This is a genomic window from Ruminococcus sp. RTP21484sp1_RTP21281st1_A8_RTP21281_210402, from assembly GCF_040914025.1.
Classification (GTDB): Bacteria; Bacillota; Clostridia; order Lachnospirales; family Lachnospiraceae; genus Blautia_A; species Blautia_A faecis.
Map to the genome: position 1 here is coordinate 57,507 of NZ_JBCPGE010000004.1, position 57,671 is coordinate 115,177.

Sequence of the window (57,671 nt, forward strand, 5' to 3'; positions counted from 1 at the left end):
ATTCACTGTCATATTGTTCCGGGAGTAGATGATGGAGCGAAGGATCTTAAGACATCTGTACGCATGCTCCAGAAGGAATATGATGACGGTGTCCGCAACATTATTGCCACTCCGCATTTTCGATATGATATGTTTGAGCCGTCTCTGGAACAGGTTAAGAAGCAGTTCCTTCGTGTGAGGAAGGCTGCCGCTGAGATTGGAGAAGACGGTATTCAGATGTATCTGGGCTGCGAGCTTCATTCCAGCATGGATATGACAGACTGTCTGAAAAAAGGGGAAAGACTTACCATGTCAGGTTCCCGTTATGTGTTAACGGAGTTTCGGACTTCAGACGAAAAGTCCTATATCAGGGAACGGGTGCAGGCATTGATCCGGAAGGGCTATTATCCTATTATTGCACACGTAGAACGCTATCATTCGGTAGTAAAAAGCGGTCTGGATTTTATTGATGAACTCAGGGATATGGGGGCCTATATCCAGATGAATGCGGACAGTATTATTGGTGAGGATGGCTTTATGATCAAGCGTTTCTGCAAGAAAGTAATTAAAGAAGAAATGCTGGATTTTGTAGGGTCTGACGGTCATGATCTGGCCAAACGAACACCTCACATTGGCAAATGTTACGACAAAATTGAAAAAATGATGGGAACGGATTACGCAGATATGATTTTTATCAGCAATCCGGAGTGCATTATAAATAACGAGAGATTTTGACTTTTATATATGGGATGTCGTTGAAAACGATGTATCTGTTTTGAAAAAGTAAAGAAAATTACAGGGTAACGGAGAAGAAGAATGGAAAATCAGGTTACAAATAATAACGATGAAATTGAAATCGATTTAGGTGAGATTTTTCACCTGATTCTTAGCAGGCTGGGAGTGATTATTCTTTCCGGTATCATTCTGGGTGTGATTTCCATTATCGGAACAATGCTTTTTATCACTCCACAGTATGAATCTACTACGAAGATCATGGTGCTGAATAAACAGGACAGCAATACACTGACCAGTGCAGATATGCAGACCAGTACACAGCTGACTAAGGACTATGCGGAACTTATTAAGAGCCGTACAGTTCTTGAAGGTGTAATTGCACAGCTGAATCTTAATATTACCTATCAGCAGCTGCTTGGCAAACTGACCGTAGATACTTCTACAGACAGCCGTATTGTAACGATCATAGTATCTGATGAAGATCCATATACAGCAAGTGAGATGGCCAATGCTATCCGCGATATGGCAGCAGAGCACATTCAGTCAGTTATGGATATTGAGGCGGTTAACGTAGTTGACAGCGCAAACATCCCAAATGAAAAAGCCAGCCCAAGTCTTGCGAAGAATGGTGTGATCGGTGGACTTTTAGGTGTTATCATTGCAATGGCGATTGTGATCATCATTTATCTTACAAATGATACGATCAAGGTTGAGGAAGATGTAGAGCGTTATCTTGGACTTTCTGTTCTGGGAAGTATTCCATATTCAGAGAAAGAAAGCAGATCCAAGAAACAGAAATCAAGAAAACGTCGCTGATGAAATTGAGTATAAGGAGCTGCAGATATGCGTAAATGGTTGATTGTTTTAATGGCGGCAGTGGCAATAGGAACGACCGGAATCCTGGGATGGCTGTATATGAGACAGGATCGTAAGGGACCGGAAATTACCATTGCGGAGAGCAAGAAAAACAGCTACACTGCGGATATGACAACGGAAGATCTTCTGGAAGGGGTAAAAGCTGTTGACGACAGAGATGGAGATGTTTCATCCAGCCTGACAGTTGAGAATGTTTATCCAAATGAAAAAGGGGATGAAGTTACAGTTGTTTATGTTGCAAAAGATAACAGTAACAATGTAACAAAGGTAACTTATCATATGACTTCCGAGGGAAATCTTATGGGATTTACTTCAGAAACCAAAACTTCTTCTGACAATACAGATACAGATGCAGATACGGATGAAGACCTGCAGGATGAAAATGAGACTGATTCAGAAGATGAAGAAGAACCAGAAATGACAGAAGAAGAAAAAGCGCAGGAAAGGGAAGAAGAAAAGATTGACCAGCTGAACCCTCAGGATCCGCGTTTTTATCTGAATACTTACTACGTTGAAATTGCCAAGGGAACACAGATTGACAGATTGAGTTATGTCAAAGACATTCAGGACGATAAAGATTCAACAAGTGATCTTTACCGTAAGATTCAGATCACTGGAACTGTTGATGTGAATACTCCGGGTACTTATGAACTGACTTATTATGTTGTTGACTCCAATGGCAATGCTTCAAACGGAGCTGTTCTGACAATTGTAGTAAAATAATGATTACTGTGAACGGAGTGAACAGTAATCATTAGCGACTGCTGGTTATGAAAGAACCGGCAGACAGATTCCTTTTTGACCATGCACATGTACATAGGAGCAAATATATGAGATCTACCATATGGAAGAAGACCCTTATCTGTCTTGGCGCGGTGTTGTTTCTGGAAAGCCCGGCTGTGGGTACAGCGTTTGCATATACAGTAAAGGCAGAGAATACGGATGCCGAAGCTGATGCCAGCAATATCAAGAGTATTTTGCTGATCGGACAGGACAAAAGAGAGGGAGAGTCCCGTCAGCGTTCCGATTCCATGATTCTTGCCACATTGGACAAGGATCAGGGTACTGTAAGCCTGACCTCTTTTATGAGAGATCTTTATGTTGCCATTCCTGGATATTCGACTACTCGTATTAATGCGGCTTACGCATATGGAGGAATGGATCTTTTGGATGAGACTCTGGAAGAAAATTTCGGAGTAAAGATAGACGGAAATGTGGAAGTGGATTTTGAAGTTTTCCAGGTTCTGGTTGACAAGGTTGGAGGAATAGATCTGGAGCTGACTCAGGCGGAAGCAGATTATATCTGCGGACGAGACCAGAGTGTTCTTTATCCTCAGCCCCTTCGAAGTGACTGGAATCTTCAGGAGGGCATGAATCATCTGGATGGAGAACAGGCACTTATCCATGCCCGCAACCGTTCTATTGGAAATTCTGATTATCGAAGAACAGAGCGGCAGCAGGAAGTACTTATGGCTGCCTTTGCAAAGATAAAAGATCTGGGAGTTTTTGAAATTGCAGATCTGGTTAAAGACGTTCTTCCAATGGTTACTACGGATCTTTCTTTGTGGGATATAACAGGATATGCCATGGATGTAATGAATATTGGTACAGATGAAATTGCATCGTACCGGATTCCGGAGGAAGGAGCTTACACACCTCAGACGATTGATGGCATGCAGGTTCTGGTTCCTGATCTTGAGCAGAATCGGCAATATCTTCAGCAGATCCTGTATCACGCAGGTGAATAAGAAAAAAAGAAATTAAGACGGTTCGCACCACACGAACCGTCTTTTACGCTATAATGACAAAGTAAAGCAGCTGTTGAGTTCCTTCGCAGTTACACACTGTCTGCTGAACCGTTATAAAAAACAAATTACAGAAGTATATAGACAGCAATCAGAATTGAAAGCGGGTGGAGGAGAAATGGAATTGCTTGAATGGATACATAATATTGATGCACAGATTCTGCTTTTTATACAACAGTATTTAAGAAGTGATTTGTTTACCTGGCTGTGGAAGGGAATTACCTTTCTGGGAGACGGAGGCTGGTTCTGGATTGTTTTGGGACTGCTCTTTCTTTTTCCTAAAAAGACAAGAAAGGCAGGAGTGACCGCACTTCTGGCACTGGCTATAGGGGCAGTGGTTACGAATTTATGCCTTAAGGATCTGGTAGCGCGTATAAGACCTTATGATTCTGTGGAGGGACTTGTGCCTCTGGTTGCCAGGCTGAAGGACTATTCTTTCCCATCAGGTCATACCTGCGCATCTTTTGCCTGTGCAGGCGTATATTATAAAGCCTTTCCTGGAAAATGGGGAAAAGCAGCCATGGTCCTGGCAGTTCTGATCGCTTTGTCCCGATTGTACGTGGGAGTACACTATCCTACAGATGTGCTGGCTGGAGCCCTTGTAGGCACTTTTAGTGCGTTGGCGGCGCTGAAGCTTGTCAGATATTATGAAGAACGAAAAGCAAAATAAAGATAAGGGAGAATTTATGGAAGAGAAAAAAACACAGACAGTCTGTCCATACGCAAAAAAGTGCGGTGGATGCCAGTATCAGGGGGTGCCTTATTCCGCACAGCTTAAAAAGAAACAAAATCAGGTACAGGGGCTTTTGAAGAAGTTTGGGAATGTGAAGCCGGTAATTGGAATGAAAGATCCTTATTTTTACCGGAATAAAGTTCATGCTGTATTTGACCGTGACAGGAAGGGAAATATTATTTCTGGAATTTATGAGGCTGGTACCCACAGAGTGGTTTCTATTGAACAGTGTCTGATTGAGGATGAGAAGAGTCAGGAAATCATCCGTACTATCCGGGGAATGCTAAAGTCTTTTAAGATCAAAACATATGATGAGGATACCGGATATGGACTTCTGCGCCATGTACTGGTGCGCCGTGGCTTTTCCACAGGTGAGGTAATGGTAGTACTGGTGGTCGCCTCTCCTATTTTTCCATCCAAAAATAACTTTGTGAAGGCATTAAGAAAAGTTCATCCAGAGATCAGTACTGTGGTATTAAATATTAATGACAAAAATACAAGCATGGTTCTTGGCGAGCGGGAAATCGTACTTTATGGTAAGGGATTTATCCGTGATACCCTTTGTGGAAAATCCTTCCGTATTTCGCCGAAATCCTTCTATCAGGTAAATTCAGTGCAGACCGAAATTCTTTATGGAAAAGCTGTGGAATTTGCAGGGCTGACAGGGAAAGAAAAAGTCATTGATGCATATTGTGGAATTGGCACCATCGGTCTGGTAGCTTCTGGTAAGGCAAGAGAAGTGGTCGGAGTGGAACTGAATAAAGATGCAGTCAGGGATGCAAGGATCAATGCAAGAGAGAATAAGGTGGTAAACATATCTTTCCGCCAGGGCGATGCCGGTGAATTTATGGAGGCAATGGCAGAAGCTGGTGAAAAGGCAGATGTGGTATTTATGGATCCTCCCCGCTCAGGCAGCAGCGAGAAATTCCTGAATTCCGTAATAAAACTCTCTCCGAAGAAAATTGTTTACATTTCCTGTAACCCGGAAACACTTGCAAGAGACCTTAATTTCCTTACGAGAAAAAACTATATAGTTAAAGAAATCCAGCCTGTGGAAATGTTCTGTTTTACAGATCACACAGAAGTGGTGACCTGGCTGGAGCAAAAATAAAAAACTGTTGCTGTTTACAGGTTGTGCAGCGATGAAAATACATTCTGCAAGAAAAGGTATCCTGTCAGCAGGAAAAAAGGAGGTACCTATGATGACGACCATAACTGGAATTATGGAGTGGGTTCTGGAGAATATTGCTGGTTTCGCCATTGTAATTTTTGAGTTTATTGGAGTTGCCATTATTATCTGGAGTGGAATTACCGGATTTATCAAATGGCTGAAACATGCCGGAGATACTGGTGTCTATCTGGCGAGGGGACTTGCCATGGGACTGGAATTTAAAATGGGAAGTGAGATTCTTCGTACTGTAGTGGTACGTGAGTGGAAGGAAATCGGAATTGTAGCCGGAATTATTGCTCTTCGTGCAGCTCTTACGTTCCTGCTTCACTGGGAAATCAAGGAGGAAGAAAAAAGCGGCGGACATGAGGAATAGAGGTTCGCTGTTTATAGAGGATATCTGCGGGTTTATAAGAGCACACATAAAGATTGATAAAGGTATAACAAACAATGGAAATGAAAGTAATTGCTCATATCAGAAGTGATTTTCCAACGAAATTTGGAATTCCCCATCAGAGCGGCAGGATACAGGAACTAAAGGCGGATATTATTTTTGAACCGGAATATCGGAACCATGAGGCATTTCGAGGGCTGGAAGAGTATACTCATATCTGGCTGATCTGGGAATTTTCACAGGCTGTTCGCAAGGAGTGGTCTCCTACAGTGCGTCCTCCAAGACTTGGGGGAAATGTCAGAATGGGCGTTTTTGCTACAAGGTCTCCTTTTCGTCCAAATCCCATAGGACTTTCCAGTGTAAGGCTGGAGAGCGTAGAGTTTTCTGAAAAGTATGGACCGGTGCTTCATGTATCAGGAGCGGATCTTATGGACGGAACACCTATTTATGATATAAAGCCTTATCTGGCTTACGTGGACAGCCATCCGGAAGCAGCGGGCGGATTTACCGACCAGATTCAGGATCATAAGCTGAAAGTAGAGTTTCCGGAAAAGCTTTTGAAGAAGATTCCAGAGGAAAAAAGAGAAGCACTTCTGGCTGTGCTTGCAAACGATCCAAGACCTGGGTATCAGAAAGACCCTGAAAGAAAATACGGAATGTCTTTTGGATCCTGGGATATTCAGTTTAAAGTGGATGGAGAACAGCTGCAGGTATTGGAGGTATTTAACACTTTCACGAATTAAATCGAAAAAACCCTTGCAAAAAGTCGAATTTTTTCATAAAATGGAGAAAAAGTTTTTGAGGAGCATAAGGATTATGAGAAAAGTTGTAAAGTTTGGCGGAAGCTCCCTTGCAAATGCGGAGCAGTTTGAAAAAGTCGGAGATATTATCAGAAGTGAAGAGAGCAGACGTTTTGTTGTTCCTTCTGCACCAGGTAAGAGATTTGACGGGGACACGAAGGTAACAGATCTTCTTTACAGCTGTTATGACGCAGCTGCAAATGGCGGTGATTTTGAAAAGGTTTTAGAAGAAATCAAATCTCGTTATTATGAGATTATTAAAGGGCTTGGTCTTGCTCTTTCCATGGAAGAGGATTTCCAGTTGATCAAAGAGAATTTTAAAGCACAGATTGGCAGGGATTACGCCGCTTCCCGTGGAGAATATCTGAATGGTAAAGTAATGGCTGCTTATCTTGGTTATGAATTTGTGGATGCAGCAGAGGTGATCCGTTTTGATAAAAACGGAAATCTGGATTCAGAGAAGACAGACAAACTTCTGAACAAGCGTCTTTCCAAATGTGAGAATGCAGTTGTGCCGGGCTTCTATGGTGCAAAGGACGATGGAACTGTGACCACTTTTTCCAGAGGTGGTTCTGATGTGACTGGTTCTCTGGTTGCCAAGGCAATTAAGGCTGATATGTATGAAAACTGGACTGATGTGTCCGGTTTCCTTGTAACAGACCCGAGAATTGTAAAGAATCCGGCTGTGATTGAGACCATTACATACCGTGAACTTCGTGAGCTTTCCTACATGGGAGCTACTGTTCTTCATGAAGATGCTATTTTCCCTGTAAGAAAAGAGGGAATTCCGATTAATATCCGCAACACCAACCGTCCGGAGGATAAGGGAACTTTTATTGTGGAGAGTACCTGCCGTAAGCCGAAATATACCATAACCGGTATTGCAGGAAAGAAAGGTTTCTGTTCTATCAACATTGAGAAGTCCATGATGAACAGTGAAATCGGATTTGGCAGAAAAGTGCTTCAGGTATTTGAAGACCAGGGAATCAGTTTTGAGCATGTTCCATCCGGTATTGATACCATGACAGTATATGTTCACCAGGATGAGTTTGAAGAAAAGGAGCAGCAGGTAATTGCGGGAATCCATCGCCTGGTTCAGCCGGATTTTGTGGAAATGGAATCTGACCTTGCCCTGATCGCAGTTGTAGGACGTGGAATGAAATCCACCCGCGGTACAGCCGGAAGAATTTTCTCTGCCCTCGCACATGCAAATGTAAACGTCAAGATGATTGACCAGGGCTCCAGTGAGCTGAATATTATTATCGGCGTGGAGAACCGTGATTTTGAAAATGCAGTGAAAGCAATTTATGATATTTTTGTGCTGACTCAGATTTGAAATTGAGTGGATAGGTCGCCTGTCGGCAGCATTCACATATATGAAAATCTGCTCATACATTCAGAACGTCTGGTATTCAGGAATTTGCTGATGTAAGCATGTACCATTTCTGGCTGTCGTCCGGGAGCTTTAATAGTAAAAGAATGAGATAAGAGCCGTAAATCAAAGGGAGTGTTAGAAGTAATCTTTGATTTATGGCTCTTTTTGTATAGAAAAAATTTCGTTCCGTTTTATGATATTGACAAAACAGAACACATGTTCTAAAATAAAACAAGAACAAACGTTCTGAATTTGAGAAGAATAAATAATAAAGAATGCGAAACACAGATTACATAAAAGGAGCTTTGTTACGGGATGATTATTCAGGAATCAATGACATTGAAGCGGAAGCTGGAGATTTTATCGGATGCCGCGAAATATGATGTGGCTTGCACATCCAGCGGTGTGGATCGAAAAGGAGATGGAAAGGGCATGGGAAACAGCATTGCTGCCGGAATCTGTCATAGTTTTGCTCAGGATGGCAGATGTATCAGTCTTTTGAAGATCCTTTATACAAATGAATGTGTATTTGACTGTAAATATTGTATAAACAGAATCTCCAATGATGTGGTGCGTACCAGTTTTACCCCAGAAGAAGTGTGCCGTCTGACTATGGAATTTTACAGGAGGAACTATATTGAAGGACTGTTTTTAAGTTCCGGAGTAAAGGAAAGTCCGGACAGGACTATGGAAGAACTGCTTTGTACAGTAAACCTTCTTCGTAATAAATATCATTTTCAGGGATATATTCATTTGAAAGCCATTCCAGGTGCTGCTCCTGAACTGATCGCCCGGGCTGGGTATCTGGCAGATCGCATGAGCGTGAACCTGGAACTTCCTACTGCAGACGGGCTTAGGAAACTGGCACCGCATAAGAGCAGGCAAACCATTCTTCGCCCCATGAAGCAGATTCAGCAGCAGCGAGATCAGAATAAGGAGGAATTGGTTCTGTACCGCCATGCACCTAAGTTTGTACCAGCCGGTCAAAGTACCCAGATGATCATTGGAGCTATGGGGGAGAGCGATTATCAGATCGTGTCGGTAGCAGAATCTTTGTATAAGAACTTTGCATTAAAAAGAGTTTTTTATTCGGCTTTTGTCGCCGTAAATGAAGATAAGGATCTGCCTATGTCCTTATCAGGTCCGCCTCTTCTTCGAGAACACCGGCTTTATCAGGCAGACTGGCTTATGCGGTTTTATGGTTTTCAGGCTTCAGAGCTGCTTTCGGAGAAACACCCGGATTTTAATCTTCTTCTGGACCCCAAGGCAGACTGGGCAGTGTCACATCTGGAGTTTTTTCCGGTAGAGATCAATCAGGCAGATTATTATGAACTTCTTCGTGTACCGGGAATCGGTTATACCTCTGCCAGAAGAATCATTGGGGCCAGGAGAACCCATTCCCTGGATTTTGCAGATCTGAAGAGGATTGGTGTGGTTCTGAAGCGTGCCTTATATTTTATTACCTGTAATGGCCGCATGATGTACAATACCAGGGTAGAGGAAGCCTATATTACCCGTAATCTTCTATCTGAAGAGAACTGCCGAAGGCGTGGGAATGAAGCTGCATTTCAGCAATTATCCCTCTTTGGAGATGAGATGGGGAGCAGAAGACTGTATACAGGAAATACGAAGAATCATGTGGAGCGAAAGGTGGGAGCTATATGAATCAGGAGAAAAGAATCCTGGTATGTGAGGATTCTATGGAGGGGATTTTTTCTGCTGTCTATGATGGATGGAAAGAGTGTGCAGGCGGCTGTAAAGTGAGCATTCAGACCAGTTTTCCTGTAAATATGGAATTGTTCACTTCTTATCGGGAAATTGTTACGGATCAGAGTAAGGCTGGTAAGGTTATGAGGACGATTCTTATGAGACTGGGAAGTGAAGTTTACGAACAGATTTGTCTGGCGGCAGCTTCGGCAGATGAAGACAGGGGAACTGCCATTTATTATGTGCTGCACCGGGCTTTTGGGGGAGGCAGATGTGAAAAACGTGTGATGGAGGCACTGGCAGATCCATATGTATCCAGAGTTGCGAAACTGGCACTCTGTGTGAAAAGGGAATATCACCACTATTTTGGGTTTGTCCGTTTCAGAGAGATTAGCGGAAGATTTCTGTTGGCGAAGATCCAGCCGGGGAATGATATCCTGTCTCTTATGGCTCTTCATTTTTCCAATCGTTTTCCCAATGAGAACTGGGTAATCTACGATGAGAAGAGGCAGAAGGCGTTGTGCCATGAGAAAGGGAAGGAGTGCGTCATGAGAAAAGGGGTGCGTATACAGGTGCCAGGGAGCGCCGTAGGGGATATGGGAGAGTACGAGGAACTGTGGCAGACATTTTGTGACAGCATATCCATTGAAGCAAGGAGAAATGAGAAACTTCAGAAGCAGATGCTTGCTTTGCATTTTCGGAGTAATATGCCGGAGTTTTCTATGAAAGGATAGGCCGATAAGTAAAATTCGTGTTATAATGCTTACAGATAAGGTATCTTTGTTTGGAAGGCAGCAGACCAGTAAAAGGCGGTAAATTGGAAATGGACAATCCGGTAACACGAATATCAGTAAGAAATCTTGTGGAGTTTATATTGCAGAGTGGTGATCTTGATAACCGAAGAGGTACTATAGACAAAGATGCTATGTTAAAGGGCAGCAGACTGCATCGGAAGCTTCAGAAACAAATGGGCGGAGACTACAGAGCAGAGGTTGCTTTGCGGATGAATTACAGCTATGAGGATCTGGACATTCGGGTGGAAGGGCGTGCAGATGGAATTTTTACAGAAGATGAGATTGTCTGGATCGATGAGATTAAGGGAATATATGGAAATGTGGAACAGATGGAAGAGCCTGTGAAGGTTCATAAGGCTCAGGCTATGTGTTATGGTTATATTTACGGTGTTCAGGAAGGCTTGTCGAAGATTGGAATCCAGATGACATATGCCAACCTGGAGACAGAAGTGGTGAAAAGGTTCCGGGAGGTGCTCTCCATAGAGGAACTGCAAGAATGGTACCAGAAACTTCTGGATGAATATCATAAATGGCTCAGTTATCAGAAAAAATGGAAGGAAGAGAGAAATCATTCTCTTCAGAGCCTGGAATTTCCATTTCCCTACAGAGAAGGTCAGAGAAAGATGGTGAGCAGTGTTTACCATGCAATTGGAGCCAGTCGTCAGATTTTTATTCAGGCACCTACCGGCGTAGGAAAAACCATGTCTACCATATTTCCGGCAGTTCGTGCTGTTGGCGAAGGGAAAGGGGAGACGATCTTTTATCTTACAGCCAAGACTATTACAAGAACAGTGGCTCAGGAAGCTCTTGAGGTGCTGCGGGAAAAGGGAATGAAATACAAAGTGGTGACCATTACAGCCAAGGAGAAGCTGTGTTTTATGGACGAAACCAAGTGTGATCCGGTACATTGTCCTTACGCCAGGGGACATTTTGACAGGGTCAATGACGCTGTCTATGAGCTGTGGACGACGAAGAGCAGATATGACAGGGAGACTATCCGGGAGCAGGCCGAGAAATGGCAGGTGTGTCCTTTTGAAATGTGTCTGGATCTGTCTTTGTGGGTGGACGCTGTAATTTGTGATTATAATTATGTGTTTGACCCTACAGTTCATTTGAAACGTTTTTTCGGGGAAGGTGCAGGTGGAGATTATATCTTTCTCATTGATGAAGCCCATAATCTGGCGGAACGGGGAAGAGAGATGTACAGCGCTTCTATTTGCAGGGAAGATGCTGTTCGGGTTCGAAAAGCTATGAAGGAGAGAGCACCCCGGCTTTACCGCTCCCTTGGAAAGCTGGATAAACAGCTGAAAGAACTGCAGGTGGACTGTGGAAATTACATCGTTCTCCCAGGCACGGGTTCCATAACTATGACGATTTTAAAGGTTCAGGGAGAATTTGATGCTTTTCTGGAAGCACATAAGGATGTGGAACTGGAAGATGAAGTAAGAAAGTTTTATTTTGATATTCGCAATTTTCTGAATATTGCAGAACTGATAGACGAGAACTATGTAGTTTATGCTGAGAATGGAGAAGATGGTCTGTTTCGCCTGAAACTGTTCTGTGTAAATCCGGCAGTGAACCTGGGGGAATATCTGAAGAAAGGCCGCAGTGCCGTATTCTTTTCTGCTACATTGCTGCCCATGAGCTACTACAGAAAATTGCTCAGCAACAGGCAGGACGATTATGGAATCTATGTGGAATCACCGTTTTCACAGAAGAACCGCTGTATTTTAAATGCCGGCGATGTAAGTTCCTTATATAGCCGCAGGGGATATGAGGAATATCACAAAATTGCGGAATATATAGCGAGGACGGTATGGCAGCACAAGGGAAATTATATGGTATTTTTTCCTTCTTACAAAATGTTGGAAGAGGTTTATGCAGTCTACGAAGAAGAATTTTCTGTAAACTGGGTGAAGTGTATCTGTCAGAACAGCTCTATGAAGGAACAGGAAAGAGAAGAGTTTCTTCAGGAATTTGAACAGGATCAGGAGTCACTGGTAGCTTTTTGCATTATGGGCGGTATTTTTTCAGAGGGAATCGATCTGCTGGGAGAAAAACTGATTGGAGCCATTTTAGTGGGAACCGGATTGCCCCAGTTGGGAAATGAGAGGGAAATTCTTCGTTCTTTTTACACAGAAAATGGGGAAAATGGATTTGATTACGCCTATAGGTACCCTGGCATGAATAAGGTTCTGCAGGCTGCTGGAAGAGTAATCCGCACAAGGGAGGATCATGGTGTTATTCTCCTTTTGGATGAACGATTCCGGCAGAGAGAATACAGCAATCTTTTTCCGGTGGAGTGGAATGACAGGAAAACATGTACATTGTCAAATGTGGAAGCACAGCTGCAAAAATTTTGGGAGAGTATTCCAGACAAAATCTCTTGCAAATTGTGACGTACATCCTGCAGAAAGTCTTTTCAAACACATTCCAGAGCCTGTAAAAATGTTATGGCAAACAAAGAGGTTGCATACAAAGCAGAAACAGGTTATACTGCCCTTATTAAAAGGAGAATAACATGAAAAAAGGCAAAAAAACCAGATGGCTGTATAAAGCAGCTGGAATGGCAGTCCTTTTGGGGGCAGCATTTTGGTGCAGCAACAGCGGGCTCCTGTTATGGAAGCCTGAAGTTCTTACTGTATTAGCGGAATCAGAAAGTGGCGGCAGCCTGTCATCTGTTACAGAGGCAGCTAAGATACTTCCTATTCCTAATAGTGATGGCAAATATATGTTGAAAAGTGACGGATTTTACTGTCTGAATGAAGACGGTTCAGGAGACTGCACTCAGGCAATACATTATTTCGACCATTTTGTTGTAGATGGAACAGTGTTTAATGGATATTATTATCACGACGAGACAGGAAAATTTAAAGCTTCTGAAGCACATCTTACAGCCATTTCACAGGAAGCACTCCCGAAAGCAGAAGATGGAACTGTGGAAGCAGGATGGACTTCGGGGATTTATGTGGTAAATAACCTTGGAAGGCTTTCTGGTACTGGAAGAGTTTGTATTCTAAAAGAAGAGATTGGACAGATAAAACTAGATGGCGGGTATTACGTTGACAGAAATGGAAAAGTGTGTCAGGAAGGCGGTATTTATTATATTCAGGAAATGAATGTGGGAGAAAAGAGATTTTCCGGGTATTATTATTTTGATGAATCAAGCGGCGTATTAGTGGAAGAAGCTGGTACTACACCAGAGGGCTTGACAATCCAAAAAGATGGCTGCATTAAAGAACTGACGGATCCGGGAATCAAAAATCTGAAGAAAGCTGTGAAGGAATTTACGGAAAAACTGGAAGGGGACTGGAGCGTCTATGTGAAAGATCTAAAGAACGGAGAGAAGTTCTCCATCAATGATAAAGCCATGTCTTCCGCAAGTCTGATAAAAGCATTTACAATGGCTGCAAGTTATGAAAATATGGAAAAAATCAGGATGGTTGAGGGGATGCTTCTGAAAGCAGATCCAGCTAGTCAGACTGTGACAGACAAGCTGTTTCGGCTTATGGAGAATATGGTAACCTACAGTGACAATGAGTCTTTTAATGAAATGGTAAGGCTTCAGACTGCCTCCAATCAATTCAATGCAGGTGCACGTGTAATTAACCGGTATCTCAGGGAACAGGGCTATAAAGAAACAGCTGTGCTTCATACGCTTGCGCCTTCGAATACAGATCCGGAAGGGCTTGGAAGCAGTAATATGACTTCTGTGGAGGATTGCGGCACTCTGCTGGAGAAGATTTACCGAAGAGAATGTGTAAGTCCGGAGGATTCTGACCAGATGCTGTCTTTGCTTTTGAACCAGGATACCAGAACAAAGATTCCTGGCGGGCTTAAGGAATCTGTTCAGGTAGCGAATAAAACTGGTGAAAATGATAAAAGCCAGCACGATATTGGAATTGTCTATGGAGCTAGAACGGATTATATTCTGTGCGTAATGTCTGAGAATGCAGGAAAGGAAGCAGATGCTGTTTCCAATATTCAGAGGATTTCAGCGATGGCTTATTATTATTTGAATTAGAGCGTATTTGAAAAAGGCTTTCTGCAAAACAGAATCCTTTCCAGACTTGTACAAAAAAATTGCTTGACACTAATAAAATTTTGCGATAGCATGAAGACAATAAAAGAAAAAATGAAAGGAGATTTACACCATGAAAGTAGTTTATACAGATAAGGCACCAGCAGCAATCGGACCATACTCCCAGGCAATGATTTTAAATGGAGTATTATTTACATCTGGACAGATCCCGGTAAATCCTGCAACAGGCGAGATCAACGGAGATACCATTGAGACTCAGGCAGAGCAGGTTATGAAGAATCTTGGCGAAGTACTGAAAGAAGCAGGAAGCAGTTTTGAGAAGGCAGTTAAGACAACATGCTTCCTTGCTGATATGGGAGATTTTGCCAAGTTTAATGAAGTATATGCGAAATATTTCGTAAACAAACCAGCACGTTCCTGTGTCGCTGTGAAAACTCTTCCGAAGAATGTTCTTTGCGAAGTTGAGGTAATCGCAGAAGTTTAATAGTACTGTCCACAGGAAAATGTGTCAAATGTTTTTGTCTTAAAAACCAACTGAAAATTTGATTATCCGCTAAAACACTGTATTTATCAGCATATTCAAAGGATTTAAGAGCCTAATTTACTACTAATTTACTACTTACGAATGAACCTTGATACGGTAAAAATCCTAGATATGCAAACTTATGGATACAGGGCAGCACATCAGTATTGAAAATAAAATTGAATAACGTATAGATTATGGAACGTGCAAAAGCGTTCCTTTTCTATTTCCAGACGTTCAGAAATGAGCGTCTATTTTTTTACCCATATGAAAGGAGAATCAAACATTATGAAAAAGTTAATGACACGATTGCTTACAGGTGTCCTCACCCTTGCAACCGTATTTACTGCATTACCTGTCACACAGGTACAGGCTGCTGATTCTGTTTATACCCATTCTGACGGAAAGACGGGTACTGTTGTCAAAGTGACAGATGGCGGCGAAGAAGCGTCCACTTTTGAGGAAGGCTGGATGAAAGCTGACGGTGAAACCGCCTATTGTATTCAGCTAGGCGAAACATTCCAATCTGGCTATAAAACCCGTAAGGACGCAACGGAACGATTGAGCGAAGCACAGATTACAGACGTTGCCTTGAATCTGGAATACGTCAAGGAATATACCAAAAAAGGATTTACAGACGAACAGGCGTACTTGCTTCAACAGTGTACCGTATGGCGTAGATTGAGCGTTCATTTAGGCTGGGGATATAAAAACACCCATATTGCCTATGATGAAATATCCAAAAGCGAACAGGATAAAATCTACGAGAACGCAAAGGCTTTCGCTAAAGAAAACAAAGACCGCTACGATTGCGGCGGCTATATCTACACTGGCGAGGGGCAGGACTTAGGACAGTTCTGGGCGAAGCTGGCTGTGGGAAATGGAAAGATTCAGAAATCTTCCAGTAATACCACAATTACCAGCGACAATGATTGTTATTCCCTCTCTGGTGCGGCTTACGGTGTCTATTCTGATAAAGGCTGCACGAAGTCTGTTGCCACACTTACGACCAATCGTGCTGGCAATACTGATACCGTGGAATTAAGAGCTGGAACATACTATGTGAAAGAAACAAAAGCTCCGAAAGGTTTCCAGTTGGATAAAGAGGTCTATACCCTTACCGTAAAGGCTGGTGAAACTGCCACATTAAAGGTCAGCGATACACCAAAGGTCACAGACAACTTAATCGAACTTTTCAAGATTGATATGGAAACTTCAAACGGTACGCCACAGGGTAATGCTGCTTTAGAGGGTGCAGAGTTTGTCTGGAAGTATTATGACGGATATTTTACAAAAGATAACCTCCCATCAGCACCGACACGCACATGGACGACAAAGACCAAAGCGGAAAAAGGCGGTGACGGTACAATCCATTACATTACAAAATTAGCGGATTCCTACAAGGTATCGGGTGACAGCTTCTATACACAAGACGGTGCTATCTGTTTGCCGCTTGGAACGATTACCGTTGAGGAAAAAGCAGCTCCAAACGGTTATCTGTTAGACGGTGCATATATGCAGGCAAACGGAAACTCCGAAAAAATCACAGGTGTCTATGTAGCACAGATTACAGAGGACGGTGAGCTTGCAAAATTAAGCGGATATAACCAGTATTCCGTATCGGACAAGGTTATCCGTGGCGGTGTGAAAATCCAAAAACGTGACCTTGAAACAAAAGAAACAAAACCGCAAGGCGGTGCAGCTTTGAAAGATACTGCCTTTGAAATCACTTCCTTAAATGATAAGGCTGTCTTGGTAGATGGTAAGCTATACAACAAAAATGAGGTAGTCAAGACAATCCATACAGGTGTTGACGGTATCGCCACTACTGCCGCAGACACACTCCCTTACGGGCATTACAGAATTGATGAAGTAACGCCGCCAGAGGGATATTTAAAGGACGGTGCGGTTTCCCGTGAGTTTGATATTGTAAATAATGGTGAAATTGTTGATTTAACCGACGAATCCCATTCTATCTACAATCAGATTAAACGTGGTGATATTGAGGGTGTAAAAATCGGTGACGGTACGCACAAGCGTTTAGCGAATGTGCCATTCAAAATCACCAGCAAGACCACAGGTGAAAGCCACATCATTGTGACAGACAAAAACGGTCAGTTCTCTACCGCTGCCGATTGGGTATCGCATAAACAGAACACAAACGCTGGTAAGACCAGTGAGGACGGTATCTGGTTCGGGACATCAGAACCAGACGACAGCAAAGGTGCTTTGCTTTATGATACATACGAAATCGAAGAATTACGCTGTGATTCCAATAAGGGATTGAAGCTGATTCCTGCTTTTGATGTGGTGGTATCAAGAAACAAAGTTGTTATTGATTTAGGTACACTGACAGACGAATACGAGCCAGAAATTTCTATCCATACTACCGCTACCGATAAGGTGACAGGTGAAAAGTCAATTGTTGCTGGTAAGAGCGTGACTATCGTTGATACAGTCACTTTGGACGGTCTTGTAAAAGGTACAAAATACCAGCTTAAAGGCTGGGAAATGGTGAAGTCTGAAAACGCAGAGCTTATCGTAAACGGTGAGCGTGTGGAAAATGATTATACGTTTACTGCAAAGGATTCCAAAATGGAAGTTGAGATTGCCTTTACCTTTAATGCCAGTGCTTTAGGCGGTAAAGACCTTGTAACTTTTGAAGAATTGTACGACCTTACCAATCCAGACGAGCCTGTTAAGGTAGCTGAACATAAGGACATAGAGGACGACGGGCAGACGGTTACAATCGAAGAAAGAGAGATTACCATTCATACCACAGCTACCGATAAGGCAACAGGTGAAAAGATGATTGTTGCTGGTAAAGACGTAACTATCATTGATACGGTCACTTTAGACGGTCTGGAAAAAGGTGTGAAATATCAGCTTAAAGGCTGGGAAATGGTGAAGTCTGAAAATGCAGAGCTTATCGTAAACGGTGAACGTGTGGAAAATGACCTTGCTTTCACCGCTACTGACACTAAGATGGAAGTTCAGATTGAATTTACATTCAATGCCAGTGAGCTTGCAGGAAAAGAGCTTGTGACCTTTGAAGAATTGTACGACATGACGAATCCAGACGAGCCTACAAAGGTAGCTGAACATAAGGATATTGAGGACGACGGACAGACCGTCACGATTACAGAACGTATTATTACTATGCACACAACTGCTACCGACAAGGCAACAGGAAAAAAGACAATCGAAGCTGGTAAAAGCGTAACTATCGTTGATACGGTCACTTTAGACGGTCTGGAAAAAAGTGTGAAATATACCCTTAAAGGCTGGGAAATGGTGAAGTCTGAAAACGCAGAGCTTATCGTAAATGGTAAGCGTGTGGAAAATGACCTTACTTTCACCGCTACTGACAGTAAGATGGAAGTTCAGATTGCATTTACATTCAATGCCAGCGAGTTAGGCGGTAAGGAGCTTGTAACGTTTGAAGAATTGTACGATACAACAAATCCAGACAAGCCTATCAAGGTAGCGGAACATAAGGACATCAAGGACGAGGGGCAGACAGTAACAATCAAAGAAAAGCCAGAATCCCCTGCCACACCAGAAGAACCCAACACACCGCACAGAACAGGTACTTCACCAAAAACAGGTGACAACACACCATTTGCCACATTGTTGGCTATGATGGGGATTTCCGCTGCTGGTCTTATCTTTGCAGGTTATAAGAGATTCCGCAGAGTAAAGAAATCTGACTAATACGGGAGGTATCAGTTTATGAAAGCAGCTCCCCGTTCACCGCCCATCATAAAGAAGTCAGGCTGTGGCTGACACTATATCCAAATTCTGCTTGATTAACACTTATCTTTCTGAATGGGGATTGTCAAGGGTGCGAAGCACAACGCCTGCCCTTGATAATTCACAGACAGAGAGATACTATCCAGACAGCAGAATGGCACACTATTATAAACATCAATCAAAATCAGAAAGAAAAGAGGTAAATACATTTATGGAATTAAAACACGTTATCCCGAACATGGAAAAGACGTTCGGAAATTTGGAATTTGCAGGTGAGAATAAAGTTGAACAGCGCAGGATCAACGGACGCATGGCGGTAGTTTCCCGTAGCTTCAACCTTTATTCGGATGTACAGAGAGCCGACGACATTATCGTGGTTCTTCCTGCTTCTGCTGGTGAGAAGAATTTTGAATCGGAGGAAAAAGTAAAACTTATCAATCCGAAAATCACCGCAGAGGGTTACAAAATCGGCACTAGAGGATTCACAAACTATATCCTGTCGGCTGACGATATGGTGAAAGCATAAGGAGGTATTAAGTATATGAGATTAGCAAACGGAATTATTATTGATAAGGAAAAAACATTCGGGGTATTGAAGTTCTCGGCGTTGCGTCGTGAGGTACATACCCAGAATGAGGACGGTACGGTTTCTGTGGAAATCAAAGAACGTACCTACGATTTGAAGTGTAAGGAACAAGGACGTATGATACAGGTAAGTATTCCTGCTTCTGTTCCGTTAAAAGAATTTGATTACAACGCAGAGGTGGAACTTATCAACCCTGTAGCTGATACGGTGGCAAATGCTACCTATCAAGGGGCAGACGTTGATTGGTATATCAAAGCAGACGATATTGTCTTGAAGAACAAAAACGGTCAGCCAGCAGGAAATCCGCAGCACCATAACCAACAGCCGCAGAATAAGAAATAAAGAAAGGAATTAGCCTATGCCACAATTCAATAAACGTGGGAATCGTATCAGAGCCAGTGATAAGTCACTGGTTTTTCGTTTCTCTGCTGGCTCACTGTTTCTGTTGTTCCTTGCTATGGTTATGCTGCTGAATCTAAAGACAATCCTAACTATTGATTGGAAAGCAATTACGCTTTTTCAAGATGGCAGCGTCCATTTTACGGTCACGCCATACATGGTAGTTACGGTCATAGTGTCGGTTCTGGTATGTGCTACTGTTGCACTTTTGTATCAACGATTCCAGTATGACAGGGTAAAGCAGCTCTTTCACCGTCAAAAGCTGGCACGCATGATTTTAGAGAATGGCTGGTATGAATCAGAAACAACACAGGACAGTGGATTTTTCAAGGATTTACCAGCGTCCAGCAAAAAAGAGAAAATCACCTATTTCCCAAAGCTGTACTACCGTATGGAAAATGGTTTGCTCCATATCCGAACGGAAATCACGCTGGGGAAATATCAAGACCAGCTCCTACACTTGGAAAAGAAACTGGAAACAGGCTTGTATTGTGAGCTGGTGTCAAAAGAATTAAAGGACAGCTACGTTGAATATGTGCTGCTCTATGACACTATCGCAAACAGAATTACCATTGACGAGGTACAAGCGGAACATGGCAGCCTGCGTCTGATGAAAAACGTCTGGTGGGAATATGACAAGCTCCCCCATATGCTGATTGCTGGCGGTACTGGTGGCGGTAAAACTTACTTTATCCTCACTATCATTGAAGCTTTGCTCCGCTGTAATGCGGTCATGTATGTGTTAGACCCAAAGAACGCCGACCTTGCGGATTTATCCGTTGTCATGCCAGAAGTCTATTACAAAAAAGAAGATATAACCGCCTGTATTGATAGGTTCTATGACGGTATGATGGCACGAAGTGAAGCTATGAAGCTCATGGAAAATTATAAGACAGGTGAAAACTATGCCTATCTCGGTCTTGCTCCACATTTCCTCATTTTTGATGAATATGTGGCGTTTATGGAAATGCTGACGACAAAGGAAAATGCTGCTGTGCTGAATAAGCTCAAACAGATAGTCATGCTTGGACGACAGGCAGGTTATTTTCTCATTCTTGCCTGTCAGCGACCAGACGCAAAATATCTCGGTGACGGAATCCGTGACCAGTTCAACTTCCGTGTCGCATTAGGGCGTATGTCAGAGCTTGGCTACAGCATGATGTTTGGCGAGGTAGACAAGGACTTTTTCTTGAAGCAGATAAAAGGTCGTGGCTATGTCGATACGGGAACAAGTGTCATATCAGAGTTTTATACTCCCCTTGTACCCAAAGGACACGATTTTCTGAAAGAAATAGGCAGATTGTCACAAAACAGGCAGGACGGACAGGCGGCGTGCGAAGCGAAAGCCGCAGGTACGGACTAGCCTGTGTTGGTGCGGCTTGCCGCACCAACCATTCGCCCCCAGTATCTAACAGGGGGGCACAAATCAACTGGAAACAGTCAATTTAATATCGGAAAGACCGCTTAAACAGTGGACTTTTCAAACATTCAAGGGAGTGTGACAAAATCGGTAAATGTCACATTCCTTTTTCGATTGGAGGGATTTTAACTGAACGATACCGATTGGATAAACGATTTTAAAGAAAAACGGACGCAGTACGGCGTTTCCCAGAATCAGCTTGCGGTCATGGCTGGCGTTAGTCGTGAATACATCAGCAGGCTTGAATCTGGAAAAGTAGCCTTGACGGAAGAAATCAAGGTGAAATTCATGGACGCTCTGGAGCGATTGAATCCAGACAATCCGTTGGAAATGGTCTTTGATTATGTCAGAATCCGTTTCCCCACACAGGACGTAAAACACGTTGTTGAGGATATTCTCAAATTAAGGCTTGATGTGATGATACATGAGGATTTCGGGTTCTATTCCTATGCGGAACATTATGTCTTGGGTGATGTGTTCGTGCTGGCTTCACCCGATAAGGAAAAAGGCACATTGTTAGAGCTGAAAGGCAAAGGGTGTCGGCAGATGGAAAGCTACCTGCTGGCACAGCATAGGAGCTGGTATGACTTTCTCATGGACGCTCTGGTAGAGGGAGGTGTGATGAAGCGTCTTGACCTTGCCATCAACGATATGACAGGGATTTTAGATATTCCAGAGCTGACAGAGAAATGCAACCATGAGGAATGTATTTCCGTATTCCGCAGCTTCAAGAGCTACCGCAGCGGTGAGCTGGTACGAAGTCAGGAACAGGATAAATACGGTATGGGAAATACATTATACGTCGGTTCGCTCAAATCGGAAGTCTATTTCTGTATCTACGAAAAGGACTATGAACAGTACGCAAAGTATGACATAGCCATTGAAGATACGAAAATCAAGAACCGTTTTGAAATAAGGCTAAAGAATGAGCGAGCCTATTATGCGGTGCGTGACCTGCTGACCTACCATGACGCAGAACGTACCGCTTTTGACATTATCAACCGTTATATGCGATTCGCTGACAGGGAGGTGGATAAGCGACGCAGCGAATGGAAAACCAATGAGAAATGGGCGTACTTTATCGGTTCTGAACGTGGGCGGTTGAAGCTGACGACAAAGCCAGAACCGTATACGCTCACAAGGACGCTGAACTGGATAAGCAGGCAGGTCGCTCCTACATGGAAAGTCTTGGAAAAGATTGACCGTGCTAATGGCACTACATATCTGAAAGATATTTTAGACCATGCTAAGCTCACCGAGCGTCATAAAAAACTGATTGAACAACAAACGACTTCCACAGAGGAAATCATCAACAAGGAGGAATGACAACATGAAGCATATTTTATTTGATTTATTTTTGGTATCGCTGGGTGCTGGAATTGGAGTAGTTTCTATGTGTCTGATACAGGCTGGAAAAGCCGCAGACAGGGATTTTGAAATGATGGAAAGGAGAAAAAAATAATGAATTTCGGACAGAACTTATACAACTGGTTTTTATCTAACGCACAGAGCTTGGTGCTTATGGCAATCGCTGTTATCGGGGTGTATCTTGGTTTCAAGCGTGAGTTTTCCAAACTTATCGGATTCTTGGTGATTGCCTTAATCGCTGTCGGCTTAGTGTTCAATGCCGCTGGCGTAAAAGACGTACTGTTACAGTTATTTAACAAGATTATCGGTGCGTAGAAATCATCAGTTTGCGGACACGCAAACTTACCTTTCCCCCTATGGGAGTTCGGGCATAGGGGGAATGAAAAGGGGGTGACGGAATGGTACACAAATAAATACCCGAACGCTGTCAACTATAAAATTGAAAACAAGAAAAATGGAGGTTATATTGAAAACAGATATTTTTGAGGATATGAAAGAGCTGGTCGGCTGTGACAATATTTCTGATTTGCCCTACCGTAAACGTGCGGTCTGGGAAGAAATCAAACGACAATCACCGCTAACATACCCGAAAGAACAATTAGAAAAATTCTCTCATTATGTATTCGGCGTAGATTATGCTGTTGTAATGGGAATACTAGAAATGAAGAAAGGAAGTGATATGCCTTGTACGAAATGCGAATCTACCTTTTAAACAATACCAAACCTTACCGTGACGGTGACGAGGAATACGCTGGTGAATGGTTCAACTGCCCTGTGGAGTTTGAGGAAGTCAGAGAAAAACTCGGTGTGGAACATGAAGAACAGATTGAGATTGCAGACTATGAGCTGCCCTTTGATGTACACAGCAATATGCCGCTTTGGGAAATCAACGCCAACTGCCGCATGGTTCTTGAAATGGAGGGTACGCCTATTGGCAATGAAATGAAAGCCATTCAACAGAAATGGTTTGCCAGCTTTGATGAATTTATCGACCATAAGGACGAAATACGTTACTACGATGTGGGCGACGGTGCAGCACTGGCAGAATACCTTATCTGTGAGGAAAATATTTTCGGTGAGATTCCCCACGAGCTTCAAAAACATATTGACTACCATTCCTACGGAAACGAGCTGGAAATGGACGACAGATACCTTTTCACAACGAGCGGCGTATTCCGCTATCAGTAAAGGGGTGATGTGGTATCGAAGAAATGCAGGTTTATGTTGCCAATCTCGGCAAATACAATGAGGGTGAGCTTGTGGGTGCGTGGTTCACACCGCCCATTGATTATGATGAAATGGCAGAACGTATCGGCTTGAATGACGAATACGAGGAATACGCAATCCATGACTATGAGCTGCCCTTTGAGATTGACGAATACACACCGATTGAGGAAGTCAACCGCCTTTGTGAAATGGTGGAGGATTTACCAGAAGATATACAGGACGAACTTTCAGAGCTGCTCTGCTATTTCAGCAGCTTGGAAGAATTGTGCGAACACGCAGACGATATTATCCATTATCCCGATTGTGACGATATGACGGACGTTGCCTATTACTTCATAGACGAATGTCAAAGCCTTGGGGAAATCCCCGACAGGATAAGAAGCTACATAGACTATGAAGCATACGGGCGTGACCTTGATTTAGAGGGGCGTTTTGTCGTCACCAATCATGGCGTGTTTGAATGTCCGTATTAACAATTACAACTGAATATTGTTTATCAGCCAGTGAAAAGACACTGGTATTTTTTATGCAGCAGCCTTGAAATATAGGCTGCTGTTTCCATTTTAGAAAAGAAAGGAGCTGTGAAAAATGAAGAAAATCAAAAGCTATACAAGCATTTGGAGCGTGGAGAAAGTCATTTATGCAATCAACGACTTTCAGCTCCCGTTTCCTGTCACGTTCAGCCAGATGGCTTGGTTTGTCCTGTCGCTGTTTATCGTGATTCTCTTTGCGGAGCTGCCGCCCTTTTCCATGATTGACGGTGCGTTCCTCAAATACTTTGGAATCCCTGTTGTTTTTACTTGGTTTGTATCGCAAAAGACCTTTGACGGAAAAAAGCCTTTTGGATTTTTGAAATCGGCTGTCACCTTTGCCCTACGTCCAAAAGTGACCTATGCAGGAAAAGCCATCAAGCTGAAACATGAAAAATTCAATCCCGTTATTACAGCAGTTAGGAGTGTGATGTATGTTCCCGATTAAATATATAGAAAACAATCTGGTGTTCAACCATGACGGTGAGTGCTTCGCCTACTATGAGCTGACACCTTATAATTATTCGTTCTTGTCACCAGAGGAAAAGTACATGGTGCATGACAGTTTCCGACAGCTTATCGCACAGAACCGTGACGGGAAAATCCATGCTCTACAGATTGCCACGGAGGACAGCCTGCGTGCAGTACAGGAGCGTTCCAAAAAAGGAATTACAGGCAGATTAAAAGAAATCGCCTGTAAAAAAGTAGACGAACAGACAGAAGCGTTGGTTGAAATGATTGGTGAAAATCAGATTGACTACCGCTTTTTTCTTGGATTCAAGCTGCTGGTGAATGAGGAAGAAATCAATCTGAAAGCCATGCGAAAATCGGCAGCTATGACCTTTGCTGATTTTATCTATGAAGTCAATCACAAGCTCATGGGTGACTTTGTTTCCATGAGTAATGATGAAATCAACCGCTTTATGAAGATGGAAAAACTCTTAGAAAGCAAAATCTCACGCCGCTTTCAGTTCCGCAGGCTTAATAAGAACGACTTCGGTTATCTCTTGGAACATATCTACGGGAATACAGGCGTTGCGTACAGTGATTACAGTTACGATTTACCAGTTAAGAAGCTAAAGCGTGAAACACTGGTGAAGCGATATGACCTTATCCGTCCGACACGCTGTCAGATAACCGAAAACCAGCGATACCTAAAGATTGAGCGTGAAGATCAGACGACGTATGTCGCCTACTTCACGATTAACAATATCGTGGGTGAGCTGGACTTTCCATCTTCGGAAATCTTCTACTACCAACAGCAGCAATTCACGTTCCCTGTTTCCACTTCCATGAATGTGGAAATCGTCACCAACAAAAAAGCTCTGACTACGGTTAGGAATAAAAAGAAAGAGCTGAAAGATTTAGATAACCATGCGTGGGAATCCAACAATGAAACAGGAAGTAACGTCATGGACGCTCTGGATTCGGTGAATGAGCTGGAAACGAACTTAGACCAATCCAAAGAATCCATGTATAAGCTGTCGTATGTTATCCGTGTGGCTGCTGACACTCTGGACGAGCTGAAACGACGCTGTGATGAAGTGAAAGACTTCTACGACGATTTGAACGTCAAGCTGGTTCGCCCGTTCGGAGATATGCTGGGGTTGCATGGTGAATTTATCCCAGCAAGTAAAAGATACATCAATGATTATATCCAGTATGTCACTTCTGACTTTCTGGCTGGTCTTGGGTTCGGTGCGACACAGCAGCTTGGGGAAAACGACGGTATCTATATCGGCTATAACCTCGACACAGGGAAAAATGTCTATCTGAAACCCAGCCTTGCGGCACAGGGCGTTAAGGGTTCGGTAACTAATGCGTTGGCTGCCGCTTTTCTTGGTTCGCTCGGTGGTGGAAAGTCATTCTGCAATAATCTGATTATCTATTATGCGGTGTTATTCGGTGGAAAGGCGGTCATTGTAGACCCGAAATCAGAGCGTGGCAACTGGCAGGAAACCTTACCCGATATTGCACATGAAATTAAGATAGTCAACCTTACCAGTGAGGATAAGAACAAAGGACTTCTTGACCCGTATGTGATTATGAAGCGTACAAAGGACGCTGAAAGTCTTGTGATTGATATACTTACATTCCTTACAGGCATTTCCTCCCGTGATGGTGAGAAGTTTCCCGTCCTGCGTCGAGCAATCCGTTCCGTGACACAAAGTAAGCAGCGTGGACTATTCCGTGTCATTGATGAATTGAGAAAAGACGGTTCACCTGTGGCAGAGAATATCGCAGACCATATCGAAAGCATGACGGACTATGACTTTGCACACCTTTTGTTCTCGGACGGTGATGTGGAACAATCCATCAGCTTAGACCGACAATTAAATATCATACAGGTGGCAGACCTTGTACTGCCAGATAAGGACACAAAATTTGAAGAATACACCACTATGGAGCTGCTTTCTGTGGCTATGCTGATTGTCATTAGTACCTTTGCCTTAGACTTTATCCATTCGGACAGAAGCATTTTCAAGATGGTGGATTTGGACGAAGCGTGGACGTTCTTACAGGTGGCACAGGGTAAAGCTCTCTCAAACAAGCTGATTCGTGCTGGTCGTTCCATGAACGCCGCTGTTTATTTCGTCACACAAAACTCTGGTGATGTGGACGACGAAAAAATGAAGAATAATATCGGTCTGAAATTTGCCTTTAGAAGCACAGATATAAAGGAAATCAAGAACACCCTTGAATTTTTCGGTGTGGATAAAGAGGACGAAAGCAACCAGAAGCGACTTAGGGATTTGGAAAACGGACAATGCCTGTTTCAAGATTTATACGGGCGTGTGGGTGTTATCCAGATTCACCCTGTATTCGCCGATTTGTTCCATGCCTTTGACACAAGACCGCCAGTACAGACGGAAGAATCGAGGTGAAGCCTATGCGTAAGAAAAAGATAGCTCATTATCTTCTTATCACGCTTGCGGTAATTCTCGGTGTGCTGGTATTCCTGTCAATCACAGGTACGGTGGCTCATGCGGCTGGTCTGGTAGACAATACGGTGAGCGACGCTAACGCCTATTCAAAATATCCATTGGAAAACTACCAGCTTGATTTCTATGTGGACTCAAGCTGGGACTGGCTACCGTGGAACTGGCTTGACGGTATCGGAAAAAGTATTCAGTACGGACTATATGCCATCACGAACTTTGTCTGGACGGTGAGTTTATATATTTCCAATGCAACAGGATATGTGGTACAGGAAGCCTATAAGCTGGACTTTATCTCTGATACTGCAAGTTCTATCGGTAAGAACATTCAGACGCTTGCAGGTGTCACTTCCAGCGGCTTTTCCAGTGAGGGGTTCTATGTGGGATTCCTGCTTATCCTCATTCTGGTAATGGGTATCTATGTTGCCTACACAGGACTTATCAAGAGGGAAACCACAAAGGCGGTTCATGCGGTAATCAATTTCCTTGTGGTGTTTATCCTGTCAGCGTCCTTTATTGCCTACGCTCCAAACTATATCAGTAAAATCAATGACTTTTCCGCTGATATAAGCAGCTCGGCTTTATCGCTCGGAACAAAGATTGTGCTGCCCGATTCCAACAGCAAGGGAAAAGACAGCGTGGATTTGATAAGGGACAGCCTGTTTTCCATACAGGTGAAACAACCGTGGCTGCTGTTACAGTATGGGGAATCAGATATAGAAACGCTTGGTGCTGACCGTGTGGAAAGCCTGTTATCGGCAAGTCCAGACACAGACGACAGAGAGGACGTTGTTGTTGATGAAATCGAGGACAGGGATAATGCAAATTTAAGTGTCACAAAGACCATGAGCCGATTGGGAACGGTGGTATTTCTGTTTATCTTCAATATCGGAATCTCTATCTTTGTATTCCTGCTTACAGGCATGATGATTTTCTCACAAGTGCTATTTATTATTTACGCTATGTTCCTGCCTGTTAGCTTTATTTTATCCATGATACCGACCTATGAGGGCATGGCGAAAAAGGCACTTACAAAGCTGTTTAACACTATCATGCTCCGAGCTGGTATTACGCTGATTATCACCACAGCCTTTAGTATCTCTACCATGTTTTACTCAATTTCTTCTGGTTATCCGTTCTTCATGGTGGCATTTTTACAGATAGTCACTTTTGCTGGTATTTACATGAAGCTGGGGGATTTAATGTCCATGTTCAGCTTACAGGCAAACGATACACAGCAGGTTGGCAGACGAATCATGCGACGACCTTATATGTTCCTTAACCGCAGGGCAAGACGGTTGGAGAGAAAAATCGGAAGAACGGTTGCGGCTGGTGCTGCTGGGGGTGTCGCTGGTGCTGCAATAGCTTCTAACAGCCGCAAGGCTGATACAGGAAACCATAGCAGACCGAACCATGATACCCAAAGCTCTGATACTTCCAGCTTGGGAAAACGTGCTGGGGCAAAGGTCGGAGCTGTCCTTGACAGTAAAGACCGTATCAAGGATAAGGCACAATCTGTCAAGCAGCAGGTAAAGGATATACCGACACAGGCACAGTATGCGGTACATAGCGGCGTAAGCCAGATACAGGAAAATGTATCCGACTTCAAGCGTGGCATTGTGGAAGAAAAAGCGACCAGAAAACAGGGTCGTGCAGAAAAGCAGGATAAGCACCGACAGACGGTTGCGGAAAAACGTATGGAACTGGAAAAAGCGAAGCAAAGCACAGGATCAGTGACAAAAGGAACTGCCCCTGTGCATGAGCGACCAGTGACAACGCCTGTATCTGCAAAAGCAGCTCCACAGGCGGCAGCTTCTAAGCAGGAGCAAACGGTCAAGGAACGTCCTGCCACTGTTACAAGGGAGCAATCTTCTGTAAAGAAAGAGCCTGTTATGAAGCAACAGGATAATGTAAGGACACAGGTTATCAGAGAATCTTCATCACCATCGGCAAACAAACAATCTGCTCCTGTTGTCAATTCTACCCGTCAGACCGTGCAACGCCAGAAGCAGACAAAGACCACACAGAAAAAGAATGTCACAAAATCCACCGTGAACAAGACCGCCCACAGGAAAGGAAGTAAGAAATGAGGTTAAGGCATTTAGCGGTATTCGGTGGGATTTTCACGGTGATTATCAGTTTGCTTCTGTTCCTGTTTATCGTGACCGCTGATGATGAAGAAAGCAGCACTTCCCATTTTGATTTTTCTGGATTGAACTTATCAGAGGAAGTGCTGAAACATCAGCCGACGGTGGAAAAATATGCGAAAGAATACGGAATCCCAGACTACGTGAATTATCTGCTTGCGATTATGCAGGTGGAATCTGGCGGCACGGTAGCGGACGTTATGCAATCGTCAGAATCACTCGGCTTGCCACCTAATTCCCTTTCCACGGAGGAATCCATCAAACAGGGGTGTAAATACTTCTCGGAACTTCTGAAATCCGCTGAAGCAAAAGGCTGTGATATTAACACGGTGGTACAAGCCTATAACTATGGCGGCGGCTTCATTGATTACGTTGCCAGTCATGGCAAGAAATATACTTTTGATTTAGCGGTGAGCTTTGCAAGGGATAAATCGGGCGGTGTCAAAGTCACCTATAAAAATGAGATTGCCATTAAGGAAAATGGCGGCTGGCGTTATAAGTACGGGAATATGTTTTATGTCCGTCTGGTGAACCAATATTTAGCTGTTCCCAGTTTCAGTGACGCTACTGCACAGGCAATCTTCAATGAAGCGTTGAAGTATCAAGGCTGGAAATATGTCTTTGGCGGCAGCAATCCAAACACCAGCTTTGATTGTTCTGGTCTGGTTCAGTGGTGCTATGGAAAGGCTGGTATCAGCTTACCCCGTACCGCACAGGCACAGTATGACGCTACACAGCACATACCATTATCACAGGCGAAAGCTGGTGATTTGGTATTCTTCCACTCGACCTATAACGCTGGAACATATGTAACACACGTCGGTATCTATGCAGGAAACAACAGAATGTATCACGCTGGCGACCCTATCGGATATGCAGATTTAACAGGCTCGTACTGGCAGCAACACCTGATTGGTGCTGGACGGGTAAAAACAAACTAAGAAAGGAATGGTACTATGATATTTAAGAAAAAGGACAAGGAATCGAAACCAAAAAAAGAAAAACACGTGCCTGTGATGAAAATAGGCACACATAAGAAAACCGTGATTGCCTTATGGCTGGTGCTGATTGCAAGTGTTAGCTTTGGGGTATATAAGAATTTCACCGCTATTGATATGCACACGGTACATGAGAAAGAAGTCATTGAACAACGTATCGTTGATACCAACAAGATAGAGAACTTTGTCAGAGCCTTTGCGAAGTCCTACTATTCTTGGAGCAACACGCAGGAATCCATTGATAAAAGAACCGCAGCAATCAATAACTATCTGACAAAGAGTTTGCAGGATTTGAATGTTGATACTGTCCGTGCAGATATACCTACAAGCGTGGCGGTTACGGACGTAAATATTTGGGATATTGAACAGGCTGGAACGGACGACTTTATCGTTGTCTACTCCGTAGAGCAGACGGTAACAGAGGGTGAAACATCAATCGGTTATACTTCCGCTTATATGGTGGTGGTTCATGTAGATAGTGACGGAAACATGGTTATCACACAGAATCCGACCATCAGCAGCACTCCGAAAAAATCCAGCTATGAACCAAAGGCAAAGGAATCTGACGGTACGGTGGACGCTGCCACTACAGAGGAAGTGACAGAGTTTTTGGAAACATTCTTCAAGCTGTACCCTACCGCTACGGAAAAAGAGCTTGCCTACTATGTATCTGGGAATGTGCTTGAACCTGTAAACTGTGATTATCTGTTTTCGGAGCTGGTAAATCCTATCTTCATCAAGGACGGGGAACAGGTCAAGGTATCGGTATCTGTGAAATACCTCGACCAGAGAACAAAGGCAACACAGATTTCACAGTTTGATTTGACGCTGCAAAAAGATAGTAACTGGAAGATTGTAGGATAATATGATGAAAGGCTTGTACTTCATACTTGTATGATCTGCAAGCCTTTTTGTAGTTGAAATAACAATATTATTTGCCTATTCCAAATGAACGCAATATAATTAAAAGTAATTGTGAAAATGGAGGTAAAGCAAAATGAAAATATTATTAGTTGAAGATGATATAGAAATTAGTACAATGCTAAAAAATTTTTTGATAACAGAAAATTTTGAAGTTATCACAGCGTTAGATGGGGAAAGTGCTTGTGAAAAATTCTTTTCAGATAATTTTAGTTTGGTATTACTTGATTTAATGATACCAAAAATGAATGGTATAGAGGTTATGAGTAAAATCAGAGAACATAACACAGTACCTATCATTATTATTTCTGCAAAAGATACTGATTCTGATAAAACGCTTGGCTTGGGATTGGGAGCAGATGATTATATTACAAAGCCTTTTTCTGTCACAGAAGTATTGGCACGAATTAAGGCAAATATCAGAAGAAGTACACAATACGCTATGGGTACTTCTATGGAACAGCCAGTTATTACACAAGGCGTTCTTAGCATGAATCTTAATGATTACTCTGTAAAGAAAAATGGAAAAGAAATTGAACTTACTGCAAAAGAATTTGAAATTTTAAAGTTATTATTACAGAATCCGAAAAAAGTATACACAAAGGAACAGATTTATTCCCTTGTATGGAATGACGCATATTTAGGTGATGAAAATGCTGTAAATGTTCATATCAGCAGACTAAGAACTAAAATCGAAGATAACCCCCGTGACCCACAATATATTATTACTGTCTGGGGAATCGGATATAAGTTAGGAGATTTTAAAGAATGAGTGATAAAACAATTATTTTCTTTTTGGTGCTTACGATTATTATGTTGCTTCTCATTATTATGTATCAACGCTTCGTATTCACCAGAGGAATACAAACGAAATTAAAACAAATAAGTGAGAAGTTAGAAGAAATTTTAGAAACTGGTAGCGACGAAAAAGTTATGGTATTCACAGACAATAAGGTTTTAATGGAATTGGGTGGACAAATTAACCGTCTTTTGATTGACCGTCAAAAGATAAAAGCTGACTTTAAAAGAGAAGAAATTTCTTCAAAGAAAATGTTGGCAAATATCTCCCATGATATAAAAACGCCTTTAACTGTCATATTAGGATATTTAGAAATATTGCGTCTTGGCAATGCAGATAATGAAATGTTAAAGAAAGTAGAATCAAAGGCAAAACAGGTAATGGACTTAATCAATCAGTTTTTTACTCTTGCAAAATTAGAAGCTGGCGACACAAATATAAATCTCTGCAAAATTAACATTAACGAACTATGCAGAGAAAACGTATTAAGTTTCTATGATATTTTATTGCAAAAAGATTTTACCGTTGATATATCAATTCCCGAAACAACAATTTTCGTACAAGGTGACAAAGACGCACTTCAAAGAATCCTTTTCAATTTAATATCTAATGTAATACGTTATGGAAATGACGGTAAATATTTGGGGATATTTTTACGTGAAGATAAGGCAAATGTTTATATTGATGTAACCGATAAAGGAAAAGGAATAAAAAAGGAATTTGCTTCTAACGTATTTGACCGTCTATATACAATGGAAGATTCCAGAAATCGTGAAATACAAGGAAACGGTCTTGGTTTGACTATCGCTAAGAATCTTGCAGTACAGTTAGACGGAGATATTTTCTTAGATAGTATACCAAATATCAAAACTACTTTTACTGTAAAATTGAAAAAAATAAGCTACTAAATATGCCACGAAAGAAATTCGTAAGAATTAGTCAAGAGTTTTGAAAATCTATACTATTACAATGATATTCAGAAAGGAGGCAATGAAATATGTCTTACATTTTGCAAACTAACCATCTAACAAAAATCATAGATGGCAAAGAATTAGTTACTGATGTGAATATCCATGTAAAAAAAGGAGAAATCTACGGATTCTTAGGTCCTAATGGAGCTGGAAAAACTACGGTGATGAAAATGATTACAAACCTTTGGAAACCAACCAAAGGAACTGTTGAGCTTTTCGGAAAAACGTTGGAAACAACTTCTTATGAAGTATTAAAGCGTATGGGAAGTATTATAGAATTTCCTACATTTTATGAACATATGAGCGGAAAAGATAATTTGCAGCTTCATTGTGAATACATGGGATATTATAACAAAGGTAGTATTGATGAAGTTTTGGAAATGCTTAATCTTAGAGAAGCAGCAAATAAACCAGTAAAAAGCTATTCTTTGGGAATGAAACAAAGGTTAGGTATTGCCCGTGCAATTTTGTGTAAACCAGAGTTAGTTGTTCTTGATGAACCAACAAATGGATTAGACCCTGCTGGAATGAAACAACTCAGAGATTTATTCAAAATGCTATGCTCAGAGTATGGTATTACATTGATTATATCCAGCCATCTTCTTTCTGAGATTGAGAGTATTGCAGATACAATCGGTGTTATCAATCATGGGAAAATGATGAAAGAAATTTCCATGAAAGAAATTTCTGAAATGAACACAGCCTATATCGAACTTGCTGCCACAGACACCAAAAAAGCTGCTTACGTACTGGCTGAAAAGATGGAATTGAATAACTTCAAGATTATTGATGATTTAAAAATCCGCATATATGAGGTAAATGTTACTACACAAGAAATTTCAAAAGAGCTGATGTTGAATGATGTAGAGATAATCTCTATCAATAAGCACACAGAAACATTGGAAGATTATTTCTTAAAAATGACAGCGGAGGTGGGAAAATAATGTTAAAGTTAATCAAACTTGAATGGAAGAAAAACAACATTGGAAAATATATCCGCAATGCGATTATTATGGCTGCTCTGCTTTGCTTATTTGTTTTTGCACTGGCATTTTTAGGTATTGCGAATGACCCAGACGGAACACTGGACGCTGCTCCGGGAACAAATACAATTTCCTCACCTATAGAATTGTTTACAAGCATGACATTTCTTATTTTTACCAGTGTGATGTTAGCGTCATTTATTGTAAGTGCCTACAAAAATAAGACTATGAATTTAATGTTTTCTTATCCCATTAAACGACAAAAAATATTAGCTTCTCAAATGCTGGCTGTATGGTCATTTAATTTTGTTGCTTTGATATTAACAAAATTAGCTATCTATATGTGTGTATTTATCGGAGCTAAATTCATGCAATCGTCTTTTGCTATTGATTTTGATATTGGCAGTTTATCATTCTATATTCAACTGATACTTAAATCAGTAGTAATTGTGAGTATGAGTTTTATCGCTTTGTTTGTGGGAATGGCAATGAAGTCCTCAAAGGCAACTATTATTACATCATTTTTACTTATTTTCCTCACTCAAGCGAATGTTGGTGACTTCACATTAGCAAATAACGCAATATTCCCTATTGTCTTAACTATTATATCTTTAGGCTTTGCTGTTTTGTCAGTATATAATGCAGAAAGTAAAGATTTACTATAGGGGGTGCGTATGAGTATAAAAAAATTATTCTTAATAGGGGTCTTAGGACTAAGTTTCTGCATGACTGGTTGTGGAAACGGACAGAAAGTTGATTCCGAAAAAGAATTTTCTACTAATGATATTTCTGAAATAGTTATAAATAATTCTTCATGGAATTTAAAAATATTGGCTTCTAGCGATGATAAAATTCACGTTAGTTATGATGGAAAAATTGAAGATGGGGTTAGTAATATACAGATATTACAAAATGAAAGTCAATTAGTTATACAACAGGATACGACTTCCTCTAAAAATATTGCAACACAATTTTCCTTTGGAAAAGCTGGCAAAATTACTCTTTATATTCCGAAAAACACTGTGCTGCCATTGGATATTAACAATGGTTCTGGTGATATGGAAATTGAAGCTGTCAATCTTTCTGATTTTACTATGGAAAATGATTCTGGTTATGTATCTATGTCAGATTTGGTTATAGAAAACGCTAAAATAGGTTTAGATTCAGGTGATATTAAGATTACAGGCAGTTCATGCTCTGATTGTGATATTCAGACAAAATCAGCATATGTTAACGTTAAAAAGACTGTTACCAAAAAAGCTGCAATTTTAACTGACGCTGGCGAAGTAAATATAAGTGGTATAAGCGATTATACTTCTCTATCCATAGAAACAGGTTCTGGCGATATAACTATATCGCATGAAACACAGCCAGACAATTTATCTTATAATGTATCCAGTGGTTCAGATGATGTTACAATGCAACTTCAAAATGCTAAATCTACTACTGACACCGCAGGTTGTAAACAGGGAAGTATTGGTAAGGGAAAATGTTCTTTATCAGTTATGAGCGACAGTGGAACAATATCAATAAAGTAATGTTTGCTAAGAAAGTGGAGGAAAATCAATCCTCCACTTTCTTAGATTTTAGGATACCATCAGCAACACTTTCCATGATAACTAAATCCTTATCAGACAAGTTATCAAGCTGTCTTTCCAACTGCATTCTTCTGGTACTTTTCACCAGATCAGAAGCAGGCAGGAAAAAAGCGTCTGCTGATACATTCAATAAATGAACAAGGTCATAGAATACCTGTAAACTTGGGTGCTGCCCTTTGTTTTCAATATTTGTCAGATAACGTGGGTCAATCTCAATCATAGCTCCCACCTGTTCACGGGTAAGACCTTGTTTCATACGAGCTTCTTTGATTGCAAGACCAAAAGCTCTAAAATCGTACTTATCTTCTTTTTTACGCATATGTAATCACCTCACTACATTTTACTGTTCCTGTTGATTTTCTAACAGGTATAGAAAAACGTATCATATGGTTTGTCAGTTCCTATTATGCGTAAAGTAATTAACAATAGTGCTGCATAGCGGTAAATAAAAAAAACCGTTATCGACAGTACCGTTTTTGCATGTCAAAAAATTATCTTTGTTTAGATGGCGGTTTGGAAAGCCGCCGTTTTCTTTTTCCATCAGCGAAAAACAGTATATTGGTTTTGGTTTAGCGGCTCTGGGAGGTAGCCGCATTGATAGACCTGTGTAACCGACAATTTTTGATATATCCGTTATTGTCAAAAAAATCTTAGCTTTCAAAGTGGCACAATATACCCTTGAATGTGGTTTTTTACATTACATAGCAGGAACAATTATTAAAGCACAAGAACAGCATTTCTTTCATGCTCTTGTGCTTTTTTGCTGTTTAAAAAGTTTTTTCAAATTCTTTTCTGAAAACGCAACAAATAGCTGCTGCGTGGGTAGCTACTGTGCGGAAAGGGGGATAGAGGGAAAACAACCCTCATCTACTCTCACGCAGAAAGGAGGTGAAAAACTATGAAGTCATCTTCTTTCGAGCAGGCGATTCAAGCACAGTTTGATTGCCTTACGAAGAAAGTCATTAAAAGAGCAGCGTTGAAGTATAAACGTGGTATTTCAAGACGCTTGCAGCATGAAGTTCCATTCTCCGAGATTTCGGATTTGGAATTGAATAAGGCTGGCGTTTATGACAGGTATTCCAGCGATTATACAGCGTTCAATGTTCTTGGCATGGAAGTACAGGTATCTGACGACCAGTTAAGCAAAGCACTCAAATGTTTACCAGAGAGAAAACGCAATATCATTTTGTTGTCATACTTTATGGATATGTCTGACGCAGAAATCGGAGAGCTTATGAACGTGGTACGCACCACTGTTTACCGCCACAGGACAAGCACTCTGGAAGAATTACGAAAAATGATGGAGGAGGAATAACCGTGGACAACAACCAGAAACACATACCTTTTGCTGTGATTGTGGCGGCTACCAATGGTGATGAAGCTGCCATACAGGAAATCTTGAAATTCTATGACAGTTACATATCAAAGTTGAGCTTACGCCAGTTATATGACGAATATGGAAATGTCTATATGGTGGTGGATTCTGAATTGAAAGGCAGAATACAGGCGGCGGTCATGGATATGATTGCAAACTTTGAGATTATTGTAATTTAACCATTCTGACGGGCGGAGCTTTTACCCCTTTCCCCTGCTCCGCTTGTCAATCTATGAAAGTCCATTATTTCAGATAGTGGGTTTTCACAGACTGGCAAATACAGTCAAGGGTTCTTTGACAACTGAATAAAGCAGATAGATACGTTAGATATGCAGCGAGCCAGTGGAAATTGCACGCCATGACCTTTTGATATAAAGTGAGCGATTCCTGTAATGTTCCGCAGGCAACTGTTGGAAAGGTTGCAGCCATGACCTGTATATCTGGATAATGATACACCCGTATGACACGGTTCACCCATCAGAATGGGAAAGGTGAAAGTCTTGTGGAGCTTGCCAGAGCCATCTACCTGCTTCTTATGACACACAGTAAAGGAGGTGCTGCATTATGAATAATAATACTGATGTGCCTATCTGGGAAAAATACACGCTTACCATTGAAGAAGCGTCAAAATATTTCCGTATCGGGGAAAAGAAACTGCGTAAGATTGCGGAGGAAAACCAGACCGCAAGCTGGGTGATTATGAATGGAAACCGTGTCCAGATAAAGCGTAAACAATTTGAAAAAATCATTGATTCTCTGGACGTAATATGATGAAAAACAGCCGAAAATATGGTATAATATATATATATCGTATCAAGGCTCATTCCAGTATGGAAAGGAGCTTTACATCATGTCAGAGAAAAGACGGGATAATAAAGGTCGCATTTTAAGAACTGGAGAGAGCCAGAGAAAAGACGGAAGATACGCATATAAATACATGGACGCAAACGGTAAACCGCAATTCGTGTATGCTTGGAAATTAACTGCCACGGATAAGACACCAGCAGGAAAACGTGACGATATTTCATTGAGGGAAAAGGTCAAAGAGATACAGAAAGACCTTGACGACGGTATCGACACAATCGGTAAGAAAATGACGGTCTGCCAGCTTTATGAAAAGCAGATAGGTCATAGAAAGAATGTCAAGCGTAACACGGAAAAAGGTCGCCAGCACCTTATGAACATTCTGAAAAATGATTCACTCGGAGCTAGGAGCATTGACAGCGTGAAGCTGTCGGACGCTAAAGAATGGGTAATCAGAATGAATGAGAAAGGCTTTGCCTATAAGACTATCAGCAATTACAAGCGTTCTCTGAAAGCAGCGTTTTACACAGCAATCGAGGACGATTGTATCAGAAAGAATCCGTTTAACTTCGCCTTGAATACCGTTCTGGAAGATGATACAGAACCAAAGGCGGCATTGACACAGGAGCAGGAAGAAAAGCTGCTGGACTTTGCAAGAAGTGATAAGGTCTACCAGAAGTATGTTGATGAAATTATCATACTGTTGGGAACTGGACTTCGCATTTCTGAGTTTTGCGGATTAACTGACAATCTGGATTTTGAAAACAGGATAATCAATGTAGACCATCAGTTATTGAAAGATTCACAGGTCGGCTATTACATTGAAACTCCAAAAACAAAAAACGGTGTCAGACAGATTCCAATGAGCGAGAACGTCTATCAGGCATTGAAACGGGTAATTAAAAACCGTGGAAAGGCTGAGCCGATTATCATTGACGGTTACAGGAACTTCCTGTTCCTCAATCAGAATGGCTATCCAAAGGTGGCGTGTAATTATACGGGTATGTTAAAAGGTCTTGTGAAGAAATATAACAAGTACCATGAGGAAGAATTACCAAACATCACTCCCCATACTCTAAGACATACGTTTTGTACACGCTTTGCCAACGCAGGAATGAACCCGAAAGCATTACAGTACATCATGGGTCATTCAAACATCAGCATGACATTGAACTATTACGCCCATGCTACATTCGATTCCGCAAAATCGGAAATGGAAAGGCTGATTGCATAAGTAGTAAAAGGAATGTTTTACTACACTTTTACTACTTTTGATTGCAATTTCATACCTAGAAATGCCGAGATATGCAAGGTATCTTCCGAAACAAAAAACGTCGGAAAAGCCCATAAATACAGGCTAAACCGACATTTACCAACTTATGAAAAGATAATCAAAAATTTATATAGTTTTTGTATTTAAAGATATGCAAATATTTAGAATACATATTGTCAGGCCTTCTGGGGTTCACCCGGGAGGCCTTTGTCATAAATAAAAATTGTGCAGAATTCTGTTGCAACGCAGTCTGGAATGTCAGACAGAAATCCCTGGCATATTAAACTGTTGACGGATTGCTTTTTAATTGGAAATCATGTATAATAGCGAACGATAGCATGGGGATTTTTTGCTATGCAGGAAAATCCCTTTCAAGAAGAAAGGCAGGGACGAAATGTGGATAATCTTATGAAAGTGGGAATGGGATATGATGTACACAGACTGACAGAGAACCGGAATCTGATCCTTGGCGGTGTGAAGATACCGTGGGAGAAAGGCCTGCTGGGACATTCAGATGCAGATGTACTGATTCATGCGATTATGGATGCTCTTTTGGGAGCAGCAGCTCTTGGTGATATTGGACAGCATTTTCCAGATACAGATCCGGCATACGAGGGGATTTCCAGCGTAAAGTTGTTGGAACATGTAGCCTCTCTTCTGGAAAAAAAAGGATATGGTGTAGGAAATATTGACGCTGTGATCATTGCCCAGAAGCCGAAGATGGCACCTCATATTCCACAGATGAAGGAGAACATTGCGAAAGCGTTGCATATGGAGCCTGACTGTCTGAATATCAAGGCTACCACAGAGGAGAAGCTGGGTTTTACCGGAAGAGAAGAGGGAATTGCTTCCCAGGCAGTCTGCCTTTTATACAAGAAATAATGTTGTTGTGCGCAGCTGCGAAATAACATTTAGAGAAATTGACCGGAGGGAGAAATAAAATGAAGATTTTTAATACGCTGACCCGTCAGAAAGAGGAATTTGTACCCCTTGAAGAGGGAAAGGTAAAAATGTATGTCTGCGGACCTACTGTATACAACCTGATTCATATTGGTAATGCACGTCCAATGATCATTTTTGATACAGTCCGCCGTTATCTGGAATATAAAGGATACGAAGTAAACTATGTATCCAACTTTACAGACGTAGATGACAAAATTATCAAGAAAGCAATCGAAGAGGGAGTTTCCGCAGAAGAAATTTCCCAGAGATATATTGAAGAGTGCAAAAAGGATATGGCAGGAATGAACGTGAAACCTGCTACTACACATCCTCAGGCAACTCAGGAAATTGACGGCATGATCAGCATGATTCAGACTCTTGTGGATAAAGGATATGCTTATGCAGTGGCAGACGGAACTGTATATTTCCGTGTAAAGAAATTTAAAGAATATGGAAAGCTTTCCCACAAAAACCTGGATGACCTGCAATCTGGATTCCGTGCACTTCAGGTATCAGGAGAGGACCAGAAAGAAGATCCGCTGGATTTCGTACTCTGGAAACCGAAGAAAGAAGGGGAACCATACTGGACTTCTCCGTGGTGCGATGGCCGTCCGGGCTGGCATATTGAGTGCTCTGTTATGTCTAAGAAATATCTTGGAGATGAGATCGATATCCATGCCGGTGGTGAGGATCTTATTTTCCCGCATCACGAGAATGAAATTGCACAGAGCGAGTGCTGCAATGATAAAATTTTTGCAAGATACTGGATGCACAATGCGTTCCTGAATATTGATAACCGTAAAATGTCCAAGTCCCTTGGAAACTTCCGTACTGTGCGTGAGATCAGCGAGCAGTATGATCTGCAGGTGCTTCGTTTCTTCATGCTGAATGCACACTACAGAAGTCCGCTGAACTTTAGTGCTGACCTTATGGAGTCTTCCAAGAATGCCCTTGAGAGAATTACAGAGGCAGCAGGACGCCTGAAAGACCGTAAGGAGAAGGCATCTGCTGTTGAACTTACTGAGGCTGAGAAGAAACTTCTTGCAGAGGCAGAAGGATATGTAAAGAAATTTGAAGAAGCAATGGAAGACGATTTCAACACAGCTGATGCGCTTGCAGCTGTATTTGAACTGGTCAAATTTGCCAATACAAATGTAACAGAAGAAAGCAGCGCCGCTTTTGCAGAAGGAATTCTTGAAATTCTTGTGAAGCTTTGTGATGTGCTTGGACTTGTTGCTGTGAAGAAAGAAGAAATTCTGGATAAAGAAATCGAAGATCTGATTGCAGAGCGCCAGGAGGCAAGAAAGGCAAAGAATTTTGCAAGAGCAGATGAGATTCGTGATGAACTCCTTGCAAAGGGAATCATTCTTAAAGATACACGTGAAGGAGTAAAATGGAAACGGGCTTAAGTGAATTAAAAGAACTGTTTGAACTGAAAGACAGGGATCTGCGAACCTATTCCCCGCTGACACTGGCTTATATTGGAGATGGTGTTTATGAACTGGTGATCCGGACAATCCTTGTTAAAAAAGGCAACTGTCCGGTGAATCAGCTTCATAAAAAGGCCAGCAGCCTGGTAAAGGCAGGAGCGCAGTCAAAGATGATGGAGCTTCTGGAACCTGATCTTACAGAAGAAGAACTGGCTGTCTATAAAAGAGGCAGAAATGCACATTCCCCTACAATGGCCAAGCATGCTACAATGGCAGATTACCGCAGGGCTACAGGCTTTGAGGCACTGATGGGATATTTGTACCTGAAAGAAGATTATTCCAGAATTGTGGAACTGGTGAGAAAAGGAATTCCGGAAGAGAATTTATAAAGAACAACAGCAATGATTTTACAAAGGCAATAAGAGACAGGAGGCTGCAAATGAGCGAGCAGATTGAAGGAAGAAATGCGGTATTAGAGGCATTTCGCTCAGGAAAATGCGTGGACAAGCTTTTTGTTCTGGACAGATGCCAGGATGGACCAGTACGCACCATTATCCGTGAGGCAAGAAAAAAAGATACGATCATTAATTTTGTACAGAAAGAGCGTCTGGATCAGTTAAGCGAGATAGGCGCCCATCAGGGCGTGATCGCGCAGGTGGCTGCATATGAATATTCCACAGTTGAGGATATTTTAAATAAAGCAAAGGAAAAAGGAGAAGCACCTTTCATTTTTCTTCTTGATGATATCGAAGATCCCCATAATCTGGGAGCTATTATCCGTACTGCCAACCTTGCAGGCGCACATGGTGTTATCATTCCGAAAAGACATGCGGCAGGGCTTACATCAACAGTTGCAAAAACTTCTGCAGGGGCTTTGAACTACACACCAGTTGCCAAGGTATCTAATCTTGGACAGACCATCGAAGAGCTGAAAAAAGAGGGTATGTGGTTTGTATGCGCAGATATGGGCGGAGATCTGATGTACAATCTGAATCTTACCGGTCCTATGGGTGTGGTAATCGGAAATGAGGGAGAGGGCGTGAGTCGTCTTGTAAAGGAAAAATGTGACTTTGTGGCAGCTATTCCTATGAAGGGAGATATTGATTCTCTGAATGCGTCTGTTGCAGCAGGAATCCTTGCCTATGAGGTGGTTCGCCAGAGAATGAAATAAAATCCGGAGGAAATATGGGAAAGTTCGATGGTGTAAGTGATGAAGAACTGATTGCCCGTCTGCGGGCTGGAGAGACAGCCATAGAAGATTATCTGATGGAGAAATATAAGGGACTGGTGCGTCAGAAAGCCCGGGCCATGTTCCTCATCGGAGGAGATACAGATGACCTGATTCAGGAAGGAATGATCGGTTTGTTTAAAGCAGTCCGGGATTTTCAGACAGATAAGGAGGCATCTTTTGCAACTTTTGCCAGAGTGTGTATTGACAGGCAGATATACAGTGCCATTCAGAATTCTAACCGCCAGAAGCACCAGCCTCTGAATTCCTATGTATCGTTGAATCAGGAGGATGAAAGCAGTCCAATCTGGGAACTGAGCGTGGAGAATCCGGAATCTATCATTATTGATCAGGAGACTACAGAGGATCTTCGGAAAAGAATTTCAGATTATTTAAGTCCTATGGAAAATAAAGTGCTGGATTTGTATCTGAAGGGAAAAGGATATGTGGAAATTGGAGGAATCCTGAATAAATCTCCAAAATCTGTTGATAATGCTCTGCAGAGAATCCGCTCCAAAATCCGCGAGGTAATAAGCTAGAGCCTTTTCTAGTCCAGGAGCTGGTACAGGAAATAGAAAAATTCTATTTCCTGTATTGACTTTTTCAAAAAACATGTTATCATATCAATTAATCAATGCGTCACAGAAGACGCGTCAATTTAATCTTTAATTCAAATTTGTTAATTCAGTTATTAAAATCCATTTAATTAATTATTGTATCTTAGAAATTGTTAAAATATTAATAATTATAGTTTCTATTTATTTCACTGATCTCAGATGTATTTATAAATCAAATCTTTTATTCTTTTTACTATTTAATTTTCGAAAAAATCCCTAATGACAGATATGACCGTTCTGGTTCTTTGTAAAGGAGGTGGTACCCATGTGCTGATTTTATGGTTACTGGTCTTTTTGAGCAGTAGCTGTTTTGCAGCAGGTCTGCAAAATAACAGAAATTCCAGGAGGAAAGGAGTAAGCAGGAACGGTTCCTGCCGTGATTGATCCATGAGAAAGAAATGGATGCTGTTTGTACTAGCGTTCTGCCTTTTGGCGGGAGCAGCAGGTTCTATGGTGTATGCCTATTTAATTGACCGCCAGGAAACTGTTAACAGGATAAAGATAGTGGAGAATAAGACACACATTGAAGAAGAGTTTGATCCTCCGGCCGATCCTGGACCAGGATCGGTCATAAAGAAAAAGCCATGTATTGTAAATGATTCTGTGATTCCGGTATATGTCCGGGTCAGGGTAGTATTCAGCAATCTGGATGCACAGGCGCAGTGTGAGCCTCTTAAGATAAAAGACAGTTGGAAAACAGGAGAAGACGGATACTATTATTATCAGAAACAGCTTCAGCCAGGACAGCGAACAGATACGGTTTTTGATAATATTGTTATAAAAAACATAGTAAAAAAAGAAGATTTAGTTCCATTTGATATTCTTGTGTATGAAGAGTCGGTTCAGAGCGAAGGATTTTCTTCTCCGGAAGAAGCCTTTGCAAGACTGTAAGGAGGTGCACATGAAAAAAATGAAAAAGGCAGCACTGATCTTTGGAACCGGGTTATGTCTGGCTGTGGGAACTGGCGGCACACTTGCTTATCTTGGTGACACAGGACAAGTTGCAAACAGGCTGACATTTGCCGGGGAAAAAGGCCTGGATGCAGTTCTTACAGAGCCGTCATGGAATCCACAGAAAGGATTACTTACTGTTCCAGGTTCTTCTGTTGCAAAAGATCCTCAGATAACCAATACATCAGAACTGAATATGAATGAGCTTGCAGCATTGAAATGTGAGTTCGTTTACAGTCAGAATTGCCCGGATAAGAGCAAAAGAGGAAAAGTCTTAAGCGCTCAGGATATGGAAAAAGTAGTCCAGGTTTATACCATTGATTATAACAGTGATGATGCCGCTAAAGGAGAATGGGTGCGATTTGCTGATCAGAAAAAGACAGACCCTGTACAGTATTTTTACTACTCGAAAGTTTTGAAAAGGAACCTGAATGGTACAGGAGAAACAACTGTTCCTCTATTTACAAAGGTCTGGGTGGATAAAAAGGTAAATAACCGCAGGCAGACCTGGATTCAGGAAATGGGCGGGGTGGAAATTAAGATTTCCGGACAGATTCTTCAGCAGATGACAGGAGAAGAATATTTTGGTCTTAACAATCCAAAAAGTGCGTATGAAGCAGGATTGTTTCATTTTTAATGAGAGAAAGGAAGAGAAAATATGAAAATGAGCAGAGGAAAAAGAAATGTATTATTTGCGGGAGTACTTTCATATGCCATGTTATTTGGAATTGGAAACACAATGGCTTATTTCACGGAAAATTCTGTGCAGACCAATGTTTTTACCACAGGGGACCTTGATATTGGTCTGAAAGAACCGGACTGGGATCCAAATGAAAACGATGGAAAGAATATGTATCCGGGATACACGGTATACAAAAATCCAACTGTAAAGAACATCACCTCCGACAAAAACGGGGACGAGCCCTGTTATGTGAGAATGAGTGTGGACATTCTGAATAGTCAGGGGACACCGATCACAGACGATCAGGCGTTGAATCTGATTTATAAAACCATTTATTTTGATAAGACTTTTACCGGTGGATATGACAAAAAAGAAGGTAAGGCTACCGGACTGATTCAGGATAGGATTCCTGGCTACAACCTTGCACAGCTGGCAGCCTATCCAATGGTAAATCCATTGTGGACAAAGGACACGGCACGCTCCACTGCTTCAAAACTTGTTTTCAATTATATGGGAGCAAAAGGGGATGGAATTTTAAATATTGGAGAGGAGTCTACCCTGTTTACCAATATTGCGATTCCTACAGACTGGAACCAGACACAGATGCAGAAAGTTGGAAATTATCAGCTGAAAGTAACAGCACAGGCAATTCAGAGCAAAGGATTTGCTACCCAGTCAGAAGCTTACCGCATGTTGGATGAAGAAATTAAAGGAGGAACCTTGCAGGAAATAAACCGCGGCAGTGAGAACTGATCAGAAAGGAAGAGATACCATGAAGAAGCATAAGTGCACAAGTATCTGCATAACTGTGGTGGCAGTACTGCTGCTTGCATGCGGTACTGCGCTGGCTGCCTGGAATGTATCTGAATATGCAGTAAATCTGCTGTCCATGTCCTCTTACAAAAATTCCATACAGGAAAATTATGTAAGGCCAGATCATGTAGATCCGGGACAGAAAGTGGTGAAAGAGGTAAATATAAAAAATGAAGGAACTGTGGATTCCTTTGTCCGGATAAAAATTGGAAGAGTGTTTGGGAGTATCAGTGAAACCGGTCAGTTTCTGGAAAATCGGGAACTGGCTCCTGAGATGATCGAAATTCATTACAACACCGATCTCTGGAAGCTGTGTGAGGACGGCTACTGGTACTATAAGGATGTATTGCCGGCAGGAAAAACCACGAAAAAGCCTCTGATGGACAGCTACTATCTCTCTGAAAAAGCAGACAACCGTTATAAGAACAAAGAGGCAAGAATTATTGTAAATCTGGAGAGTATACAGGCAGAGAGCGGCGAAATGAAAGCAATATGGGGAAAAAATGAGAAGGATCTTGGAATTACCTATCAGCCATGTACTTGCGAAGTTGTTACCAGTGTGATTTTTGACAAAAATCATAAGCTGATCATTGGCGGCGAGAAAACAGATCTGTTTGCAAATTTTAAGAACCTGCAGCCTGGATGTACAAGAAGCCAGACAATAAGGCTTGCTAATAATTCGGATTTAAACATTAAGATGAGCCTTCGGGCGGAAGCTGCCAAACAGAACAAACACAGCAAAAAGAATCTGGAGCTGATACGGAAGCTTCTTACCAGTTATGCAAAGATTGAAATTCTGGAGAACAATAAAGTTCTTTATCATGGAACTGTAGATGGAAATCTGACGAAAAAAGGCTGGAGCATGAAAAAAGACATTTCCCTTGGTGAGTTTAAACCAGGAGCAGGAAAAAATCTGATTGTAAAATTGTCTTTAAGTGAAGAGATGGATAATGAATATCAGGAACTGTTGGGAAAAGTGAAATGGGTATTTTCTGCGAGTCAGGCCTCTTCGGATTCATCTTCCGGTCAAAATGGAAATGGTGACCGGGGGCACAATGACGATGAGAACAATGGAGATGATGGAAATAACGGCGGAAGTGGAAATAAAAGCGGAAATGGAAAGTATGGCGAAAACAGAAACAGTGGTGGAAGTGGATACAACGGTGGAGAGGAAAGCTTAAATGGAGCAGCAGGAGAAAAAGTGTATGCAACTGCGTCTGCAAGCCCTAAAACCGGAGATAACACAAATCTGCTGGCAAGATGGTTTGCGCTATTTGCAGCTGCGGTGGTTCTTGCAGTAACTGCAAGAAAACTGTACAGAAAGGAAAAAGACAGATGAGATTAAAAATCTGGGGAAAAGGTCTGTTGAAAATCATATGGGTGATTTTTGTCATTTTGTTAGTCGGACTTTCGTTTCCCCAGATATATGGCATGAAATGTTACAGCGTAATGTCTGGAAGCATGAGCCCTGATTTGCCAGTTGGAAGTGCCATATATGTGAAGGAAAAGGAGCCGGAAAAAGTAGAAAAAGGGGAGATCATTACATTTACCACAGAACAAGGGAGAACAATGATTACACACCGGGTAGCTGAAAACAATAAGGAAAAGCATTTTTTTGTAACAAAAGGGGATTCCAATCAATATCAGGATACAAAACCGGTAAAGTGGGAAAATCTGCAGGGCACGGTTGTATTTTGCATCCCTTTTGCCGGATATGTGCTGAACTTTACAGGAAGCAGAACGGGTAAAATTGCGGCAGTCTTTTTCCTGTTTGCAATTTATCTGGCAACAGAAATTTTTGAAGGGCAGACAAAAAGGAGAGTGAGATAAGTTGAGGAAAAAAAGAAGCTTTTTGGCAGTTATGGGGCTGCTTGTCGGAACTATGTCTTTTGCCGGGGGAACAGCTGCGTATTTAAGCAAATCCGCTGGCGAAGTAAAGAATGTTTTTACGGCAGGATCTGTAAAGGCGCAGCTTACAGAAGCCCACTGGGATACGCAAAAAGCGTCAAAGGTTTATCCCGGTCAGAGCCTGGAGAAAGATCCGGTTGTGAAAAATATAGGGGAAAACAGTGCAAATGTTTTTCTGGAGGTAAATGTTCCTATGAGAAGTATAGCTGTTCTGGATGGCAGTACAGGCAGAAAAACAATAAGAGAAAATAGAGAATTGTTTACATTTCAGGCAGACGAGACGAAGTGGGCTCTTCTTTATCATGAGAAAACCTCGGGAAACAAAAAATATATTTACGGCTATAAAAGTGTTTTGAAACCAGGAGAATCCACTACACCGCTATTTCGAAAAATAGCTGCTGTTTCCTATTTAGAGGGGGAACTGGATGCAAGCGTAAGCTATGATGTACCTGTGATTGCCAGCGTTATTCAGGAACAGGATGGAAGCAAAACCATGAAAGAAATCTATCAGGAATATTTGAAACAGGCTGATATTGACCAGAAGGAGGCGAGGAAATGAGAAAAAGAAATCTGAAAAAAACTATATTGGCCGCGGCTCTGGCTGTGCCTGTAGCGTTCTCCTATCCTGGCTGGGCAGTAAGGGCGCAGGAAGATGAGATGGTGTCAACTGAAACGGAAGCGCAGAAAGTAATGCAAGACAATACAGCGCCTGAAGAAGCTGAATGTGAAGAAAATCCTGCTTATGATGAAATGGATGGAGCAGAAACAGATAGTACAGAAACAGACAGTACAGAAGCCGACAGGAATGCTTCAGAAGAGGAGAAATTTTTTCAGAGTGGACTGATTGCAAATGAGGATGGAGAATTTTTGTCTTCTTTGGCGGAAATGGAAACTCCAGAAGAGGATTCCATGTTTTTTCAAGATGGTTTAGAAGTGCTTGAAGATGGCAACACAGATGACTTGATTGATGCATATGTTGCTCCGGAAAATTATACACAGGAAGGAACTCCTGTAAGAGAAGGAAAGGGCGGTTTTACAGCTGTTGCAAATGGAAGTACTCTTTTCAGCAGCAAATATACAAGACTTGGCTGGAATGCGGATAGCCAGGTTTATTCATGGAACAATGCGGGAAGTGATGTTGTTTCCGGAATGAAGAAAGGTGCGATGGTAGAAGGTCCGTATTTTGTCCCGCTTAATAACAATGCGAAAGGAAAATTTGGTTTTCGTGTTACCCATGTTGGCTATAATAAAGAAGCAAATACGAAAGTAGACCTTCTTCTTACCTGTAATAATTATCAGGATTATACCTACGATTACAAGGGAAATAAAATAACGGGAATTTATCCTATGTTTGGCGTCAGCAATTCAAATGAATTGTGGATCAGCTTTAAGGATGAGCTCTCTGCACAGGAAATCAAAATTGATATTGTAAAAAGCGGTACAGATATTCCGGTTGCAGGCAACTATCGTTTTCGATGGCTGGATATTGATTTGTACCAGAGATTTGGAATCAATCTTCAGAATGGTTCTATAGGACACCGGTATGCGACAACTGATTCTGTAGTAAATGTAGTGAAGAAAACTTTATTTTCCAAAAACTTTGAAGTTCTTACCGCACCGGCACCTGCCGTTGACGGAGAGATTCCGCAAAATACAGTTGTCTATGAGCTGGACAATTCATCCGGCTTCTATCTGGCAATTCTGCGGCCTGGTTGCGGAGCTTATTCTATTGAAACAGCAAGCAGGATCAAAAGTGTATTTGCTGATGTACAGACTGGAACCTGTAAAACGTCTGCCGGACTTAACTGGGATGCGAAAGGCTATGGTCCGGTAGAGTATCCTGGCCTTGTAAAAAAGACTGGAAATACACTGGCTTCCCAGGGAACGTCAAACACCTTGTCTGACAGTACCTCGGAATTTTATTATACCTTGCAGACAGATATCCCGGAAGAGCATTCAGCGTATTATTACAGCTCTTGCGAAGTCAGTGATACCCTGCCGGCAGGAGTCGATTTCGCTGGTTACGCAGCTGTAAAGATGCTGCCTTCAGAGAATGATGTAACCTCATGGTTTAGTATTTCTACAGATGGGGATGTGATAAATTTTCAGGCTACACAGGCAGCATTGTCACAGGCGGACTTTTATGGAAAAACATATGAGTTTCAGATAAAAGTGAGAATGGATCCTACTGAAATAACACCGGTTTACAGTGGTGACAGTTACCGTTATGAGGTAAAAAATAAGGCTTCGATTACCTGTCAGCATATAAATGGGCTCGCAGGAACTTCCTGGTCAGATGAAGTGACTACAGATTGTACAAGATATAAAAACAAAGTAGTGAATGCCTCTGTAAAGAAGTATACTGCCAATTTGCAGGATGGGGTATGGAGAGAAGACCTTCTTCTTCCAGGTCCGGACAGTGAGTATAAATATAAACTGAATATAAATGTGCCGGATAATGAATTTGGCGGGTATATGACCAGAATGGAAATTGCAGATACATTGCCGGCGGGAGCAGAATTGACAGCTGCAACAGCGGAGGTTTATGAAAACGGGCAGAACAGAGTGGATGGACGGTTCCAGATATCTGTAAATGGAAAGAACATTACCTTAAAGGCAACAGAAGCTGCTCTTGGTGACAGAGGATTTTATGGGAAATCCTATGATGTGATTTTTAACGCCAGAATGGTACCAGGAGAGATTTCCTGTACTTATAACGGAACTGTAGCTTCTTATGTGACCAGCAATCATTTTACTGTTACGACACAGCATAAAGGAGACTCGCAGGCTGTAACAATTACCTCGAACAATGTTGCAGATAGGGCAAGCGTAAACAGAACCGAACCAAAGAATCCTCAAAAATGGATTCTAAGGGAAAATCAGAGAATAGTTACTGCAGAGTATAATGGCAGAGATTTTGAAAGTGTGTTTGAAATTGTTCAGGAAATTCCTTCCAATAAAAGAGAATGGAAAATTTCCAAATTTAAAATCCAGGATACTTTGGCAGACTGTTTTGAACTGAAAGGGGTTCAGATATATCTTGATCAGACAGTAGAAGCTTCATTTGGCGCTTCTGACAGTGTACGCGGAGATTGGAGTCTGAATGTTGCTGGAAATTCGATTACCTTGTCTTCTGTGGCAGAATTGCCAGAGCGCTGTTATGGAAAATCCGTGCGTCTTTTACTTACTGTTGGATTGAAGAGTAACAATAACTTACAGCAGTACTATGTAGCAAATCAAAATCCGGATGTACTGGAAGCCCATATATACAATATTGCTACAAGTACTTTTAACTGGATCGGAGGAGAACCTTCTTCCACATCAAAAAATACAGAAAAGACCAGGGTGATTGTAAAGGAAAAAGTTCCAAAAGGTCATATTACTATAAGAAAAGTGGATGAGACAGGAAAGGCACTGCAGAATGGAAAATTTCAGATCACAGCTTTGGAGGACATCCGTTCTGCTTCTGGAAATATTTTGCTGAGAGCTGGGACTGTAGCAGATACTATAGTAACGGATAGAAATGGAACAGCCATTTCAAAAGACATTTATCTTGGGAAATATAAGGTAAGTGAGGTAAGACCACCGGAGGGATATGCAATCAGCCGGCAGGTATTTGAGGCGAATTTAAGCAAAACAGAGCCTGAAAAGGAAATCCTTGTCAGAAATCAGAAAATGCATCTGTACATCAAAAAAGTAACAGAAACGGAAGAAGCAGGAGGAAATAGGCCTCCTATTGAAGGCGTAAAATTCCGTTTATGGGAAAGCAGTGCAAATGCAGATTCGGCAGGAACAACATATACAACAAACAAAAACGGATTAATAAAATTGGAAGGGCTGTCACCTGCCACATATTGTATACAGGAGACAGCAGTACCTGCCGGATATGTTTTGGATAACACAGTTCATAAATTTACTGTGGATGTAAATGGATTGGTAAAGAATGAGCAAGGTTATACAATGGTAATTGAAAACCACTATACAAAGGCGGAATTTTTAAAGACAGATAAAGTGACAGGTGAAGCTATTGCAGGAGCTGTTATGCAGTTGACGGATAAAAGCGGAAAAGTGATCGACACCTGGACGTCCGGGAAAACTGCTCACAGGATCAATAAGCTGGCAGCTGGAGAATATGTACTTACAGAAATAACAGCTCCTTCCGGTTACAAAAAAGGAAAACCGTTGGCCTGTACGGTAAAAAGCACATCTGGAGTTCAGAAGTTCCAGATGACAGATGTGAAGATGGTGACTCTTACAATAAACAAAATTCTTCATGGAGATGAAATTGTCTGGGGACAGGGAAATCCGGCCTTTACATTCACGGTGAAAGGAACAGATCTGGATGGAGAAGAACGTATTTACTCTAAAACTGTGGAATTTACAAAAGAAAACACAGACACCCGGGCAGATGTAAGCAAAAGGGCTGTATTCGCACTTCCGGCAGGGAAATACCAGGTTCAGGAGAGTAAAGTTATGCGGTATAAACTGGAGAAAATTGACCAGGTAGTAAATGGAACTGTACAGGGAAATACTGTTCAGTTTGATCTGTCTGGAAATCAGAATGGGACCGCTTCCTTTACAAACAAGAAAAGCGGAGATGGCTTACTGACAGATACAGATTATGTGCGGAATATTGTTATTCCTGAAAAATGAAAAATGCAGTATAGCAGTACCTGCCAGGTTGCAGCGGCAGGTGCTGCAGCAAAGAATTTTAATTATTTTATATTTTTTGAAAAAATTTGAAAATAGGTGTTGACAATAAGATAACCTTCTGGTAATATAATCAACTGTGAGCGGCAGAAATGTCGGACATGAGAGTGCTGATGTGGCTCAGTCGGTAGAGCGTCGCCTTGGTAAGGCGGAGGTCACGGGTTCGATTCCCGTCATCAGCTCTTTTTAATCCCTGATTATATATCAGGGATTTTTTTGTGGCATAAATTAATATATTCTCATAGATAGGGATAAAAATCAATATTTTTGTAAGAAAAACTTTTAAAATGCACCTATTTATGATAAGATAAATCATCAAAGAACAGAATATGTTTGAGAAATTATTCCCGATACACATATTGAAGAAAATTTTTTAACATGCTCTGACAGATATTGGAATTTATGCTATAAAAGAGTTGATATCAGGAGGGAGAACCATGGAGAACGAAAAGGTTTCCAAAAATTTTATTGAGAATATCATTGATAAAGACCTGGCAGAAGGAGTTTATGACACCGTTCATACACGTTTTCCGCCAGAGCCAAACGGTTATCTTCATATAGGACATGCCAAATCCATTCTTTTAAATGCCGGACTGGCGAAAGAGTACAATGGTAAATTCAACATGCGTTTTGATGATACCAATCCGACTAAGGAGAAATCTGAGTTTGTTGAGTCCATTAAAGCCGATATCAAATGGCTGGGAGCTGACTGGGAGGACAGACTGTTCTTCGCTTCCGATTATTTCGGACAGATGTATGAAGCTGCAGTAAAATTGATTAAAAAGGGTAAGGCATATGTCTGCGATTTAACTGCGGACCAGATCAGAGAATATCGTGGAACTTTAAAGGAGCCTGGCAAAGAGAGTCCGTATCGCAACAGAACTGTAGAAGAGAATCTTCAGCTTTTTGAAGAGATGAAGGAAGGCAAATATGCTGATGGTGAGAAAGTTCTGAGAGCAAAGATTGACATGGCTTCTCCAAACATGAACATGCGAGATCCGGTTATCTATCGTGTAGCTCATGTAAGCCATCACAGAACAGGAGATACCTGGTGTATTTACCCGATGTATGATTTTGCTCATCCTATTGAGGATGCAATTGAGGGAATTACACATTCCATTTGTACTCTGGAATTTGAAGATCACAGACCATTATATGACTGGGTTGTAAGAGAACTGGAATATCCACATCCTCCGAAGCAGATTGAGTTTGCAAAGCTGTATCTGACGAATGTAGTAACAGGTAAGCGTTATATTAAGAAGCTGGTAGAGAATGGAATTGTTGACGGATGGGATGATCCAAGACTGGTATCTATTTCCGGTTTACGTCGCCGTGGTTACACACCTGAATCTATTCAGAAGTTTGTGGAACTTTGTGGTGTATCCAAAGCTGACAGTTCAGTAGACTATGCAATGCTCGAGTACTGTATCCGTGAGGATCTGAAATTAAAGGCTCCTCGCTATATGGCAGTCCTTGATCCGATCAAACTGATCATTGACAATTATCCGGAAGGACAGGTGGAATATCTGGATGCTCCGAACAATATGGAAAATGAAGCCCTTGGTAGCAGAAAGGTTCCATTTGGAAAGGAACTTTATATTGAAAGAGAAGACTTTATGATCGATCCTCCAAAGAAATACAAACGACTTTTCCTTGGTACGGAAGTTCGTCTTATGAATGCATATTTTGTTACATGCACAGGTTTCGAGGCATTGGATGATGGAACAGTTACTGCTGTACATTGTACTTATGATCCGGAAACAAAGGGCGGAAATGCACCTGACGGACGTAAAGTAAAAGGAACCATTCACTGGGTTGAAGCGTCAAATGCAGGTAAGGTTCCGGTACGTCTTTATGAGAATATCGTAGATGAGGAAAAGGGTGTTTATGATAAAGAGACAGGAGAACTGAATCTGAACCCGAATTCTCTTATAGAGATGTCTGCTTATGTTGAACCAGAGCTTCTGAAAGCCAAAGGACTGGATAGTTACCAGTTTGTAAGAAATGGCTTTTATTGTGCAGACATTCATGATTCCAAAGAAGGGGCACCGGTATTTAACCGTATTGTTTCTCTTAAGAGTTCATTTAAACTTCCAAAAGCGTAAAAGAAACCCCCACGGAAAATTATATTCAAATTGCCGTGGGGGGTTTTGCAATAGAAAATTCTGTTGGAACTTCTTCTTGCAAAGTGAAATCTAAATACTGTCAACGAAAGTGGCAAGCCTGATTGTCACTATTTGTAAAATGTGGAATAATTATGAATTTACCTGCAATTAATCAATGTGGATAGAAGCTTCTTCTTCGTCCTGCTCTTTCTCAGCTTCAGCAAGTTCTTCCTCGAATTTATCTTCATCTTTCGCTGCTTTTTCAAGAGCATCGGCTATAGCATTATCCTGCTCTTCTGCATTTTCAGCAGAATCCTCTTCTGTATCCTCTGAACTTTCTTGTGAATCAGGCTCCTCAGAGCCTTCGGTTTCATCATCTTTTTCATCTTCGGAAGTAGCTTCCCAGGTTACGAAATCTTCGTGGACATCCTTTGCTTCAGGCTGCTCGTCATCTTCCTGCTCATCTTCAAAATCATCTTCAAGGTCAGCTGCCTCTTCCAAAGCATGTCTTTTGGCAAAAGCTGCTGCTACGGCACCGGCTACTGCTGCTGTTGCTGCTCCGAGTGCAACCATTCCCCAATATTTGTTAATCTTAGCCATATTGTCTGCTCCTTTCGGTATTTTCCATCTGTCTAAACAAAGCTTAATGGAGTTGTCTATATTGTAATACTTTTTACGCAAAAAGAAAAGAAAAAAATCGTTGCACCCATATAAATGGAGGGTTATACTGTTAAGACAGAAAAGGAGAGATTATGGAGAAAATTGTTTTAGCTTCTGGGTCCCCACGAAGAAAGGAACTGCTTGCAAGAACCGGTGTGGTTTTTTCTGTGGTTGTAAGCAATGGGGAAGAGAACACCAACCTGACAGATCCAGCGGAAACGGTGGAAAAGCTTTCGCAGGATAAAGCAATATCGGTTGCAGACAGACTTGAAAATGAAAGTGAACCTTGTCTGATCATTGGTGCGGATACCGTAGTTGCATTTGAAGGAAAGATTCTTGGAAAGCCGTCAGATGAAGAAGATGCATTAGATACATTGTTAAAACTTCAGGGGAAATCCCATCAGGTCTATACCGGTGTAACCCTTCTTGTAAAAGAACAGGGTATCTGGAAGCCTTATACTTTCAGTGAAAGGACCGACGTTGAATTTTATCCTGTTTCCAGGGAAGAGCTTCTGGAATATATAAAAACAGGGGAGCCTATGGATAAAGCAGGAAGCTATGGAATCCAGGGGAAATTTGGAATTTACGTAAAAGGAATCTGCGGAGACTACAATAATGTGGTTGGGCTTCCTGTAGGAAGACTGGTTTATGAACTTAAGAAAATGAAAATCAATATAAGGGGAATGAGAAAATGATAAAAGCATGTATTTTTGATCTGGACGGAACTTTAGCCTACACATTGGATTCCATGGCTGTTGTAGGAAATGAAGTTGTAAGAAAATACGGTTTGAAACCAATGCCTATAGAAAATTACAGATATTATTGCGGAAACGGTGCTGACATGCTGGTGAAAAGACTTCTGGTCGATGCAGGAGATCCGGAATTGCTGCACTATGAGGAAGCAAGAGCGTTATATAGAAAAGAATTTGATAAAGACCCATTTTACAAAATACAGCATTATCCGGGAATGCCGGAAACCTTAAAAGAGTTGAAAAAAAGAGGCGTGAAGCTGGGGGTGTGCTCAAATAAACCACATGAAGCAGCCGTGAAAGTGGTGGAAAGAATGTTTGGGTCTCAGATTTTTGATGCAGTTATGGGACAGAGTGATTCTGTAAGAAAGAAACCAGCACCGGATGGTCCGCTTAAAATCGCGGAGCAGTTTGGAATTAAGCCAGAAGAGTGTATGTATCTGGGAGACTCCGGAACAGACATGCAAACTGGAAAAGCAGCCGGGATGTACACGGTAGGTGTTCTGTGGGGATACAGGGAAAAAGAAGAACTGCTGAAAAATGGAGCGGACTATCTTGTGGATTCTCCAGAGGATATTCTTGATTTATATGAGGAAAAATGCGAAGAGTAAAATTTTGATAACTATTCAGCAGGCTCTAAACAGTTATAACTTTTATTATAAAACAGGAGGTCGGAAAAATGTATACAGAGGAGTGTATTCAGACATTTTTGGAAAAACAGGAGCAGCTTTTTGATGAACCGGTTGCAGAAACTTACGAAGAAGCAGAGGAATTCCTGGAGGATTGCATGGCTGTAGTTGCAGATTCTATTGACGAAGTGCGAAAATATCTGTCTGGAATGGGTGCAGATGTGGATGGCATGAGTAATGAAGAATTAGAAGAAGCAAGTGAAGTATTTGCCCTTCCAGATGGAAAATATCTGATTGTGGAGGGATGATCTTTTGAAGCAGAGGTTTGCAGCTGTAGAGTAACTGACTTTCACATAAGGTGATGAAACCGGCGAAAAGGCAGTATGTCCGGTTGGAAATTCAGAACAGTTATCGGATAAATTCATATTACATAAGTATAAAATCAGGTTGCTATAATGACACTAAACAAGAGAACATAATGTGTTATTGTTCAGAAGAGAGGATACATCCCATAGGATGTTTTCCGGAGAAAGAAGTGGCCAGCAACTATCGCGTTATGGTTCACTGGCAATGTTCCGCGAGGTGTTTTTTGTAAACAAAGTTCACAGAAAACCCGAGAAGCTGGGCGCGGAATCGTGCGGATGCATGATTCCTGTGCAGCGCGAAGTGGTTGCAGTGCGCGGAGCGAACAGTAGCACTGTCACATGCACTGTAAGAATTACAATAAAATAAAAGTGCTTGTGGAAATGTTTAAAATATGTTACAATAATGTTACAGGTCAGCCTAAAAGGGGAATGTAAAGGAGGATGGCATATGAGACCTAGGAAAATTATAGCAATGATTATGACTTTTCTTATGATGCTTTCATTGCTTCCGTCTCTGGTATTTGCGGCAGCAGCACCAGAGGGAGAACTTGGAGGTCAGCTTAAGATTAAGGGAACTGCAGCTGTAGGCTCTGAGCTTAGCGCAGATTATGAAAAGGTTACACCGGAAGGACTTACAGACGATTATGTAACGTTCAGCTGGTCAAGAAAAGTTGGAGATCAGCTTACTGAAGTAGGCACTGAGAAGACCTATAAGCTTGTTGATGAAGATCTTGGAAATAAGATTGAGCTGAAAATTACCGGAAAGGCCGAAATGGGCATAACCGGAGAACTGAAAGTAAATACAGTTGAAATTGTGGCTACACCGGAAGAAGCTCCGGAAGAGACAACAGAGCTTCCAG

Annotated in this window: 57 protein-coding genes and 1 tRNA gene (2 of these 58 cut by a window edge); 56 read left to right on the top strand and 2 right to left on the bottom strand. The window is 41.7% G+C overall.

The annotated features are described in order from the left end of the window. The 34 genes from AB5170_RS02790 to AB5170_RS02955 form a co-directional block, all read left to right on the top strand. Positions 1–714, top strand: partial view of a CpsB/CapC family capsule biosynthesis tyrosine phosphatase gene (locus AB5170_RS02790; RefSeq protein ID WP_195699911.1) — the 3' portion only. The gene continues 18 nt to the left of window position 1, outside the view; the window shows 714 of its 732 coding nt (coding positions 19–732); the start codon falls outside the window, past its left edge; its stop codon occupies positions 712–714. 81 nt (positions 715–795) lie between these two features. Further along, positions 796–1,530: a YveK family protein gene (locus AB5170_RS02795; RefSeq protein WP_195699910.1), complete on the top strand. Its 735-nt coding sequence runs from the start codon at positions 796–798 to the stop codon at positions 1,528–1,530. Positions 1,531–1,557: 27 nt separating this feature from the next. After that, positions 1,558–2,313 carry an immunoglobulin-like domain-containing protein gene (locus AB5170_RS02800; protein ID WP_195699909.1) on the top strand — a complete coding sequence of 252 codons (756 nt, stop codon included), beginning with the start codon at positions 1,558–1,560 and terminating at the stop codon, positions 2,311–2,313. A gap of 107 nt (positions 2,314–2,420) precedes the next feature. Further along, a complete protein-coding gene (locus AB5170_RS02805) occupies positions 2,421–3,338 on the top strand; it encodes an LCP family protein (RefSeq protein WP_195699908.1) in 918 nt (305 codons plus the stop codon). Between the two features lie 175 nt (positions 3,339–3,513). Continuing rightward, positions 3,514–4,065: a phosphatase PAP2 family protein gene (locus AB5170_RS02810; RefSeq protein WP_195409449.1), complete on the top strand. Its 552-nt coding sequence runs from the start codon at positions 3,514–3,516 to the stop codon at positions 4,063–4,065. Positions 4,066–4,081: 16 nt separating this feature from the next. Further along, positions 4,082–5,239: a 23S rRNA (uracil(1939)-C(5))-methyltransferase RlmD gene (gene rlmD, locus AB5170_RS02815; protein WP_195699907.1), complete on the top strand. Its 1,158-nt coding sequence runs from the start codon at positions 4,082–4,084 to the stop codon at positions 5,237–5,239. Between the two features lie 88 nt (positions 5,240–5,327). Beyond that, positions 5,328–5,672 carry a DUF1622 domain-containing protein gene (locus AB5170_RS02820; protein ID WP_173718265.1) on the top strand — a complete coding sequence of 115 codons (345 nt, stop codon included), beginning with the start codon at positions 5,328–5,330 and terminating at the stop codon, positions 5,670–5,672. A 74-nt stretch (positions 5,673–5,746) separates the two neighbouring features. Further along, complete coding sequence (gene tsaA, locus AB5170_RS02825; RefSeq protein ID WP_227198873.1) at positions 5,747–6,433, top strand: tRNA (N6-threonylcarbamoyladenosine(37)-N6)-methyltransferase TrmO; 687 nt, start codon at positions 5,747–5,749, stop codon at positions 6,431–6,433. A 73-nt stretch (positions 6,434–6,506) separates the two neighbouring features. Further along, positions 6,507–7,826, top strand: coding sequence for an aspartate kinase (locus tag AB5170_RS02830; RefSeq protein ID WP_118579127.1), 1,320 nt, complete (start codon positions 6,507–6,509; stop codon positions 7,824–7,826). 354 nt (positions 7,827–8,180) lie between these two features. Beyond that, positions 8,181–9,530 carry a putative DNA modification/repair radical SAM protein gene (locus tag AB5170_RS02835; RefSeq protein WP_195983300.1) on the top strand — a complete coding sequence of 450 codons (1,350 nt, stop codon included), beginning with the start codon at positions 8,181–8,183 and terminating at the stop codon, positions 9,528–9,530. After that, the gene (locus AB5170_RS02840) at positions 9,527–10,306 is read left to right on the top strand and encodes a TIGR03915 family putative DNA repair protein (protein WP_195699905.1); all 780 of its coding nucleotides are present in this window, start codon (positions 9,527–9,529) and stop codon (positions 10,304–10,306) included. The genes AB5170_RS02835 and AB5170_RS02840 overlap by 4 nt, the downstream gene beginning before the upstream one ends. Before the next feature lie 89 nt (positions 10,307–10,395). Next, a complete protein-coding gene (locus tag AB5170_RS02845; RefSeq protein ID WP_195983301.1) occupies positions 10,396–12,765 on the top strand; it encodes an ATP-dependent DNA helicase in 2,370 nt (789 codons plus the stop codon). Between the two features lie 122 nt (positions 12,766–12,887). Beyond that, a complete protein-coding gene (locus AB5170_RS02850; protein ID WP_195699903.1) occupies positions 12,888–14,390 on the top strand; it encodes a serine hydrolase in 1,503 nt (500 codons plus the stop codon). A 130-nt stretch (positions 14,391–14,520) separates the two neighbouring features. Beyond that, on the top strand, positions 14,521–14,892 hold the full coding sequence (locus tag AB5170_RS02855) for a RidA family protein (RefSeq protein ID WP_195379534.1): 372 nt from the start codon (positions 14,521–14,523) through the stop codon (positions 14,890–14,892). Positions 14,893–15,219: 327 nt separating this feature from the next. After that, a complete protein-coding gene (locus AB5170_RS02860; RefSeq protein WP_368361409.1) occupies positions 15,220–18,645 on the top strand; it encodes a VaFE repeat-containing surface-anchored protein in 3,426 nt (1,141 codons plus the stop codon). A 250-nt stretch (positions 18,646–18,895) separates the two neighbouring features. Beyond that, positions 18,896–19,210: a YdcP family protein gene (locus AB5170_RS02865; RefSeq protein ID WP_251388012.1), complete on the top strand. Its 315-nt coding sequence runs from the start codon at positions 18,896–18,898 to the stop codon at positions 19,208–19,210. Positions 19,211–19,225: 15 nt separating this feature from the next. Beyond that, on the top strand, positions 19,226–19,612 hold the full coding sequence (locus AB5170_RS02870; protein WP_347055674.1) for a YdcP family protein: 387 nt from the start codon (positions 19,226–19,228) through the stop codon (positions 19,610–19,612). Between the two features lie 16 nt (positions 19,613–19,628). Further along, entirely contained in the window at positions 19,629–21,032 is a 1,404-nt protein-coding gene (locus AB5170_RS02875; protein ID WP_368253928.1) for a DUF87 domain-containing protein, read from the top strand. A gap of 186 nt (positions 21,033–21,218) precedes the next feature. After that, a complete protein-coding gene (gene mobT, locus AB5170_RS02880) occupies positions 21,219–22,415 on the top strand; it encodes a MobT family relaxase (RefSeq protein ID WP_347055697.1) in 1,197 nt (398 codons plus the stop codon). 4 nt (positions 22,416–22,419) lie between these two features. Next, positions 22,420–22,551 carry a DUF3789 domain-containing protein gene (locus AB5170_RS02885; RefSeq protein ID WP_347055672.1) on the top strand — a complete coding sequence of 44 codons (132 nt, stop codon included), beginning with the start codon at positions 22,420–22,422 and terminating at the stop codon, positions 22,549–22,551. Next, entirely contained in the window at positions 22,551–22,772 is a 222-nt protein-coding gene (locus tag AB5170_RS02890) for a hypothetical protein (RefSeq protein WP_005363222.1), read from the top strand. Before AB5170_RS02885 ends, AB5170_RS02890 begins: the two co-directional genes overlap by 1 nt. A 151-nt stretch (positions 22,773–22,923) precedes the next feature. After that, positions 22,924–23,169, top strand: coding sequence for a hypothetical protein (locus AB5170_RS02895; RefSeq protein WP_347055671.1), 246 nt, complete (start codon positions 22,924–22,926; stop codon positions 23,167–23,169). Further along, positions 23,151–23,645 carry an antirestriction protein ArdA gene (locus AB5170_RS02900; RefSeq protein WP_347055696.1) on the top strand — a complete coding sequence of 165 codons (495 nt, stop codon included), beginning with the start codon at positions 23,151–23,153 and terminating at the stop codon, positions 23,643–23,645. Before AB5170_RS02895 ends, AB5170_RS02900 begins: the two co-directional genes overlap by 19 nt. A 14-nt stretch (positions 23,646–23,659) precedes the next feature. Then, positions 23,660–24,157, top strand: coding sequence for an antirestriction protein ArdA (locus AB5170_RS02905; protein WP_347055695.1), 498 nt, complete (start codon positions 23,660–23,662; stop codon positions 24,155–24,157). A 115-nt stretch (positions 24,158–24,272) separates the two neighbouring features. Beyond that, positions 24,273–24,662 carry a conjugal transfer protein gene (locus AB5170_RS02910; protein WP_347055670.1) on the top strand — a complete coding sequence of 130 codons (390 nt, stop codon included), beginning with the start codon at positions 24,273–24,275 and terminating at the stop codon, positions 24,660–24,662. Beyond that, positions 24,649–27,099, top strand: a complete 2,451-nt coding sequence (locus AB5170_RS02915; RefSeq protein ID WP_347055669.1) for an ATP-binding protein — start codon at positions 24,649–24,651, stop codon at positions 27,097–27,099. Before AB5170_RS02910 ends, AB5170_RS02915 begins: the two co-directional genes overlap by 14 nt. Positions 27,100–27,104: 5 nt before the next feature. Then, positions 27,105–29,243 (top strand): CD3337/EF1877 family mobilome membrane protein, encoded by a 2,139-nt coding sequence (locus AB5170_RS02920; RefSeq protein WP_368307880.1) that lies wholly within the window; start codon positions 27,105–27,107, stop codon positions 29,241–29,243. Next, positions 29,240–30,241, top strand: coding sequence for a bifunctional lytic transglycosylase/C40 family peptidase (locus tag AB5170_RS02925; protein WP_347055667.1), 1,002 nt, complete (start codon positions 29,240–29,242; stop codon positions 30,239–30,241). The genes AB5170_RS02920 and AB5170_RS02925 overlap by 4 nt, the downstream gene beginning before the upstream one ends. 18 nt (positions 30,242–30,259) lie before the next feature. Next, complete coding sequence (locus tag AB5170_RS02930; protein ID WP_347055694.1) at positions 30,260–31,162, top strand: conjugal transfer protein; 903 nt, start codon at positions 30,260–30,262, stop codon at positions 31,160–31,162. A gap of 133 nt (positions 31,163–31,295) precedes the next feature. Then, positions 31,296–31,991 (top strand): response regulator transcription factor, encoded by a 696-nt coding sequence (locus tag AB5170_RS02935; RefSeq protein ID WP_347055666.1) that lies wholly within the window; start codon positions 31,296–31,298, stop codon positions 31,989–31,991. Further along, entirely contained in the window at positions 31,988–32,926 is a 939-nt protein-coding gene (locus tag AB5170_RS02940) for a sensor histidine kinase (RefSeq protein ID WP_347055665.1), read from the top strand. The genes AB5170_RS02935 and AB5170_RS02940 overlap by 4 nt, the downstream gene beginning before the upstream one ends. Before the next feature lie 89 nt (positions 32,927–33,015). After that, a complete protein-coding gene (locus tag AB5170_RS02945; RefSeq protein ID WP_347055664.1) occupies positions 33,016–33,933 on the top strand; it encodes an ATP-binding cassette domain-containing protein in 918 nt (305 codons plus the stop codon). Further along, a complete protein-coding gene (locus AB5170_RS02950) occupies positions 33,933–34,637 on the top strand; it encodes an ABC transporter permease (RefSeq protein WP_347055663.1) in 705 nt (234 codons plus the stop codon). Before AB5170_RS02945 ends, AB5170_RS02950 begins: the two co-directional genes overlap by 1 nt. A gap of 9 nt (positions 34,638–34,646) precedes the next feature. Further along, a complete protein-coding gene (locus AB5170_RS02955) occupies positions 34,647–35,510 on the top strand; it encodes a DUF4097 family beta strand repeat-containing protein (RefSeq protein ID WP_368361408.1) in 864 nt (287 codons plus the stop codon). A gap of 25 nt (positions 35,511–35,535) precedes the next feature. On the opposite strand, the gene AB5170_RS02960 is transcribed toward AB5170_RS02955, so the two are convergent. Continuing rightward, positions 35,536–35,889, bottom strand: a complete 354-nt coding sequence (locus AB5170_RS02960) for a helix-turn-helix domain-containing protein (protein ID WP_347055661.1) — start codon at positions 35,887–35,889, stop codon at positions 35,536–35,538. 579 nt (positions 35,890–36,468) lie between these two features. On the opposite strand from AB5170_RS02960, the gene AB5170_RS02965 reads away from it, so the two are divergent. From AB5170_RS02965 to AB5170_RS03050, 18 genes are all read left to right on the top strand, one after another. After that, positions 36,469–36,885, top strand: coding sequence for a sigma-70 family RNA polymerase sigma factor (locus AB5170_RS02965; protein ID WP_347055660.1), 417 nt, complete (start codon positions 36,469–36,471; stop codon positions 36,883–36,885). Positions 36,886–36,887: 2 nt separating this feature from the next. After that, the gene (locus AB5170_RS02970; RefSeq protein ID WP_347055659.1) at positions 36,888–37,124 is read left to right on the top strand and encodes a helix-turn-helix domain-containing protein; all 237 of its coding nucleotides are present in this window, start codon (positions 36,888–36,890) and stop codon (positions 37,122–37,124) included. 385 nt (positions 37,125–37,509) lie between these two features. After that, the gene (locus tag AB5170_RS02975) at positions 37,510–37,716 is read left to right on the top strand and encodes an excisionase (RefSeq protein WP_347055658.1); all 207 of its coding nucleotides are present in this window, start codon (positions 37,510–37,512) and stop codon (positions 37,714–37,716) included. Between the two features lie 79 nt (positions 37,717–37,795). Then, complete coding sequence (locus AB5170_RS02980) at positions 37,796–38,983, top strand: site-specific integrase (protein ID WP_347055657.1); 1,188 nt, start codon at positions 37,796–37,798, stop codon at positions 38,981–38,983. A 447-nt stretch (positions 38,984–39,430) separates the two neighbouring features. Further along, entirely contained in the window at positions 39,431–39,904 is a 474-nt protein-coding gene (gene ispF, locus AB5170_RS02985; RefSeq protein ID WP_118579255.1) for a 2-C-methyl-D-erythritol 2,4-cyclodiphosphate synthase, read from the top strand. 59 nt (positions 39,905–39,963) lie between these two features. Next, a complete protein-coding gene (gene cysS / locus AB5170_RS02990; RefSeq protein WP_195699902.1) occupies positions 39,964–41,373 on the top strand; it encodes a cysteine--tRNA ligase in 1,410 nt (469 codons plus the stop codon). Further along, positions 41,358–41,783 (top strand): Mini-ribonuclease 3, encoded by a 426-nt coding sequence (locus AB5170_RS02995; RefSeq protein ID WP_118579103.1) that lies wholly within the window; start codon positions 41,358–41,360, stop codon positions 41,781–41,783. Before cysS ends, AB5170_RS02995 begins: the two co-directional genes overlap by 16 nt. Before the next feature lie 50 nt (positions 41,784–41,833). Further along, positions 41,834–42,565 (top strand): 23S rRNA (guanosine(2251)-2'-O)-methyltransferase RlmB, encoded by a 732-nt coding sequence (gene rlmB, locus AB5170_RS03000; RefSeq protein ID WP_195409455.1) that lies wholly within the window; start codon positions 41,834–41,836, stop codon positions 42,563–42,565. 14 nt (positions 42,566–42,579) lie between these two features. Continuing rightward, positions 42,580–43,161: an RNA polymerase sporulation sigma factor SigH gene (sigH, locus tag AB5170_RS03005; RefSeq protein ID WP_118579097.1), complete on the top strand. Its 582-nt coding sequence runs from the start codon at positions 42,580–42,582 to the stop codon at positions 43,159–43,161. A gap of 480 nt (positions 43,162–43,641) precedes the next feature. Then, positions 43,642–44,130 carry a hypothetical protein gene (locus AB5170_RS03010; RefSeq protein ID WP_195699901.1) on the top strand — a complete coding sequence of 163 codons (489 nt, stop codon included), beginning with the start codon at positions 43,642–43,644 and terminating at the stop codon, positions 44,128–44,130. A 10-nt stretch (positions 44,131–44,140) separates the two neighbouring features. Then, a complete protein-coding gene (locus AB5170_RS03015) occupies positions 44,141–44,827 on the top strand; it encodes a hypothetical protein (protein WP_173773351.1) in 687 nt (228 codons plus the stop codon). 21 nt (positions 44,828–44,848) lie between these two features. Beyond that, on the top strand, positions 44,849–45,625 hold the full coding sequence (locus AB5170_RS03020) for a TasA family protein (RefSeq protein WP_195983298.1): 777 nt from the start codon (positions 44,849–44,851) through the stop codon (positions 45,623–45,625). Positions 45,626–45,644: 19 nt separating this feature from the next. After that, positions 45,645–47,024, top strand: a complete 1,380-nt coding sequence (locus AB5170_RS03025; RefSeq protein WP_195477775.1) for a hypothetical protein — start codon at positions 45,645–45,647, stop codon at positions 47,022–47,024. Further along, positions 47,021–47,515 carry a signal peptidase I gene (locus AB5170_RS03030; RefSeq protein WP_173772378.1) on the top strand — a complete coding sequence of 165 codons (495 nt, stop codon included), beginning with the start codon at positions 47,021–47,023 and terminating at the stop codon, positions 47,513–47,515. Before AB5170_RS03025 ends, AB5170_RS03030 begins: the two co-directional genes overlap by 4 nt. A 1-nt stretch (position 47,516) precedes the next feature. Then, on the top strand, positions 47,517–48,152 hold the full coding sequence (locus tag AB5170_RS03035; RefSeq protein WP_368361407.1) for a hypothetical protein: 636 nt from the start codon (positions 47,517–47,519) through the stop codon (positions 48,150–48,152). Further along, positions 48,149–52,246 (top strand): SpaA isopeptide-forming pilin-related protein, encoded by a 4,098-nt coding sequence (locus AB5170_RS03040; protein WP_368361406.1) that lies wholly within the window; start codon positions 48,149–48,151, stop codon positions 52,244–52,246. The genes AB5170_RS03035 and AB5170_RS03040 overlap by 4 nt, the downstream gene beginning before the upstream one ends. Before the next feature lie 166 nt (positions 52,247–52,412). Beyond that, positions 52,413–52,485, top strand: a tRNA-Thr gene (locus AB5170_RS03045). Positions 52,486–52,740: 255 nt separating this feature from the next. Beyond that, on the top strand, positions 52,741–54,408 hold the full coding sequence (locus tag AB5170_RS03050; protein WP_118579073.1) for a glutamine--tRNA ligase/YqeY domain fusion protein: 1,668 nt from the start codon (positions 52,741–52,743) through the stop codon (positions 54,406–54,408). A 168-nt stretch (positions 54,409–54,576) separates the two neighbouring features. Here AB5170_RS03050 and AB5170_RS03055 read toward each other — a convergent pair whose 3' ends face one another. After that, positions 54,577–55,008 (bottom strand): hypothetical protein, encoded by a 432-nt coding sequence (locus AB5170_RS03055; protein WP_148462754.1) that lies wholly within the window; start codon positions 55,006–55,008, stop codon positions 54,577–54,579. A 152-nt stretch (positions 55,009–55,160) separates the two neighbouring features. Between AB5170_RS03055 and AB5170_RS03060 the strand changes: the two genes are divergently transcribed. The 4 genes from AB5170_RS03060 to AB5170_RS03075 form a co-directional block, all read left to right on the top strand. After that, positions 55,161–55,763 (top strand): nucleoside triphosphate pyrophosphatase, encoded by a 603-nt coding sequence (locus AB5170_RS03060; protein WP_148462753.1) that lies wholly within the window; start codon positions 55,161–55,163, stop codon positions 55,761–55,763. Beyond that, positions 55,760–56,428: an HAD family hydrolase gene (locus AB5170_RS03065; RefSeq protein WP_118579064.1), complete on the top strand. Its 669-nt coding sequence runs from the start codon at positions 55,760–55,762 to the stop codon at positions 56,426–56,428. The genes AB5170_RS03060 and AB5170_RS03065 overlap by 4 nt, the downstream gene beginning before the upstream one ends. 68 nt (positions 56,429–56,496) lie before the next feature. Continuing rightward, on the top strand, positions 56,497–56,754 hold the full coding sequence (locus tag AB5170_RS03070; RefSeq protein WP_118579061.1) for a glyoxalase: 258 nt from the start codon (positions 56,497–56,499) through the stop codon (positions 56,752–56,754). A gap of 505 nt (positions 56,755–57,259) precedes the next feature. Further along, positions 57,260–57,671 carry the start of a hypothetical protein gene (locus AB5170_RS03075; RefSeq protein WP_233456031.1) on the top strand. 2,030 nt of this gene lie beyond the right edge of the window, so only the first 412 of its 2,442 coding nucleotides appear in the window; its start codon is at positions 57,260–57,262; its stop codon lies beyond the right edge, outside the window.

Bases quoted from the DNA above. Each gene is read 5' to 3' on its own strand.
- AB5170_RS02885 (WP_347055672.1), top strand. From the start codon at position 22,420: ATGAAGCATATTTTATTTGATTTATTTTTGGTATCGCTGGGTGCTGGA.
- cysS (WP_195699902.1), top strand. From the start codon at position 39,964: ATGAAGATTTTTAATACGCTGACCCGTCAGAAAGAGGAATTTGTACCC.
- AB5170_RS02890 (WP_005363222.1), top strand. From the start codon at position 22,551: ATGAATTTCGGACAGAACTTATACAACTGGTTTTTATCTAACGCACAG.
- AB5170_RS02875 (WP_368253928.1), top strand. From the start codon at position 19,629: ATGCCACAATTCAATAAACGTGGGAATCGTATCAGAGCCAGTGATAAG.
- AB5170_RS03020 (WP_195983298.1), top strand. From the start codon at position 44,849: ATGAAAATGAGCAGAGGAAAAAGAAATGTATTATTTGCGGGAGTACTT.
- AB5170_RS02835 (WP_195983300.1), top strand. From the start codon at position 8,181: ATGATTATTCAGGAATCAATGACATTGAAGCGGAAGCTGGAGATTTTA.
- AB5170_RS02845 (WP_195983301.1), top strand. From the start codon at position 10,396: ATGGACAATCCGGTAACACGAATATCAGTAAGAAATCTTGTGGAGTTT.
- AB5170_RS02915 (WP_347055669.1), top strand. From the start codon at position 24,649: ATGTTCCCGATTAAATATATAGAAAACAATCTGGTGTTCAACCATGAC.
- AB5170_RS02980 (WP_347055657.1), top strand. From the start codon at position 37,796: ATGTCAGAGAAAAGACGGGATAATAAAGGTCGCATTTTAAGAACTGGA.
- AB5170_RS02945 (WP_347055664.1), top strand. From the start codon at position 33,016: ATGTCTTACATTTTGCAAACTAACCATCTAACAAAAATCATAGATGGC.
- AB5170_RS02805 (WP_195699908.1), top strand. From the start codon at position 2,421: ATGAGATCTACCATATGGAAGAAGACCCTTATCTGTCTTGGCGCGGTG.
- AB5170_RS02865 (WP_251388012.1), top strand. From the start codon at position 18,896: ATGGAATTAAAACACGTTATCCCGAACATGGAAAAGACGTTCGGAAAT.
- AB5170_RS03040 (WP_368361406.1), top strand. From the start codon at position 48,149: ATGAGAAAAAGAAATCTGAAAAAAACTATATTGGCCGCGGCTCTGGCT.
- AB5170_RS02850 (WP_195699903.1), top strand. From the start codon at position 12,888: ATGAAAAAAGGCAAAAAAACCAGATGGCTGTATAAAGCAGCTGGAATG.
- AB5170_RS02920 (WP_368307880.1), top strand. From the start codon at position 27,105: ATGCGTAAGAAAAAGATAGCTCATTATCTTCTTATCACGCTTGCGGTA.
- AB5170_RS02955 (WP_368361408.1), top strand. From the start codon at position 34,647: ATGAGTATAAAAAAATTATTCTTAATAGGGGTCTTAGGACTAAGTTTC.
- AB5170_RS02860 (WP_368361409.1), top strand. From the start codon at position 15,220: ATGAAAAAGTTAATGACACGATTGCTTACAGGTGTCCTCACCCTTGCA.
- tsaA (WP_227198873.1), top strand. From the start codon at position 5,747: ATGGAAATGAAAGTAATTGCTCATATCAGAAGTGATTTTCCAACGAAA.
- AB5170_RS02965 (WP_347055660.1), top strand. From the start codon at position 36,469: ATGAAGTCATCTTCTTTCGAGCAGGCGATTCAAGCACAGTTTGATTGC.
- AB5170_RS03025 (WP_195477775.1), top strand. From the start codon at position 45,645: ATGAAGAAGCATAAGTGCACAAGTATCTGCATAACTGTGGTGGCAGTA.
- AB5170_RS02810 (WP_195409449.1), top strand. From the start codon at position 3,514: ATGGAATTGCTTGAATGGATACATAATATTGATGCACAGATTCTGCTT.
- AB5170_RS02840 (WP_195699905.1), top strand. From the start codon at position 9,527: ATGAATCAGGAGAAAAGAATCCTGGTATGTGAGGATTCTATGGAGGGG.
- rlmD (WP_195699907.1), top strand. From the start codon at position 4,082: ATGGAAGAGAAAAAAACACAGACAGTCTGTCCATACGCAAAAAAGTGC.
- AB5170_RS02820 (WP_173718265.1), top strand. From the start codon at position 5,328: ATGATGACGACCATAACTGGAATTATGGAGTGGGTTCTGGAGAATATT.
- AB5170_RS02935 (WP_347055666.1), top strand. From the start codon at position 31,296: ATGAAAATATTATTAGTTGAAGATGATATAGAAATTAGTACAATGCTA.
- ispF (WP_118579255.1), top strand. From the start codon at position 39,431: ATGAAAGTGGGAATGGGATATGATGTACACAGACTGACAGAGAACCGG.
- AB5170_RS02870 (WP_347055674.1), top strand. From the start codon at position 19,226: ATGAGATTAGCAAACGGAATTATTATTGATAAGGAAAAAACATTCGGG.
- AB5170_RS02995 (WP_118579103.1), top strand. From the start codon at position 41,358: ATGGAAACGGGCTTAAGTGAATTAAAAGAACTGTTTGAACTGAAAGAC.
- AB5170_RS03050 (WP_118579073.1), top strand. From the start codon at position 52,741: ATGGAGAACGAAAAGGTTTCCAAAAATTTTATTGAGAATATCATTGAT.
- AB5170_RS03060 (WP_148462753.1), top strand. From the start codon at position 55,161: ATGGAGAAAATTGTTTTAGCTTCTGGGTCCCCACGAAGAAAGGAACTG.
- AB5170_RS03055 (WP_148462754.1), bottom strand. From the start codon at position 55,008: ATGGCTAAGATTAACAAATATTGGGGAATGGTTGCACTCGGAGCAGCA.
- sigH (WP_118579097.1), top strand. From the start codon at position 42,580: ATGGGAAAGTTCGATGGTGTAAGTGATGAAGAACTGATTGCCCGTCTG.
- AB5170_RS02855 (WP_195379534.1), top strand. From the start codon at position 14,521: ATGAAAGTAGTTTATACAGATAAGGCACCAGCAGCAATCGGACCATAC.
- AB5170_RS03065 (WP_118579064.1), top strand. From the start codon at position 55,760: ATGATAAAAGCATGTATTTTTGATCTGGACGGAACTTTAGCCTACACA.
- AB5170_RS03015 (WP_173773351.1), top strand. From the start codon at position 44,141: ATGAAAAAAATGAAAAAGGCAGCACTGATCTTTGGAACCGGGTTATGT.
- AB5170_RS02975 (WP_347055658.1), top strand. From the start codon at position 37,510: ATGAATAATAATACTGATGTGCCTATCTGGGAAAAATACACGCTTACC.
- AB5170_RS02910 (WP_347055670.1), top strand. From the start codon at position 24,273: ATGAAGAAAATCAAAAGCTATACAAGCATTTGGAGCGTGGAGAAAGTC.
- AB5170_RS02960 (WP_347055661.1), bottom strand. From the start codon at position 35,889: ATGCGTAAAAAAGAAGATAAGTACGATTTTAGAGCTTTTGGTCTTGCA.
- rlmB (WP_195409455.1), top strand. From the start codon at position 41,834: ATGAGCGAGCAGATTGAAGGAAGAAATGCGGTATTAGAGGCATTTCGC.
- AB5170_RS02900 (WP_347055696.1), top strand. From the start codon at position 23,151: ATGCGAATCTACCTTTTAAACAATACCAAACCTTACCGTGACGGTGAC.
- AB5170_RS02925 (WP_347055667.1), top strand. From the start codon at position 29,240: ATGAGGTTAAGGCATTTAGCGGTATTCGGTGGGATTTTCACGGTGATT.
- AB5170_RS02830 (WP_118579127.1), top strand. From the start codon at position 6,507: ATGAGAAAAGTTGTAAAGTTTGGCGGAAGCTCCCTTGCAAATGCGGAG.
- AB5170_RS02795 (WP_195699910.1), top strand. From the start codon at position 796: ATGGAAAATCAGGTTACAAATAATAACGATGAAATTGAAATCGATTTA.
- AB5170_RS02950 (WP_347055663.1), top strand. From the start codon at position 33,933: ATGTTAAAGTTAATCAAACTTGAATGGAAGAAAAACAACATTGGAAAA.
- AB5170_RS03030 (WP_173772378.1), top strand. From the start codon at position 47,021: ATGAGATTAAAAATCTGGGGAAAAGGTCTGTTGAAAATCATATGGGTG.
- AB5170_RS03010 (WP_195699901.1), top strand. From the start codon at position 43,642: ATGCTGTTTGTACTAGCGTTCTGCCTTTTGGCGGGAGCAGCAGGTTCT.
- AB5170_RS02940 (WP_347055665.1), top strand. From the start codon at position 31,988: ATGAGTGATAAAACAATTATTTTCTTTTTGGTGCTTACGATTATTATG.
- AB5170_RS03070 (WP_118579061.1), top strand. From the start codon at position 56,497: ATGTATACAGAGGAGTGTATTCAGACATTTTTGGAAAAACAGGAGCAG.
- AB5170_RS02800 (WP_195699909.1), top strand. From the start codon at position 1,558: ATGCGTAAATGGTTGATTGTTTTAATGGCGGCAGTGGCAATAGGAACG.